The organism is Kitasatospora sp. NPDC092286 (genome assembly GCF_044755565.1).
In the GTDB taxonomy this organism is placed as follows: Bacteria; Actinomycetota; Actinomycetes; order Streptomycetales; family Streptomycetaceae; genus Kitasatospora.
On record NZ_JBIVRD010000039.1, the window covers coordinates 1 to 57,671 of the forward strand.

Sequence of the window (57,671 nt, forward strand, 5' to 3'; positions counted from 1 at the left end):
TCCACGACGGCATGACGGCCCTGAGCACTCGTGGAGTGACCCGCTTCATCGAGCTCGGCCCCGCCGGAGTCCTCACCGCCATGGGCCAGTCCTGCGTCCAGGACGGACAGTTCGTCCCCGTCCTGCGCAAGGACCGCCCCGAAGAGGAAACCGCCGTCACCGCCCTGGCCCGCATGCACACCCTCGGCCTGAGCGTCGACTGGAACGCCTACTTCACCGGCCACAACCCCCACCAGGTCGACCTGCCCACCTACGCCTTCCAACGCGACCGCTACTGGCTCGACGCACCGACCGCCACCGGCGACCTGACCTCGGCGGGCCTGGGAACCGTCGGACACCCACTGCTCGGCGCCGCCCTCCCCCTCGCGGACAGCGACCGACTCGTCCTGACCGGCCGACTGTCCGTCCAGTCACAGCCATGGCTCGCGGACCACGCCGTCTCCGGAGCGATCCTCTTCCCCGGCACCGCGTTCCTGGAACTCGCCGTCCAGGCCGCCGACCGCGTGGGCTGCGACCGAGTGGAAGAACTCACCCTGGAAGCACCCCTGGTACTCCCCGACCACGGCGGCATCGTCCTCCAGATCACCGCGGAAGCCCCCCAGAACAACGGCACCCGCCCGATCACCATCCACTCCCGACCCGAGAACACCGACCCCGACCAGCCCTGGACCCGCCACGCCAGCGGCGCCCTGGGCATCGATGACGGCACCGCACCCGCCATCGGCCCCGACCTGGGCGTGTGGCCCCCGGCGGGTGCGGAGCCCGTCGAGGTCGGCGATCTGTACGAGCGCTTCGCCGAGGCCGGCTTCGGCTACGGCCCCGCGTTCCAGGGGCTGCGGCACGTGTGGGTGGCCGACGACGCCGTGTACGCCGAGGTACGGCTCCCCGAGGAACAGCGGGCGCCCGCCAGTGCGTACGGACTGCACCCGGCCCTGCTCGACGCCGCGCTGCACGGCATCGCCCTCGGCTCGCTCATCGACAGCGGCGAGGGGGAGGGCCGGCTGCCGTTCTCCTGGACGGGCGTGTCCCTGCGGGCCTCCGGAACGACGGAACTGCGGGTGCGGATCGGCGTCGCGGGCACCGACGCGGTGTCCGTGGCGGTCGCGGACTCCTCCGGCAGCCCGGTCGCCGCCATCGACGCGCTGGTGCTGCGCAGGATGTCGGCCGCGCAGCTCGGGGCCGCCCGGCCGACCGGGCACGAGGCGCTGTTCCGGGTCGACTGGCCGTCCGTGCCGGCCCCGGCGCAGCTGCCGGGGCCCACCAGGCTGGCCCTGGTCGGACCGGACGACCTCAAGCACCTGGAGGTCCTGGAGGACCTCGGGTTCTTCCTGGAGTCCTACACGGACCTGGTCGCGCTCACCGGTGCCGTCGCCTCGGGCAGTTCGGCCCCCGCGATGGTGCTCGTCCCGTGCCCGTCCGCACCGGACGGCGCCGAGTCGGTACGGACCGCCACCCGCCGTGCTCTGTCCCTGGTGCAGTCCTGGCTCGCGGACGAGCGGTTCGCGTCGTCCCGAATGGTGTTCGTCACCCGGCGGGCAGTCGCCACCGCCCCCGGTGAGGGTGTGTCCGATCTGGCCAACGCCGCGGTCTGGGGCCTGGTCCGCGCGGCGCAGTCGGAGCATCCCGACCGCTTCGTCCTGGTCGACGTCGACGAGGACGAGGCGTCCGGCCGGGCCCTGGGCGCGGCGCTGCTGTCCGGCGAACCTCAGCTGGCGGTGCGCGGCGGCGAACTCACGGTGCCCAGGCTGGCCAGGGTGACGTCCGTTCCGCAGACCGGCGCGCCGGCCTGGAACGCCGACGGCACCGTTCTGATCACCGGTACGGGCCTTCTGGGCGGCCTGCTCGCCCGGCACCTCGTCCGGCAGCGGGGCGTCCGCCGGCTGGTGCTGACCAGTCGGCGCGGCCCGGCCGCCGAGGGTGCCGAGGCTCTGCGGGCCGAACTCACCGGGCTCGGCGCCCAGGTCACCGTCGCCGCCTGCGACGCCGCCGACCGCGAGGCGCTGGCCGCGGTGCTCGCCGCGATCCCCGCGGACCATCCGCTGACCGCCGTGGTGCACACGGCGGGCATCGTCGACGACAGTCTGGTCGACGGGCTCACGCCGGAGCGGCTGGACACGGTGCTGCGGCCGAAGGTGGACGCCGTGCTGAACCTGCACGAGCTGACGCGCGACCAGGACCTCGCCGCCTTCGTGGTGTACTCCTCGGCGGCCGGGGTGCTGGGCAGTGCGGGCCAGGCCAACTACGCGGCGGCGAACGCCTTCCTGGACGCGTTCGCGCACAGCCGGCGCGGCCAGGGGCTGCCCGCCACCTCGCTCGCCTGGGGGCCCTGGGACGAACTCAGCACCATGACCGCCACGCTCGACGCCGGCGACATCGCCCGTGCGGCTCGCGCCGGTGTGGGCGGGCTGTCGTCCGAGGAGGGCCTGCGGCTGTTCGAGACGGCGCTCGGCCTGGAGGACCCGCTGCTGGTGCCGATCCGGATCGACACCGGGGCGCTGCGGACCGGTACTTCGGGCGTCGCCCTTCCCGCCGTGCTCCGCGGCCTGGTGCGCACCCCGGGCCGCCGGACCGTGGCCACGGCCGTGTCCGGCGACGGCGGCGCGGGCGGACCGTCCCTGGCCGGGCGCCTGGCGGCGATGCCGGAGGCCGAACAGCTCGGCGTGCTGATCGACCTGGTGCGGGTCCAGGTGGCCGCCGTGCTGGGCCACTCGGGGCCGCAGTCGGTGCCCGAGGAGCACCAGTTCGTGGATTCCGGCTTCGACTCGCTCACCGCGGTCGAGCTGCGGAACCGCCTGAACGCCGCCACCGGGCTGCGGCTGCCCGCCACCCTGGCCTTCGACCACCGCACCCCGGCCGACCTGGCGGAGCGGCTGCGCCGCGAGCTGGCCGAGGCGCCGACCGCCACGGGCCGCGCACCGGAGTCGCCGGCAGCCGCCCAGGCCGCCGCCGAGGGCGGTTCGGCGACGCTGAGCTCGCTCTACATGGGGGCCTTTCAGCGTGGCAAGTGGGGAGAGGCGTTCGACCTGCTGCGGGCCGTCGCCGCGCTGCGGCCGCAGTTCAGCTCCTCCGCCGACCTCGACAAGCCGCCGACGCCGATCAGGCTCGGCCGGGGCGAGGCACCGACCCAGGTGTTCTGCCTCCCCTCGTGCCTCGCCCTGGCCGGACTGCACCAGTACGCGCGGTTCGCGTCGTCCTTCAGGGGACTGCGCGACGTGTCGGCGCTTCCGCTGCCCGGATTCGTCCGGGACGAGAGCCTCCCGGCGACCATGGACGCCGTCGTCCAGGCCCAGGCGGCGGCCATCGCCGAGGCCGCGGACGGTGCCCCGTTCGTCCTGCTCGGAACGTCGGCGGGCGGCTGGTTCGCCCAGGCCGCGGCAGGCCGGCTCGAAGACCTGGGCATCCGGCCGGCCGGTGTCGTCCTGGTGGACACGTACGTGCCCAAGAGCAACTTCGTCAACCAGTTCGGGCTGGCCCTGATGGACGGCATGACGGAACGCGAAGGCACCTTCGTCGCGATGGACGACGACCGGCTGACGGCGATGGGCTGGTACCTCGACATCTGCAAGGAGTGGGAGCCGCGGCCCGTCGACGCGCCCACCCTGCTCGTCCGGGCCGAGGAGCCGCTGGCCGGCGGCAACACCCAGGCCGCCCCCGAGAAGTGGCGCTCCTACTGGGACCTGCCCCATGACGTCGTCGACGTCCGGGGCAACCACTTCAGCGTGATGGAGGACCACGTCGCCTCCACCGCGGCCGCCGTCGAGGCCTGGATCTCTGCCCTGCCGCCGCAGGACGACGCCCGGTGAGCGCGCTCGCCGGCGCACCTCCGCGCGGGACGCGGTTCGCATTCGACCAGTACCGGCACGGCCGGTAGAGACCGAAAGGGACACCTACGACCATGGCACCGCCGAACAACGACGACAGCCTGTGGCTGCGCCGCTTCCACCCCCAGCCCGACGCCACGGTGCGGCTGATCTGCTTCCCGCACGCCGGAGGATCCGCGAGCTTCTTCTTCCCGATGTCGGAGGAGATGTCCTCGGGGATCGAGGTGATGGCCGTCCAGTACCCGGGACGGCAGGACCGACGCTCCGAGCAACCCGTCGAGAGCGTCCAGGGGCTGGCCCGGGAGATCTTCACCGTGCTCACCCGATGGACGGATCTGCCCATCGCGCTCTTCGGCCACAGCATGGGCGCCAGCGTGGCCTTCGAGGTGGCGCGGCTGCTGGAGCAGGAGTCCGGCATCGTGCCGGCCGCCCTGTTCGCCTCCGGCCGGAACGCGCCGTCCCAGCACCGCAGCCACGAGATCCACCTGCTCGACGACAACGGCATCGTGGCGGAGCTGCAGCGGCTCAGCGGCACCGACTCCCGCATCCTGGGCGACCTGGAGCTGCTGCGCTTCGCGCTGCCCGCGATCCGCAGCGACTACAAGGCCGCGGAGACCTACCGCTATGTGCCCGGCCCCCCGCTGCACTGTCCCATCGTGGGACTCGGCGGCGACGGCGACCTCCGCGTCGCCGTCGAGGAGGTGGCGGCCTGGGGCGACCACACCTCCGGGACTTTCGAGCTGCAGGTCTTCCCCGGGGGCCACTTCTACCTCAGCGACCAGAAGGCCGCTGTCGTCAACACGGTGTGGGATTTCCTCAGGGCCCGTAACACGATCACGGTGCTGCCTTCGCGAGTCGCCGGCGGATGAATGCGCAGGCGAGAGACACGACGGTCCGCTCCACGCCGTAGTGAAGCCCCCGTCAGTTGAATTCCGGCTGAACTCAACTCCCGTCGCGTAAGGGGTCGGTAGGGGTTGTCGCCAGTCTTCGACTCAGCTTTGCTGAACCCGCGTAACGGGACCCTAGGAAAGAAGAAACACTCATGCGCGTGCTATTCGCCACCGTCTCCGAGAAATCCCACCTGTACACCATGGTCCCGTTGGCGTGGGCGTGCGCCGCAGCCGGCCACGAGGTGAGGGTCGCCAGCAACCCCGCCCTCACCGAGGCCATCGCCCGCACCGGCCTCACCGCGGTGTCCGTCGGTACGGACCACAACCTGCACGAGATGTTCGCCATGCACCACGACCAGCTGGAGAACGAGATCTCCGACTGGTCGCAGCCGTACGCGGACCACCAGACCTGGGAGAAGGTACTCACCAAGTACCGGATGAGCGTTCAGTTCGCCTACCGGATCTACAACGACTGCATGGTCGACGACATGGTGGCGCTCGCCCGGGACTGGCAGCCGGACCTGGTCATCTGGGACCCGCTCACCTACGCGGCACCGGTGGCGGCCCGCGTGGTCGGCGCCGCCCACGCGCGCATGCTGTGGGCGGTCGACATCTACTCCAAGATGCGCTCGGTCTTCCTCGAACTGATGGAGCAGCAGCCGGCGGAGAAGCGCGAGGACCCCCTGGCCGCCTGGCTGACCGAACTGCTGGCCCGCTACGGCTGCGACTTCGCCGAAGAGGTCACCACCGGCCAGTGGACCATCGACCAGATCCCGGACAGCCTCCAGCTGCCGCTGGACGTGAAGCGCGTCCCGGTGCGCTGGGTGCCGTTCAACGGTCCTTCGGTGGAGCCCGCCTGGGTCCGCGAGAAGCCCCAGCGGCCCCGGGTCTGCCTGACCTCCGGCATCTCCTTCGGGGCGCTGGGCGGTTCCTTCGTGCCCATCCAGGAGATCCTGGACGCGGTCGCCGACCTCGACATCGAGCTCATCGCGGCGCTGCCCGCGGAGGTGTCCGCCGGGCTGGAGCGGGTGCCGGACAACGCCCGCCTGGTGGACTTCGTACCGCTGCACACGCTGCTCCCCAGCTGCTCCGTGATCCTCCACCACGGCGGCTTCGGCTCCTGGGCGACCGCACTCGTCAACGGCGTGCCGCAGTTCATGGCCCCGATCCGGTTCGCGGACTGGTGGTCGAAGGCGACCGCCCTGGAGGCCTCGGGCGCGGGCATCTACACGCACGCCGGCGAACTCACCGCCCAGGGCGTGCGCGAGGGGATCGAGCGGCTGCTCGGCGAGAAGTCCTTCCAGGAGTCCGCCGACCGGCTGCGGGCGGAGATCCTGGCGACGCCGAGCCCCGCCGAACTCGTGCCGGTACTCGAGAAGCTGACCGCCGAGCACCGCTCATGACCGTACGGAAGCTGGCCGTCGACGGAGCCTACGCGTTCACGCCGGCGGTCCACCCCGACGAGCGGGGGACGTTCTGCGCGAGCTACACCGAGTCCTCCTTCGTGGCGGCGGTCGGGCACCCGCTGCGGCTGGGGCAGTACCACAACAGCGTGTCCCGGCGCGGCACGGTCCGCGGGATCCACTTCGCCGATGTACCGCCCGGGCAGGGCAAGTTCGTCACCTGCACCCGCGGCTCGCTGCTCGACGTGGTGGTGGACATCCGGGTGGGCTCACCGACCTTCGGGCAGTGGGACTCCCTCGTGCTGGACTCCGGGAAGCGCGAAGGGGTCTACCTCGCCGAGGGGCTCGGGCACGCGTTCATGGCCCTTGAGGACGACACCGTGGCCGCGTACCTCTGCTCGACCGAGTACAACCCGGCCGCGGAGCACGAGATCGATCCCTTCGACCCCGCGCTCGGCCTCCCCTGGCCGGACGGCATCGCGCCCCTGGTGTCGGACCGGGACCGCGACGCGCCCACCCTGCGGGAGGCCCTGCAGGCCGGCGCACTGCCGGACTACGGCGTGTGTTCGGCGCGCTACGCTGAACTACGCCGCAACTGACACGGCGCCACCATGGCAGCTCCACCGGCCGGTTGATTTCCCGCAGCCGTCCGGTGGAGCGGCGCCGTTCACCGGACGGAAGGCCTCCGATGGTCGCATCGGGTGGTCGGGCACGGGTATGCCCGCCTCCGGCGGCACAGACGAAGGAATACCGGTGGAGAAAGAAAGAGCAGGCATGCCGGCGATCGAGGTCCAGAAACTCCGGAAAACCTACGGCGACCACGTCGCCGTGGACGACGTCTCATTCGTCGTCGAAGAGGGCGAGATATTCGGCATTCTCGGCCCCAACGGCGCGGGCAAGACGACGACCGTGGAATGCGTCGAGGGCCTGCGCAGGTACGACGGGGGCAAGGTCTCCGTCATGGGGCTCGACCCGCACCAGGACAAGGAGCAGCTGCGGCAGCACATCGGCATTCAGCTCCAGGAGAGCGAACTGCCGCCCCGGCTCAAGGTCTGGGAAGCGCTGCAGATGTACAGCACCTTCTACCGCGACCCGGCCGACTGGCGGAGTCTGATCACCGACTGGGGGCTGGAGCAGAAACGCGACAGCCGGTTCGGGCAGCTGTCCGGGGGCCAGAAGCAGCGGCTGTCCATCGCCCTCGCGCTGGTCGGCAACCCACGGATCGCGGTGTTCGACGAGCTGACGACCGCACTCGACCCCCGGGCCCGGCGGGACACCTGGGAGCTGATCGAGCGGGTCCGCGCCCAGGGCGTCACCGTCCTGCTGGTCACCCACTTCATGGAGGAGGCCGAGCGGCTCTGCGACCGCATCGCGGTCATCAGGGAAGGACGGCTGGTGGCCCTCGACACCCCGGCCGGCCTGATCTCCGCCGCCGACACCCAACAGCGCCTGCGCTTCACCCCCTCCGCCCCGCTGGACGACACCCTGCTGACCGCGCTGCCCGAGGTCACGTCGGTGACCCGGACCAACTCCCGGGTGACGGTGACCGGCACGGAGAACCTGGTGTACGCGGTGGTCTCGGCCCTCGCCCGGCACGGGATCGTCCCCGGCGAACTGCGTCTGGAACAACCGACGCTGGAGGACGCCTTCGTGAAGCTCACCGGTTCGGCGCCGGGCCACTGACGCCGTGCCACGACCGACCGACGCCGGGCCGCACCGGCCCCAAGACGACCTGCTGCCGGCCCCTGCGGCAGCCACCCCGACCGAAGGGCGGCCGCCGGCCGCCAGGAGGACACGCATGACCGGGCGCTCCCAGCTCACCCTCGTCGAGACGAAGCTCTTCCTCCGCGATCCGACCGCGGTGTTCTTCGTCATCGCACTGCCGCTCGTGCTGCTGCAGATCTTCCACATCATCACCGGCAACTCGGACGACACCCCTGCCAAGAAGGCGGCGATGGCGGCGTTCGTCCCGGCCATGGCGATCTCGATGTGCCTCACCATGCTGTCGCTGAACCTGCTGCCCACCACCCTGGCGACCTACCGGGAGAAGGGCATTCTGCGCCGGATGGCGGCCAGCCCCGTCCACCCCGTCAACCTGCTGCTCGCCCAGCTCGTCATCAACCTGGCGACCGCCGTCCTGGGGGCGTTGCTGGTCCTCGGTGTCGGACGGCTCGCGCTCGACACGGCGCTGCCGGAACAGGTGCCCGCCTTCCTGCTGACGTTCTTCCTCGGCGCCTGGGCACTGTTCTCGGTCGGCCTGGTCGTCGCCGCGGTGGCGCCGGGAAGCCGCGCGGCGACCTCGATCGGCCTGTCGTTGCTGTTCCCCAGCCTGTTCTTCGGAGGGGTGTTCCTCCCGAAGGAGCAACTGCCCGACACCGTCTCCACCATCGGGGACTACACCCCCCTCGGCGCCACCCTGCAAGCCCTGCGGGACTCCTGGGAAGGCCACTGGCCGCAGACCCTGCACCTGGTCGTCCTCGTGGTCGTCGGCACCCTGTGCAGCGTGCTGGCGGCCAGGCTGTTCCGCTGGCAGTGACCCGCCGGCAGTGAGATGGGACAGGACCCGGGCCGGCCTCCGCAGCGCACGCGAGGCGGAGGCCGGCCCGGGTCTCCCCCGCACGCACAGTCGATCGCTGATCAATGGACGGCCGCAGCCTCAGAGAACCAGTAACGGTAAAGGAATCACTGATGGAGTACACCTACCTCGGCCGCACGGCCCTCCAGGTGAGCCGGCTCTGCCTGGGCACGCTGAACCTGGGGGTCCGGGCGACCAGGGACGAGAGTTTCGAGATCATGGACCGCGGCCTGGCCCGCGGGATCAACTTCTTCGACACCGCCAACCAGTACGGCTGGCAGGTCCACAAGGGCTTCACGGAGGAACTGCTCGGCGAGTGGTTCGCCCAGGGCGGTGGCCGCCGCGACCAGGTCGTGCTCGGCACCAAGGTGTTCAACCCGATGAGCGACCGCCCCAACGACGGCGGCCTGTCCGCCCGCCACATCATCGCCTCCTGCGAAGCCTCGTTGCGCCGGCTGCGGACCGACTGGATCGACCTCTTCCAGATGCACCACATCGACCGCCACGCCCCCTGGGAGGAGGTCTGGCAGGCGATGGAGATGCTCACCCAGCAGGGCAAGGTCCGGTACGTGGGCTCGTCCAACTTCGCCGGCTGGCACATCGCCGAGGCGCAGGAGGCCGCGGCGCGCCGCAACTTCCTCGGCATCGTGTCCGAGCAGTCCGTCTACAACATGGTCACCCGCTACGTGGAGCTGGAACTCATCCCGGCCGCCCAGCGGTACGGGGTGGCCGTCCTCGCCTGGTCGCCCCTGCACGGGGGGCTGCTGAGCGGCGCGCTGCGCAAGCTGGAGGAGGGCACCGCCGTCAAGACCGCGCAGGGGCGGGCGATGGAGGCGCTGGAGAAGCACCGCGACGCCGTCGCCGCGTACGAGAAGCTGTGCGCCGGCATCGACGCCGACCCGGCCGAGGTGGGCCTGGCCTGGGTCATGTCCCGGCCCGGGATCACGGCCCCGGTCATCGGCCCGCGCAGCACCGGTCAGCTCGAGAGCGCCCTGAACGCCCTGGACCTGAAGCTGACGGACGAGCTGCTGGCCGAGATCGACACCCTGTTCCCGCCCGTCGGCAACGGCGGGCCCGGCCCCGAAGCGTGGGCGTGGTGAATGCCCTCGCGACCCGCGTCGCGCGCTCCGCGCACGCGGCCGACAGCTCCACGGTCACGCTGTCCGGCTTCCACGACTGGCTCGACGAGCGCCGCCGGGCCGATGCGTCGAGGATCGAGCGCATCCCGTTCGCGGCCATGCGCGGATGGGGCTTCGAGCCGGGTTCGGGCAACCTCGTCCACGACAGCGGTCGGTTCTTCAGCGTCGAAGGCCTGGACGTCAGCATGCCGGGCCGCGCGGTCGAGACGTGGACCCAGCCGATCCTCAACCAGCCGGAGATCGGCATCCTCGGCGTCATAGCCAAGGAGTTCGACGGTGTGCTGCACTTCCTCATGCAGGCCAAGATGGAGCCCGGCAACTGCAACGGGCTGCAGCTCTCGCCGACCGTGCAGGCCACCCGCAGCAACTACACCCGGATCCACCGGGGCGCGGCCGTCCCCTACGTCGAGTACTTCCAGCGGCCCGGGCGGTACCGGATCCTCGCCGACGTGCGCCAGTCCGAGCAGGGCTGCTGGTTCTACCGCAAGCGCAACCGCAACATCATCATCGAAGTGGACGAGGACATCGAGGTCCTGGACGGGTTCCACTGGCTGACCCTGAGCCAGCTGCATCAACTGCTCGTCGTCGAGGACCTGGTCAACATGGACTCGCGCAGTGTCCTCGCCTGTCTGCCCTTCCCGTTCCACGGATGCGGCGTGGGCGACGCCGGCCCGCACGCCGTACCCGTCGGCACCGACCTGCTCAGCTGGATCACCGAGGCCCGCACCCGGTACGACCCGTGCGCCGCGCGCATCCCGCTGAACAGGGTGCTCCACTGGCAGCGTTCGGCGGACCGCATCTCCCACGAGACCGGCGGATTCTTCAGCGTCATCGCGGTGGACGTCCAGGCCGGCGGCCGCGAGGTCCGCAGCTGGTCCCAGCCCATGATCGAGCCGCACGGCACCGGCCTGTCGGCCTTCCTGACCCGACGCGTCGACGGCACCCTGCAGGCGCTCGTGCACGCACGCGTGGAACCGGGATACACCGACGTCCTGGAGCTCGCCCCCACCGTGCAGTGCACGCCCGAGAACTACACCCATCTGCCGGCCGCCGCCCGGCCGCCGCTCCTCGACCAGGTGGCCGGGGCACCGCCCGAGCGGGTGCTCTTCGACTCGGTCCTCTCGGAGGAGGGCGGGCGTTTCTACCACGCCCGCAACCGCTATCTCGTCGTCGACGCCGACCCCGGCCTCCGCGACGCCGATCCCGGCCCCGACTACCGCTGGATCCCGGTCCCGGAACTCGTCGGGCTGATCCGGCACAGCCACTACCTCAACATCGAGGCCCGTACGCTGATCGCCTGCCTGCAGAGCGTGGACGCTCCGACGGCGCTGCGGTAGCGGGCGGACCGCTCCCGCTGCCGCCCGCCGCCCCACCCGGGCCTTCTCCGGTGCTGTGCCGAGGGCTCGCGGGACGCGAGCCCGTGCATGGGTGGGGTGGCGGGCCGCGGCGCGGTGTCAGTCGGTGCCGAACAGGGTGCGGGCGAAGTACTGGGTGTCGAAGAACTCGCGCATGACGGTGATCCGCCCGTCCGCCACCGTGAAGAGCGCGCTGATGTGGATGAGGTACGGTGCCCCGGTCCTGGTCGTCGAGTGCGAGACGCACTCGACCGCGACCTGGTCCCCCTCCGCGATCACGTGTTTGACGTCGACCGAGTAGTCGGCGTCGGGAGCGAAGCGCTCGCCCATGGGCACCATGAACCTCTCGATGACTTCGGCCGGACCGTGCCAGGCCCCCGCCACCGGGTGGGTGCCGGGGATGTGGAAGACCGTCTCCGGGGAGAGCGTCTCCAGCAGCACGGTCAGGTCCTTCTCGCGCAGTGCCTGGAGGTACCGCAGGACCACGCTCTTCGCGTCGGGGGCGGCCGGCCGGCTCGTCACTGTGTTCCGATCGTGAACAGCTTCGGGGTGAGGGCGCGCTCGAAGGGGGCCATGAGGACCGACACGGGGGCGAAGCGGAGGTAGGCGTCGCGCAGCGCCCGCTGCACGGGCTTGTCCAGTTGCTCCACCGCGCCGAGCCGGCGGGAGACCTCGACCATTTCCCGGGTCCGCTCCCGCCGCAGATCCTCGTAGGCGCGCAGCGCGGCCACCGGGTCGGAGAGCGCGCTCAGGCACTGGGCCAGCACCACGGCGTCCTCCATCGCACTGCTGCCGCCCTGGCCGAGGCTGGTCAGCATCGGGTGCGCCGCGTCCCCCAGCAGGGTCACCGGTCCCTCGCCCCACTGCTCGAGGAACGGACGGTCCTGGGCCGGTACGCCGACGATGGTCTCGGCGGGGGTGACCCGGATCGCCTCGCGCACCTCGTCGGCCCAGCCGGCGAAGGCCCGGACGATCTGTTCCTTGTCCCCGTTCCAGCTGCGGGCGGATTCCGCGGACATGTTGGCCGTTCCCCACCAGTAGACCCGGCCGTGGCCCACGTCGTGGAGGCCGAAGCGGCGGCCGAGACCCCAGTAGTGGGCGTTGAGACCCTGGGTGAACTTCGGGTGCTCGAACGGGGTCACCGCCAGCCAGCAGATGAAGCCGCCGTCGGTGGGCGCTCCGGCACCCGTGCGCTGGCGGCGGATCGCCGAGTTGATGCCGTCGGCCCCGATGAGGATGTCCCCGGTGTCCTCCCGCCCGTCCTCGAAGCGGACCCGGACGCCGTCCTCGGTCACCTCGTACTCCGTGGCGGTCGCGCCCACCTCGATCGGGCAGTCGCCGAGCGCGTCGAGCAGCGCCGCCTGCAGGTCGCCCCGGTACATGGCGACGCTCGGTGCGCCGATCCGGTCGCAGGCGTCCTTGAACGGCAGGGACCGCAGCAGCCGGCCCCGGCTGTCCAGGAGATCGCTGCGCAGCAGGATCCCGCCTCGTTTCTCCAGGCCGAGGTCGATGTCCAGGGCACGCAGCGCGGCCAGCGCGTTGGTCATCACGGAGATGCCGAACCCGGCCGGTCGTATCTCGTGTGCGCGTTCGTACACCACGGCCTCGACGCCGACGCGGCGCAGGGTGACGGCGGCCGTGAGGCCACCGATCCCCGCCCCGATGACAAGAGCCTTGCGGCGTCTCGTGTGCTGTGTCATGTCACTCTCCTTCGGATACGGAAGGGCTTGGCGGAACGGGGCTCGACGGAGCAGAGCCCGGCGGAGCAGAGGTCGGCGGAACGGGGTCGGAGGTGCCCGCCCGGGCCAGCGCGGCCACGATCCCGGCCACCTCGCGCACATGCGGCTCCTCCATCAGCGTGAGGTGGTCGCCGGGCACCGCGACGACCTCCACCACCCCGCCGGTCATGGAGTGCCAGCCGTTGGCCGGGTCCTCGTACCGGGTGCCCGCCGTGCTGTGCATCGGCAGGAGCACCTGCGGCAGCGGCTCGGTCGCCCGGAGCACGGTGATGTCGACGGACGCGGCATCGGGCTGGTACGTGAGCGTGGACCGCCAGTGCGCCGCGTACATCTCGAACAGCCGGCGCACCAGCGCCCCGTTGCTGTCCGCGGGCAGCACCCCCAGGTCGGCGGCGAATCCGGCGATGAACGTGAACTTCTCTTCGAGAGTGGTGAGTTCTTCGGGGACGTCCACCTTCGGGGCGTCGCCGCCGCGCCCCAGCAGCAGCAGTTCCCAGAAGAACCACCCGAGGAGCGCGTCGTCGGAGTACGCCACGCGCCGGGATTCCGGGCCGAGCGCGACGGTGTCCAGCAGGATGACCTTGCCGACCTCCTCCCCCGCCGCCCGCAGCTGGCGGGCCATCTCGAAGGCGACGAAGCCGCCGAAGGACCAGCCGCCGAGGGTGTACGGGCCTTCCGGCTGGACCCGCCGCATGGCGGCGATGTAGCCCGCGGCGATGCCGGGTATCGAGTTCAGCGGTGTGGTGCCCACATCGCCGCCGGCGGCCTGGAACGCGTACAGCGGCTGGTCCTCGGGCAGGTGCCGGGCGAAGGGGATGTAACACAGCACGTTGCCGCCCATCGGGTGGACGAGGAACAGCGGCCGTCTGGTACCGGCCGGGCGGATCGGTACGAGCGGATCGAAGCGCGGTGCGGTGGCACCGGACCGCAGCAGCTCCGCCAGGGCGGCCACGGTGGGTGCGGCGACGAACGCGGAGATGGGGACGGTGACCCCGTACCGCTGCTCGATCAGGACGACGAGCCGCATCGTGGTGATGGAGGTGGCGCCCAGCTCGAAGATGGAATCGTCGACCCCGATCCCCCCGACGCCGAGCAGTTCGCCGATCACGGCCGCGAGGGCGCGTTCCAGCGCGTCGCGGGGTGGCGTCGTGTCCCGCGGTACGGGCCGGGTGAGGGGCAGGGTGCGCAGCGCCTGGTCGTCGCGTTTGCCGCTCGGGGTCAGCGGCATGCGGGGCAGCCACTCGAAGTGCGTCGGGACCATGTACGGCGGCAGCGTCGTGTGCAGTTCCTCCCGCAGCCCGCGCAGGTCGGTCCGGTCGGCGGAGCCGACCAGGAAGGCGACGAGCGACATCTCCCCGGCCGCCTGCTCCCTGGCCACCACCGCGGCCTCCTGGACGCTGACGGCCGGGTGCCGGGCCGCGACGCGGCCGATGGCCAGTTCGGTCTCGGCGGGTTCGACGCGGTAGCCGCGCACCTTGACCTGGGCGTCGGAACGCCCCGCGCAGACGATGGCCCCACCGGGGAGGACGAAGCCCAGGTCACCGGTGCGGTACGCGATCCGGTGCGTGGTGCCGGTGCCGGTGTCGGTGTCGGTGTCCGGGGGGAGGGCGGCGAAGCGTTCGGCGGTCAGCTCCGGGTCGCCGAGGTAGCCGTCCGCGAGACAGACGCCGGAGATGTGGATTTCGCCCTGCACGCCGACCGGCACGGGGCGCCCCCGCCCGTCCAGTACCCGGACCTCGGCGCCGTCGATGGGGCTGCCGATCGGAGCGAGCGCGGGGAACCCGGCCGGATCGCCCGTCATGGTGTGGCTGGTCACCACGTGCGACTCGGTCGGACCGTACTGGTTCTCCAGGAGCGCTCCGGGCAGGGTGCCGAGGAACCGGCGGATCGCGTCGGTCACCCTCAGCTGCTCGCCGGAGGAGATCACCACGCGGAGCCGGCGCGGGGCGAGCCCGTGGGCGACCGATGCCTCGGCGAGTTGCTGGAGGGCGACGTACGGCAGGAAGATCCGTTCCACCCCGTCCGCGTCGAGCAGCCGCGACAGGGCGGCCATGTCCCGGCGCTCGGACTCGGAGACCACCCGCAGGGTGCCGCCGGAACAGAGGGTGGAGTAGATCTCCTGGAAGGAGACGTCGAAGCTGAGCGGCGCGTACTGCGCCGTGACGCCGCCGACGGCACCGCCGGCCTGCCGGGTCTGCCAGTCGATCAGGTTCGCCAGGGAGCGGTGCGGCATGGCGACGCCCTTGGGCCGGCCCGTGGAGCCGGAGGTGAACAGGATGTACGCGAGGCTGTCGGGATCGAGGGGGCCCGGCGGCAGAACGGCGGGCACGGGCTGGTCGGGCGCTTCCTGCTCGGGCGCGGGCCGGTCGGAGAAGAGCGACTCCGCCGGGAGGACCAGGCCGGGGTCGGCGACGAGGTGGGCACGGGAGTGCTCCGCGATCACCCGGAAGGGCCGGGCCCGCTCCAGCATGGTGGCGAGCCGGGCCCGCGGATAGCTCGTGTCCAGCGGGACGCTCGCGGCACCGGCCCTGGCGACACCGAGGATCACGGCGATCGCCTCCGGTGACCGGTCCATGGCGATCCCGATCCGGGCACCGGGCCGGACGCCGGTCGCGAGCAGCCGCCCGGCCACCCGCTCCGCGGCCCCGTCCAGCTCCCGGTAGGTCCACTGCCGGCGCTCCCCGCCGCTGCCGGCCATGACGGCGACGGCGTCCGGGGTCTCGGCGGCCTTCCGGCCGAAGAGCCCCACCACGTCGGCCGGCGCGGCGGTGCCGTGGCCCGCCCGGGAGGGCGCGGCGGGCAGGAAGTCGTGCCCGGGGGCCTCGTCCGGATGCGTGACGATGCGGTGGAGCACGTCCGCGTACGTGTCGGCGAAGAGCTCCGCCTGCGCCGGGGTGAACGTGCGGCCGTCGCCGTCGACCCGCAGCCCGAGGCGGCCGTCGACCGGGTCCGTGAAGGCGTTGACCAGCAGCTGGAAGTTGGTCTCCTCCCAGGCCAGGAAGGACTCCAGCCGGACCTCGGGCAGCCGCAGCACGTCGGAGAGCACGTGGAAGTGGACGTAGTTGAAGGCGGTGTGGAGCACGGTGGCGCCGCCGAGGTCCTCCTGCATCGCGCTCAGCGGATAGTGCTGATGGGCGTGGCCGGAGCGTTCCTGGTGGAACAGTGCCCGCACGGCTTCGAGCCGGCTGCCCGGGGCGGGACGGTCACGGCCCTCCAGCCGTACGGGGACGGTGTTCAGGAAGAGCCCGCTCATGCGGTCCGCGCCGTCCCGCTCCGGCCGGCCGTGGGTGATCAGCCCGACGGCGAGGTCCCCGTCGCGTGGGGAGAACACCTGCAGCGACTGGCAGTACGCGGCGAAGAGGACCGACTTCACGGGTACCGCGTGCCGGCGGGAGAACGCGCGTACCCGCTCGGCCAGTTCGGCCGGGAGCACGGCGTGGTGCACGACCGCCCGGCCACCGCGGGGCGGCTCGGCCGGGGCGAAGCCGTCGAGCCGCAGGGCCTTGGTGCCGGCGAGCACGCCCGCCCAGTGGTCCCGCGCGTCCCGGTCCGCGAGCGCCGCGCGCTCGGCCCGTACGTGGTGGGCCGGGCTCGGGTGCGGACCGGGCGGGACGGGGCCGATGTCCGCCCCGGCGGAGTGCAGGTAGTCCCGCAGGAGCTCGCTCAGGAGGCCCGCGACACTGCCGCCGTCCAGCAGGGCGTGGTGGAAGCTGAGGACCAGGTCGACGCCGCTCTCGCGGACGTGGGCCCGGAAGAGGTACAGCGGTGCCTTCTCGAACCGGTACCGGTGGAAGCGGCGTTGCTCGACATGCTCCCGGACGGCCGCGTCGGCCTCGTCGGGCCGGAGCCCCCGCAGGTCGACGGTCTCCAGGCCACCGGTGATGCCCGGGTGCACGACCTGCATCGGTTCCGCGCAGCCGCCGAGGTCGAAGGAGGAGCGGAGCGCGGGGTGCCGTGCGACCAGACGGTCGAAGGCCTGCCGGAAGCGGTCCTCGTCCCACGCCATCGCCAGGCGGTACTGGAACACGTCGTGGTAGACGGCGGAGTCCTCGTACTGGCGGCTGTGGTAGACGAGGCCGAGTTGCAGCCGGGTGAGCGGGAAGGCGTCGACGGCGCCCTCCAGCCGCGCCCGGTCCACCCGCGACACGAGTTCGAACGGAGCCGGTTCGGTGTCGGCCCCGGTGTCGGCGACCGTGGTGGCGCGGGCGGCGAGTGCCGCCACCGTCGGATGCCAGACGAGGTCGTTGAGCGCGAAGTGGATGCCGCGCCGCTCGGCCAGCGCCCGGATGCGGATCATCAGGATCGAGTCGCCGCCGAGGGCGTAGTAGTCGTCGTGGACGGAGATGGGCCCCGTGCCGAGCACCTCGGCCCAGATCCCGGCGAGGACGGCCTCGGCCTCGGTACGGCGGGAGGGGTCGTCCTCCCGCCGGTCGGAGCCCGGCTCCGGGTCGGGGAGCCGGTTCCGGTCGGCCTTGCCGTTCGGGGTCAGCGGAATCCGGTCGAGCGGGACGAGCCGGGCCGGGAGCATGAACTGCGGTAGGATCCCGGCCAGTTGCTCACGGAGTCCCGCCGGGTCGGGGGCGGGATCGCCGGCGACGTAGTACCCGGCCAGGAAGGCCCCCCCGTCCGGGCGGGTGCGGTGCACGACGACGGCGTCACGCACGCCCGGAAGCCGCGAGAGGGCGTCCTGGACCTCGCCGAGTTCGACCCGGTTGCCACGGATCTTGACCTGGTCGTCCACGCGGCCGAGATATTCGAGGTTGCCGTCGGCGAGCCGACGGGCGAGATCGCCCGTACGGTACAGCCGGCCGCCGGGCACGAGCGGCTCGGTGCGGAACTTCTCCCGGGTCAGTTCCGGGCGGCCGAGGTAGCCGCGGGCGAGCCCGACACCGCCGATCCACAGTTCGCCCGGGACACCGACCGGTTGCGGCGTCCCGTTGGGAGCCATGACATACAGGTCGGTGTTGTCGATGGGGCGCCCGATCGGGACCCTGGCGACGGGCCCGGCCGCTCCTCCGGGGCACTCGTACACCGAGACGTCGACGGTGGCCTCCGTCGGGCCGTACAGGTTGACGAGTACGGGCGGTTCGCCCGTCTCCCCGCCGGCGCCGAAGACCCGGTGGAACTGCTCGACCCGCGCCGGAGGCAGCGCCTCGCCGCTGCAGAAGACCCGGCGCAGCGTCCGGGCGCCGCCGCGGAGGCCGGGGTTCTCCTCCAGCAGGTCGAGGAAGGGGCCCAGCATGGACGGCACGAAGTGCAGCACGCTGACGTTGCGGTCCGCGACGCTCCGCAGGATCTGCCGGGGGTCCTTCTCGTCGCCCGGCGGCAGGAGGGCGACCCCCGCGCCCTCGATGCCCCACCAGAAGAGTTCCCACACCGATACGTCGAAGGAGGCGGGTGTCTTCTGCAGCAGAACGTCGTCGGTCCCGATCGGGTAGGCCCGCTGCATCCAGGCGAGCCGGTTCACCACGGAGTGGTGTTCGACCATCACGCCCTTCGGCTGCCCGGTCGAGCCGGAGGTGTAGATGACGTACGCGAGAGCGCGGCCGTCGCCGACCGGCTCCAGGGGGCCCTCCGGACCGTGCAGAAGGTCGTCGGTCCGGAGCACGGGGGCGTCCGTCGCCGGGAGGTCCGCGTCCGCGTCGACCAGCACGACCTTCGCCCCGCTGTCCGCCAGCACGAAGGCGACCCGCTGGGCGGGGTATCCGGGGTCGACGGGAACATAGGCGCCACCGGACTTGAGCACGCCCAGCACGGCGGCCAGTTGACGGGGGCTCCGCTCCATGAGGACGGCCACCCGGTCGTCCGGGCCGACACCGCGGGCTCTCAGCGCGCGGGCGACCTGGTTGGCGCGGGCATCGAGCCCGGCGTAGGTGAGCACGCCGCCGTCCGCCGCGAACACCGCGGGCTGGTCGGGCACCCGCGCGGCCCGCTCCTCGAACAGGCCGTGCAGGGTCTTCCCGGCGGCGTACGGCACCCGCGGACCACGGGCGAGGCGCAGCATCGTCTCCTGCTCGGAGTCGGTGAGCACCCCCAGTTCCCGGGCGGGGCGTTCCGGCTTTTCGAGCCCCTGGGTGAGGAGTTCGGTGAGATGCCCGGCCACCGAGGCGATGGGGAGGTCCGCGTCGAACACGTCCAGGGCATGGTTCAGGTCGATGGTCAGATCCGTCGTACCGGGGAAGACCGTGACGTTGACGGAGAGCGCCTCCCGGTCGTGCGGCGGCGCGAAGTGCCGGGCCGGCGCGATGTCGACGCCGTCCAGCCGGGTCAGCTGCTTCAGCGGCAGGTACGAGAACGTGACGTCGAAGAGCCTGCGCTCACGGGTCCCGGTGGCGGCGGTGAGCCCCCGTAGGGCCTCACCGGCCGGCAGCCGCTGGTGCTCCTGCAGCGCCGCGATCGATTCCTGCACGTCGGCGACGATGTCGGCGAGTGCCTTGTCTTCCGGTACGTCGATCCGCAGCGCGTGCGTGGTGGCGTACAGCGTGACCACCGCCAGTTCGTCCCTGGTCCGGCGGTTCAGCAGCGGCACCCCGACCACCGCGTGATCGGTCCGGTGGACCCGGGCCAGGTAGACGCCGAGTGCGGCCAGCAGCCAGGTGAAAGGCGAGCCGCCCTGCTTCTTCATGCGCTCGACGAGGTGGGCCTCGACGGTGAACGAGTGCTGGCCGAAGCCGGGACGGACCGGCGTTCCGGGCCCACCGCGCGCCGGAGCCGGGGCCTGGGTGGTCGCATCCGGTCGGCGGGGGAAGAAGGCCGGCTCCATGCCGGAGAGTGCGGCGAGGTGGAAGGAGTGGTCCTTCTCGTGGTCCGGGGAGGAGAAGTACGCGGCGCGTTCCCGGGCCACGGCCAGGACGGACGGTGCCGGTCCGGGGGTCGGGGGCCGCTCTCCCCTGCCGCGCCGGGCGTAGTCCTTCAGGATCTCGTTGCGGAGACGGTCGGCGGCCCAGCCGTCGACGAGGAGATGGTGGAACGTGATGTGGAGGTACTGGACGCTGTCGCTCTCGCGGAGCACCGCCGCTTCGAAGAGCGGGCGGTCGAACAACGGGAACGGAGTGGCTCTCGCGGTCTCGCGCCAGGCGCGGCACGCCGCGGCCGGATCGGGTTCCCGGGCGAAGTCGATCAATCGGACGACGGATTCCCCGGGCTCCGTGCCGGGGTGATCGGCCAGCCACTGTAAGGGGACGCCCTCGCGTTCGTCGAAACGCAGCCGGAAGGTGTCGTGGCGCTCCAGCGCGCGAACCATGCACAGCCGGAGAAGTTCGAGGTCCATGCGGCCGGTGAACCTCTGGTACATGGCCGTGACGAATTGCGGGCTGCCCGGCGACTGGGCCTCGGCGGCCCAGATGTCCAGTTGATAGGGCGTCAGTGGGCGGGGTTCGGTGGGCGCGTCGTTTTCCGGCGGTGGCACGGTCGATTCGGGCGGACTCTGCGAACTCATTACTGCATCCCCCTGCCTGTTGGTCAACGTCTTCACGGTCCGTTACACAGGTGAGCAAAGGTTTGTCGCGAGGCGGTCGACGATCCGGCGGCCGGACAAGGAAAAGCCGCCTGCGGCGAGCACCGGCGACGGTCGGCACGCTCGGCACGGGTGGAACACCGCACGGCGGCCGCAAAGGAGCGAATTCATCGCCGAAACAGCCGGTGTGACCCGGGATCGATTTTCGGGCGCTTTACCGCTGCCCGACCGCCTCGTGCGCCGGGCGGGAAACACCATTCATGATCCCGCGTGAAACCAGGGTCAGAACAGACGAATGCTTTCAAACAGCGTGATCACACGCCTCCCCGCCCCCTGGGTCTTGGCGATTTGGCGCAGCCAGGCGCCCCTCCCCGTCTGATGCAATCATCGCCGCCCCTAGGGATGATATGGAGATTTTCTAAATGCCGTCAAGAGAAAAATGGGGCGCGAGGGACGTGGACGAAGGTCTGCGCCGGTCGGGTCAGGGCCCGGCCGGCCGCCCGGTTCCCGCCCCGGGCGGGCGGCCCCTCCCGGTGATCACCGCTCGACGGGCGCCCCTGGTCCAGGGGGGCCGGCCGGTGCTCCGTGGGAGGCGAGGAGGTGTGCGACCGGATCGGCGCTGCCCGACGTGCTCAGTTCCTGCACCAGCTCGCAGTTCCTGGCGATCCGGTCGGCGACCCACGCGCGCAGCCACTCGGACAGCTGCGGAAGCGGCAGGTCGGACGGGGCCAGTCCGGCGAGCACACAGCCGGTTGCCGCCGCACCGCCGACGTTGACGACCACGTCCGGCAGTACGGTGTGACCGGACTCGCGCAGCAGCCGGCGGGCCGGTGCGGTGCAGCTCATGTTTCCGCCCTCGACCACCATCCGGGCCCGGACCGCGGGCACCGCGTCCTCGTCGACCGCGAAGGCGGATGCCGCCAGTACCAGCACGTCGGCGTCGACGTGCAGCCACGCCTGCCCGGGCCCGTGGACCCTGACCTCCGCGGGCAGCCGCGTCCGGTCGATCGTGCCGTCGCCGCTGGTGAGCGCGGTGAGTTCGGCGACGGGCAGTCCGCGCTGATCCTCGACGGTGCCCCGTACGTCGGCCACCGCCACCACCCGGTGGCCATGGGCGGCCAGGTGGCCGGCCACCGCGCGCCCGACGGTGCCGAAACCCTGGATCGCGATGCGCTGCGGGGTTCGCGCACCGGAGGCACGCAGCGCGCCGAGCACCGCGACGGCCACCCCGAACCCGGTGATGTCGGCCATGTGGTCCCACAGTTCGGCCCAGCCGACGGTGAGGCGGGTGGTGCCGGCCCGGCGGGCGACGTCGTATCCGGCGGCTTCGAAGGCCAGTTGCCGGTCGGCGTAGGTGGTGCCCTGGTCACAGCCCAGGTACACCCCGCCGTGCAGGAGCGGGGCGGCGGCGCGGCCGAACCCCCGCATCACCGTACGCCGCTCGACGGCGGCCCCCGGGACGGGCGCGATGCCGGCCTTGGCGCCACCGATGGGGAGGCCGACCAGCGCCAGCTTCTGGGTCATCGCCCTGGCGAGGTGGGCGAGTTCCCGCTCGGTCACCGTCGGGGTCATCCTGGTGCCTCCCAGGGCCAGCCCGTCGACCATGGAGTCGACGACGACCCATCCTCGCGCTTCGCACCCCGGCATGTTCAACGTGGTGGAGAGCATGGGCCCGGTCACCCGGCGCGCACCGGGCCGGGGCAGTGCCTGGTTCACCGCGCACCGGTTTCCGGAGCGGTCCGCAGGCTCCGGGGGCGCATGTCGGTCCAGACGCGTTCGATGTGCGCGAGGCAGTCGTCCTTCGCGCCGCGCACACCGACCTCGCGCCAGCCCGCCGGCGGCTCGCGGTCGGCGGACCAGATCGAGTACTGCTCCTCGTCGTTGACGACGACCTTCCACTGCTCGGGTGCTTCGCCGGTCATGCCGTTACCTCCAGGTGTCGGTGGTTGCACGGTCCGCCGGGCGGCGGGCCGGTGGGGCCGGTGGGGCCGGTTCGCGGCCGGCGCCGCGGCGGGCGTCGAAGTCGTCCAGCCAGCCCGGCAGGCTGGCGGCGCGCAGGAGGCCCGTCCCGATGAGCACACCGGCGAAGCCCTCCCGGAGCAGCCGGGCGGCGTCGTCCGGGCGCTGGATGGCACCGGCGCTCACCGCGCACCGGGTACCGCTGCTCAGCACCGCGGGCAGCAGCGACGTACTGCGCCCGAGGTCGCCCGCGCCGCGTTCGCGGGTGGCGATGTCCTTGTTGTTCACCGCGACCACGCACTCCTCGGCGCGTGGCAGGCGGCGGATCTCCTCCTCGGTGGTCACCTCGACGAACGGCGTCAGGCAAAGCCGCAGGCTGACGTCGATCAGGTGGCCCAGGGTGGACCGCGGCAGCAGCCCGGCGGTGAGCAGGACGGCGGACGCGCCGCTCTCGCGGGCCTGGACCAGCTGGCTCCGGCGGGTCAGGAAGTCCTTCTGCAGCACGGGGAGATCCGTCGCTTCCACGACCTCGCGCAGCAGGTCCCGGGTGCCGCCGAACCATCGCCCGGTCACGACGGAGAGGCACGGCGCGCCGGTGTCCTGGTAGTCGGCGACCAGGCGGGCGACCGATCTGCCGCCGAACAGATCGCGGCCATCGGCGTCCTGCCGCTTGAGTTCCATGATCACCGGTCGGCGGGCGTCCAGCAGCGCTTCGGCGAACCCGGCCGTCATGGGGCCGCCCCGGTGTCGTCCGGCGCCCGCCAGCCCCGCCGCACCGCCGTGACCCGGTCGGCCCGCAGCCGTCCGGCGGGGTCTCTGGCCGCGGTGTCCACGTCGATCCCCAGGAACAGGGGGTGTTCCACCACGGCCCGGTAGCCCTCCCGGTTGCCGGCCGAGATGCCGCCGGCGAGCAGGAACGGTCGCGAGATGCGGTCCGCGATCTCAAGGACGGCCCCGCGGTCCACCTGCCGCCCGGTACTGCCGATCCGGCCGTCCTCGGCGACCGCGTCCAGCAGGAAGAGGTCCGTTCCGGCCCGCTCGTACGCCGCGATCAGGGACCGCTCCGCGCGGGTGTCCGCGCCTACGTGCAATACCTTGATCACGTCGAGATCCGCGGCGCTCTTCAGCGCGCGGACCATGCCCGGCGACTGGTAGCCGTGCAGTTGGACGCACCGCACCCGTGCACCGGCCGCCGCCTCGCGCAGTGCCCCGGCGTCGTTGAGGAAGGTGACGAGTACCGGCCGCAGCCGGGCCGTGCGGTGCGCGGCCGCGGCCAGTACCGACAGCTCAGCGGCCGACAGCTCCGCCCGGCCCCCGGGGATGCCGTGCCACAGGCCGACGAGATCGGCTCCGGCGGTGTCGAGCACCTCCACGTCCCGCGCCGAGGTGGCTCCGCATATCTTGACCAGCATCAGGCGTCACAGCCCCATCATCGCCGCGATGCGGTTGCGCTGGATCTCCGAAGTACCCGAGTAGATCGGGCCGGCCACCGCGTCACGCACGTCCTTCTCCAGGCCGTACTCGGTCAGGTACCCGCTGCCGCCGAAGATCTGCACGGCCGCCAGCGCGGAGGCGAGGTTGCTCTCACTGGCGAGCAGCTTGCTGACGGCGATGTCCGTCGTGACGTTCTCGCCGTCCGTCAGCCGGACCGCCGTGTCGTAGAGCCATTTCCGCGCGGTGTCCAAGCCGATCCTCATGTCCACGATCTTGTTGGAGATCGACTGGTACGAGCCGATCGGCCGGCCGAACTGGACTCGTTCCTTGGCGTATTCGACGCAGCGGTCGAGCCGGTACCGCATCTGTCCGGTGGTGATGACGAAGGAGCAGAGGATCTCCCACTTCATCACGTGGTCCAGGATCAGGAACCCGGAGCCGACGCGGCCGATCACGGCGGACGCGGGGATTCTGCAGTCGTCGAAGTGCAGCTCGCCCAGCGGCGAGGTTCGCAGCCCCATCTTGCCGACGGGTCTCCCGACGAGCAGCCCAGGGGTGTCCCGCTCCACGAGGAAGGAGGTGATGCCGAGTGGCCCGCCGTCCGGGTGGGTGCGGGCGTAGACCACGAACACGTCGGCCACCGGGCCGTTGCTGACGAAGGACTTGCCGCCCCGCAGCACGAAGCCGTCGTTCTCGCGGGTCGCCGTGGTCCTCATGGCCAGCGCGTCGGAGCCGCTCTCGGTCTCGCTGATCGCGTGTGCCCCGATCGTTTCCCCCGAACAGATCCCGGGCAGGTAGCGCTCCTTGAGCTCCCGCGACCCGAACCGTTGCAGTGGAACGCCCGTACTGACCATGTGGGTGGCGACCGAGAAATTCAGTCCGCCGTCACGGCACTTCGCGCCGAGCTCTTCGAGCACGTACATGGTGGTGAGCAGATCCTGGCCGAGCCCGCCCCACTGCTCGTCGAACGGCAGACCCAGGATTCCGGACCCCTGGACCAGCTTCCACTCGTCCCGCGGAAACACGCCTTCCGCGTCCCGTTCGAGGTGGCCCGCGCTGAGCTCTTCGCACCAGCGGCCGAGCCCCTGGCGCAGGGCGGTCTGGTCGGCGTTCCATCCGATCACGTGTCAGCCCTGTCAGTACTGGGAGAAATCGGCCGAGTCCAGGCTGTGCCGTTCGCCTCCGCGCAGCGCGGGCGAGAACACGCACACCAGGCGGAGGTCCTCCTCCTGGCCGGCGATCAGGAAGTGGGCGTCATGCTGGTCGAGCGCGTAGAACGTGCCCGGTTCGATCGGGTGGGAGGTGCCGGCGGAATCCACCACCTCTCCCGTTCCCTTGATGCAGTAGCAGGCTTCCAGGTGACGCCGGTACTCCAGCCTCGACTTGGTCCCGGCGCGCACGGTGGTGTCCGTCATCGAGTAGCCCATGCCGTCGGATTCGAGAAGGAACCTGCGGCTGAGCCCATTGCCCCAGTCCACGGTCGTCACCTCGTCAAGGCGTCGGACAATCATCGGGTGTACCTCCTACCAGCTTGCTGAACAGGGTGAAAGGGTGTGCAGAAAGGCCTGGAACTCCTCGACCACGTCGGCCCGTTCGGCGAGGGCGTGCTCGATGCGGGCGACCCCGGCGCTGCCCACGACCGCGGCGTCGGCACCGAGGCCGTGCAGCACGGCGATGTCGGCCCCTGAGCGGACCCCGAATCCGACGGCGATCGGCACGGTGGCCGCTTGGCGCAACACCGCCAGTGCGGTGGCCAGTTCCTGGTGGCCGGTGGTGAGTGTGCCGCCGCTGCGGCCGTAGTGGGCCACCAGATACAGATACGCGGAGGCGCATTCGGCGGCCTCGGCCTTCACCTCGGCCGCCGACGTGGCGTAGCAGGTGGCGACCAGGGGCAGCCCGGCCTCCCGCACCGCTTCGAGACAGCTCGCCCGTAGCCGCGGCGGCAGGCCATGGACCAGCAGCCCGTCGGCACCCGAGTCGGCGACCCGGCGGACGAAGCCGGGCATGGACAGGGGTCTGACCGTGTGGCTCCAGTCGGCCAGCAGTGCCACCCGCAGGTGGCGCAGCCGGGGCAGGATCCCGCCGAGGAAGTCGAGCACCTCGTCGAGTCCGGCACCGCCTGCCAGTGCCCGTCGCGCCGACCGGCGGATGACCGCTCCGTCGGTGACGGAGTCGGGAAAGGGCACCGCCAGTTCCAGGCAGTCCACCCGGCGGTCGTCGAGCATCCGCATGAGGTCGGCCAGTACGGGCAGTGGCGGGTCTCCGGCGTTGAGGAACACCGCCAGGCCGGGCCGGTCCGGCGGTCGGCGCGCGAAGAACCCGCTCACCGCGCACCTCCCCCGTCCGCCGCCCTGCGCACCGGCCGCGCGCGCAGGCGATGGACGAGGTCGCGTGCGGCGCCGCCGCGCAGTACGTCTTCGGCCGCCTTGACCGCCTCCGTCCACTCGCCGATCAGCCCGCTCGCGACGGCCAGTGCGGCGGCGTTCAGCGCGACGGTCCGCGTCGCGAGCCCCGGACCGCTTCCGGACAGCACGCCGAGGAAGTGGTCAACCACCTCTGTCCTGCCACTGGCCGGCCGCAGTTCGGCGATCCCGCCGGAGGCCGGACCGGGAGCGTCGGCTCGCAGACGGATCTCGCCGGTGCCGTCATTGGTGTGGATGACGTTGTCGACGGAGCTGACCAGCTCGTCGATTCCCAGCCCGTTCGAGCACAGCCAGATCCTCCGGTCGGCAACGGTCGCGGCGACCTGCCGCAGAGCCGGCAGCAGCGAATGGTCCGAGACGCCCACGAGCTGGGAGGAGACCGGCATCGCGGCCAGGAAGGGGCCGACCGCGTTGATGAAGCCGCCGATCATCCGCAGATCCATCGGCACGATGCTCCTGGCCAGCGCCGCCACCTCGCGCGGGTACACGAAGTGCCCCGGGAAGGCGATGCCGAAGCGCTCCAGCATGGCATCGGTCTGCTCGTACGAGGTGGTCAGCCCGATGCCGAGACGGTCGAGCAGATCGAAGGAGCCGCAGGTGCTCGCATGGGCGCGGGATCCGGTCTTGACGATGCGGACACCCAGGACGGCGGCGACGAACGCCGCCGCCGTGGAGATGTTGAACGTGGCCGGCCCGCCTCCGGTGCCGACGATGTTGGCCGTGTTGTCCAGCCGGGCGGCGACCGCCGGCCGGCGCTCGTCGAGCGAGCGGAGCATCCCGATCAGCGTGTCCTGATCAGGCATCCGGGTGGACAGCGAGGTCAGCAGGGCCACCGTCTCGCCGGGCCGGAGAGCGCCGTCCCGCAACTGGTCCCAGAAGGACCGCCACATCTCCTGATCGACGGGGCGGTCGCGGCCGATCAGCGCACGCAGCACCTCGTGCACGGCTAGCGGGAGTCCGGCCGGCACAGCTGGGCGTGCTCGATGAACCTGCTGATCGAGCCGACGGAGCGGAAGCTGTCCGGGTCGAGGTCGAGGTCCTCGACGCACAGGTCGAACCGGTCCTCCAGCCAGGCCATCGTCTTGAGCAGACCGAGGCTGTCGATGACCCCGCCGTCCACGAGATCGTAGTCCGGGTCCAGCTCGCTCGCGCCGACGTCCGGCAGGAACTCCTCGATGATGAACTGCTTGACAACCGCGGCGTGTTTCACGTGGGCGTTCCTTCGTTTGGCTGTGCCGAGGAGCAGGCGCGCTCGACGAGCGTGTGGTCGATCTTTCCGGTGGACGTCCTGGGCAGCGGGTCGTCCACGATCCGCAGGGCCGAGGGGACGGCGGTGAGCGGAAGCCGCCGGGCACAGTGCTGACGTAGCGTCAGAGTGTTCAGCGTGCTGGCCGGGGCGCGTCGGACCACGCTTCGCAGCAGGCGGCCGGCCACCGGATCGGGCACCGCCACCACGGCCGCCTCGACGACGTCGGGATGGTCGAGCAGCACCTGCTCGACCTCATGGGTGTTGACCCGTACGCCGCGGACCTTGACCTGGTGGTCGTTTCGGCCTTCCAGGGTGATGCGGCCGTCCCGGTCGCGCCGCACGAGGTCGCCACTGCGGAAGTAGCGCAGTGTCTCCGGCCCATGGGGGTGGGTCGCGAACCTGTCCGTGTCCTGTTCCCGGCCGAGGTAACCGTCGGTCTGAAAAGGCGTCGCGACATGGAGCTCGCCGGTTCCCGGCCCGGTCAGGATCGTGCCGTCGGCGCCGACGATCACCGCGTGGACCCCGGGCAGCGGGCGGCCGATCGGGACGGGGGCGCCCGTCGGCTCGGTGCCGTCGACCTCGTACATGAAGCTGTCGTTGGTCTCGGTGCAGCCGTAGACGTTGTAGAGCCGCGCGTTGGCGAACAACCGTGGCAGTTCGGCGAGGCAGCGGGCGGGCAGGCTGTCACCGGTGAAGATGACGTGCTCGACCGTGTCGAGTGACCGGTCGCGTTCCGCGGCCGGGTCGATCAGCAGCCGGAAGAACATCGGCACCGCCTGGACGAGCTGGACCTCATGGCGGGAGACGAGATCGAGCAGGTGGCCCGCCTGGAGGGCCTGCGCCGGGTCGACCAGGACGACGCGGCCGCCGTGCCTGAGCGTGGTCCAGATGTCCAGCAGGCACAGGTCGAAGTTGAGCGGGGCGTAGTTGAGCACCGTCGTTCCCCGACGGATACCGAACTGCTCGCCGGCCCAGGTGGTGAAGCGGTCCACCGCCCCCGTGCTCAGTGGCACGATCTTCGGCTGTCCGGTGGAGCCGGAGGTGGTGAACATGAAGGACACGTCGGCCGGCTCCGTGCGGCGTGGCGCCACCAGACCCGTCGGCCCCGTCGGCCCCGTCGGCGGATCCGACGGAACCGGCCCGGGCCCGGAGGCCGGGGGGCTCTCCGGCGACAGCACGTGCCGGATGCCGGCCTGCTCGAACAACCCGTGCGGCGATCGCGGCGCCGGTGCCGGCAGCAGCAGGAAACGCCGCCCTTCCATCAGGCAGGCGAGCACCAGGGCGATCGCCGCGGGCGACTTGGCGGCCAGGATGCCGATCGGCTCGTCCGCCTCCGGGGCGAGCCGGGTGATCCGGACGCGCTCCCGGTCCGCCAGCTCATGGAGTTCACGGTAGGTCGTCTCTTCTCCGTGCCACACCAGCGCCGGATCATCAGGGTGACCGGCGGCGTGCGAGACAAATGAACTCACCAGATTCTGCTGCGGCATCATGACTTCTCCGAGTCCAGGCAACGGGTTCACTCAAATAATTCGGACCCAATGACGACCCGGTACGAAAGGGCCCTGCCCGACCGGCCCCCGGCGGCAAAAGAACTATCACATGGCACCTGCCCCGCAGAAGTGGGTTCACAGAAGCCGTCGATGACTGCACGTCAGGGCAGACTGCGCTGCCCGTCAGGGCGATGCTATCCGTCGAGCGTGTTCGATCAACATAAGTTCCCTGGTTGATCGGCGTAAAGATCCCTTGACGCCCCCTTTCCCCCCTCTTGATCTTGCGGAGCGGGACGAGCGTCACCTAGCATCCGCCGTACTGTTCGCAAAGTGGCGAATCAGCGAGGGGATTTCCATGTCGTCGAAAGTTCCCCGATCGCCGTGAAAGGTGGACCCGTCATGCCTGGCCCCGATCGGCACGTGAACGCTCCGGCAGTACTGTCGTTCGCGCAGCAACGACTGTGGTTCCTCGACCAGTTGCGGCCGGGCCGGCCGGACCACAACGTCCCGACCGCGGTTCGCCTGCGGGGCCGGCTGGAACAAGCGGCGCTCGTGCGGGCGCTGACCGAAGTCGTGCGACGCCACGAGGTGTTGCGCAGCAGACTCGTCGTCGTACACGACAGCCCGTACCAAGTCACGGAGCCGGACGAGACGTTCGTGCCGACGATCACCGATCTGACGCACTTACCGGCGGCGCGGGCGCGGGAACGGGCCCACGAGCTGGTGGCCGCCGACGCGGCGGTCCCGTTCGACCTCGGAGCCGCGCCGATGCTGCGGGCCCGGCTGATCCGAACCGCCCAGGACGACCACCTGTTGCTGCTGGTGATCCATCACATCGCCTGTGACGGCTGGTCGCTGTCGGTGCTGTGGCAGGAGTTCTCCGCCGCGTACCGGGCCGCCCTCGACGACCGGCCGGCCGCCTTGCCGGAACTGCCCGTCCAGTACGCGGACTTCGCCGACTGGCAACGGAGCCACCAGGCCGGCGCGGCACTGAACGACCAACTCGCCTACTGGCGTGAGCGGCTGGCCGACCGGAGCCCTGTGGCGTTCCCGACGGACCGGCCCCGCCCCGCGCTCTGGTCGGGCCGGGGCGACCAGGTCGGGATCGAGATCCCCGCAGAGCTCACGGACCGGATCCGGGCGCTGGGGCGCACCCACGAGGTGACGCCGTTCATGACGCTGCTGGCCGCCTTCCAGGTCCTGCTCGCGCGCTGCACGGGACAGCCCGACGTGCCGGTGGGGACACCGATCTCCGGGCGGACCCGGATCGAGGTGGAGCCACTGATCGGCTTCTTCGTCAACACGCTCGTCCTGCGTACCGACCTGTCGGACGACCCCGGCTTCACCGACGTGCTCGCCCGCGTACGGCGACACGCGGTGGAGGCCTACGCCCATCAGGACGTTCCCTTCGAGCGGCTGGTGGAGGAGCTACGGCCCGAACGCGACCTCGGCCAGCACCCGTTGTTCACGGTCATGTTCCAGCTGGACGAGCCGTCCGCGCTCCCGGCCGGCCTTCCGGGGCTTGAGGTGAGTGCCCATCAGGTCCCCAACACCGTAGTGAAGTTCGATGTCGAGGTCGCCATGACGGACTGCGGTGATCACTTCACCGGCGTGGTCCGCTATGCCGCCGATCTGTTCGCTCCCGAGACGATGCGGCAGCTCGCCCAGGACTTCCGTTCGCTGCTCGACCACCTCGTCGACAGCCCCGAGCGGCCGATTTCGGCGTGGCAGCCCCCGCTCGGCGTCCGCGTGAGCCGGTTCGGTCCCGCGGCACGGCCCGACGCCCCGGAGCCCGATGCCGGGCAGGCCGGGCAGACCGGTGCTCCCTCCACCGAGACCGAGCTTCTGGTGCTGGAGACCTGGGCCGAGGTGCTCGGTGTCACCCCGGAGGGCGTGCACAGCGACTTCTTCGAGCTGGGCGGGCATTCGCTGCTCGCGTCGAAGATCATGTCCCGCCTCGGCCGGGCGCTCGACCTCGAACTGCCGGTCGCCCTGCTCTTCTACCACCCGACCGTCGCCGAACTGGCCGACGGCATCGACGCGGCGCTGCTGGCGGACCTCGGCGCCGCCGCCGAAGCGGCACCGCTTCCCGCCGGAAAGGTCCAGCAGCCGTGAAGGCGCAGCACAGTCGACCCGGGCCGGACGAGCCGGCCGGCTCCGCGCCGGCCACCGCACGGGCGCTGCTCGACCAGCGCGTACGCGCGGCCCGGAGAAGGGCCGCCGAGGGCCGCACGGGAGCCACGGGAGTAGCGGGAGATGCGGGAGACGCCGTCCCGCCCCGCCCCGAGGGCGCCCAGGTGGCGTCGTTCACCCAGGAACGCATGTGGCTGGTCGAGCGGCTGTCCGACGGCCCCGCGCTGTACAACGTCCACGAGGTCTTCCGGCTGCGCGGCCCGCTGGACGTGGCCGCCCTCGGCCACGGCCTCACCGATCTGGTGCGGCGGCACGAAGTCCTGCGCACCGTCTTTCCCGAGCAGGACGGGCGCCCCCGGCCCTCGGTCTCGCCGGTCCGGCCGATCGAACTGCCCGTCACGGACCTGCGGTCCGAGCCCGCGGAACTCCGGACGCGGCGGGCCCTCGATCTCGTTCACACCGAGATCCTGCGCCCGTTCGACCTGACCGCCGCCCCGCTGCTGCGCGCCTCGCTGCTGCGGATGGACGAGAACGACCACGTCCTGGTGGTGGTGGTCCACCACATCGCGGTCGACGGCTGGTCGATGCCGCTGCTGTGGGACGACCTGTCCACGATGTACCGGAGCCGGCTGGAAGGCCGGGAGCACGAGCTGCCGCCCCTGCCGATCCAGTACGCGGATTTCGCCCACTGGCAGCGGAACCGGCTCTCCGGTGACCGCCTGCGAAGCCAACTGGACTACTGGAAAACACAGTTGACCGGCCTTTCGCCGCTGGACCTGCCCACCGACCGGCCCCGCGGGCCGGTCCGCTCGGGCCGGGGCGAGCGGATCACCTTCACGGTGCCCGAAGAGCTGGCCGAGCGGTTGCGACGGGTGGGCCGGCGGCACGGCGCGACGATGTTCATGACGCTCCTCGCCGCGTTCCAGGCCCTGCTCGCCCGCTGCAGCGGACAGTCCGACGTGGCGGTCGGCACACCGGTCGCGGGCCGGACCAGGCCTGAACTCGATCCGCTGGTGGGCTCGTTCATCAACACCCTGGTCATCCGCACCGACCTCGCGGACGACCCCGGCTTCTCCGATCTGCTCGACCGGGTCCGCCGGACCGCCGTGGACGCCTACGCGCACCAGGACGTGCCGTTCGAACGGCTGGTGCAGGAGCTGCGGCCGGAGCGCGGCCTTGACCGCAATCCGCTGTTCCAGGTGATGTTCGCGGGCCTGTCCGACCCGGCCGCCGCCCTGCGGCTGGCGGGGGCGGAGGCCGAACAGATCGACGTCGACAACGGCACGGCCAAGGTCGATCTCAGCCTGGTGGTGGCCGACCGGCCGACCGGGACGACCGGCACCGTGGCCTTCGACACCGATCTCTTCGACCGCACGACCGTGGAGCGTCTGGTCGGCCACTACCTGCGGCTGCTGGACAGCGCGTCGAGCGATCCCGGCCGTCCCGTCTCGCGCCTGGACCTGCTCACCGATGCCGAGCGCGAGGGGCTGCTGGTGGCGGCCAACGCCACCGACGAGCCCTTCCCCTCGGATCTCTGTGTGCACGAGCTGGTCGAGGAGCGGGCCCGGCTGACCCCCGACGCGGTGGCGGTCCGCTGTGGCACCCACCGCCTGACCTACCGGGAACTCGACCGGCGGGCCAACCAGTTGGCCCGCCATCTACGGGCCAGGGGCGCGGGCCCGGAACGCCTGGTCGGCGTCTGCCTGCCGCGCTCGGCGGACCTGGTCGTGGCCCTGCTGGCGGTCCTCAAGTCCGGCGCCGCCTACCTGCCGCTGGACCCGGATCTCCCGGCCCGGCGCATGTCGTTCATGCTCGCCGACGCCGAGGTGCCGCTGCTGCTCACCCAGCGGTCCCTGAGCGACCGGCTCCCGCGGAACAGCGCCGCGACCGTCTGGATGGACGCCGAGGCACGGCTCATCGCGGCCCTGCCCGAGGACCGGCTGCCGGCACTGGCGACGCCGGCCGGCCTCGCGTACTCGATCTACACCTCCGGTTCGACCGGCCGCCCCAAGGCCGTGCTGGTCCCGCACGAGGGCGTGGTCAACTACCTGGTGGTCCGCGGCCGGCAACTGGACCTCAGCGGGGCCGATGTCGTCGCCTCGGTGGCCTCGATCTCCTTCGACGTCATCGTTCCCCAAGTGCTCATGCCCCTGGCCTGGGGCGCGAGCGTGGTGATCGCCCCGTCGGAGGTCGCGGTCGACGGGCCGCGCCTCACGGAGATGATGCGCGAGTTCGGCGTCACCACGCTCATGGCCACACCGGCCACCTGGCTGCTGCTGCTGGACAGCGGCTGGAAGGGCGGCAGCCGGTTCCAGGCGATCTGTGTGGGTGAGCCGCTCCAGCCACGGCTCGCCCGGCGGCTGCTCGACGTGGTTCCCACGCTGTGGAACGGCTACGGCCCCACCGAGGCGTCCGTCGGCTGTGTCACCCGGCGGGTGGACGCCGAACGGGATCTGGGCCGGCCGGGCGGGTCGGTGCCCATCGGCCGCCCGCTCGGCAACCTCCGGATCTACCTGCTGGACCGGGCCGGGGCCCCGGTGCCCGTCGGCGTGCCGGGTGAGATCCACATCGGCGGGGTCGGCGTCACCCGGGGGTACGCCAACCGGCCGGGACTGACCGCCGAGCGGTTCGTCCCCGATCCGTTCGGCGGCGGCGGCGGACGGCTGTACCGGACCGGTGACCTGGCCCGGTATCTGCCGGACGGCAACCTCGTCTTCCTCGGCCGGACCGACGAACAGGTGAAGATCCGGGGATACCGCATCGAGCTGGGCGAGATCGAGGCCGCGTTGTGCGCGCGGCCCGGTGTCGCCAGGGCGGCGGTGACGGTACGGGGCAGCGGGACCGACGCCGAACTGGCCGGCTACGTGGTGTGGCAGGACCGGCCCGGCGACCCGGCGGCCCTGCGGCGCTCGCTGCGCGAGACCCTGCCGGAGTTCATGGTGCCCGCGACGCTGACCGTCCTCGACCGGATCCCGTTGACCACCAACGGAAAGGTGGATCGCGCGGCCCTGCCCGCGCCCGCCCGCCGCGGTCCCGAGGAGGGCGTGCTGCCGCCGCGGGACCGGCTGGAACTGCTGATGACCAGGATCTGGGGGCGGGTGCTGAGCACCCCGCGGGTCGGCGTGCGGGACAACTTCTTCGAGCTGGGCGGACATTCGCTCAGGGCGGTCGAGCTCGTCGAGGCGATCCGGCGGGAGTGGGGCGTCACCGTGCCGCTGAACACGGTGTTCCGTCATCCCACCGTCGAGGGCCTGTGCGCGGAACTGCCCACCGCGTCGGCGGCGCTGCGGCGGCTCGTGGTTCCGCTGGTCGAAGGAGACCGACGCGGGGCGCCGCTGATCCTGGTGCATCCGCAGAGCGGTGACGTGTGCTCCTTCCTGCACCTGGCCGAACACCTCACGGCCGGACACCTCACGGCCGGGCGGCCCGTCTACGGCCTGGAGGCCGTCGGCTACAACACCGACGAACAGCCGCCGGCCACCGTCGAGGAGCAGGCCGAGCGCTACCTGCGGGAGCTGCGGGCCGTGCTGCCCGACGGCCCGTACCTGTTGGCCGGCTGGTCCTTCGGCGGGCTGGTCGCCTTCGAGATGGCCCGTCTGCTGGAGGAGCAGGGGCACCCACCGGGGTTCCTCGGGATCATCGACGTCGGAGCGCCCGGCTCCATGGGCCCGTCCGGCGACCGTGACACGAGCGAGGCCACCCGGTTCACGATCGCCGCCGGGCCGCCGGCCCACGCCGTCGACGAACGGGACGACCTCGACGAGCGGGACGCCATCGCGCTGCTGCTCCACGACGCACACGTCCGCGAGCTGCTTCCCGCGCGGGTGCGGACCGAGCAACTGCGACGCATGGCGCGGGTCTTCACCGCCAACGGCGAAGCCGCCGGCCGCTACCGCTCAACGGCGCGGCTGCGTACGGCGATCCACCTGTTCACGAGCGCCGAGACCCACCCCACGCTCGGCAGCCCGGTGGTGGTTCCCGCGCTCTGGCAGGAACACACCCAGGGGGCGCTGAGCGTGGTCGAGGTGCCCGGCAACCACCACGACATGCTGTCGCCACCGCACGTCGCGTCCTTCGCCGGCGCGCTCTCGGCGATCCTGGAGGAACTCGGATGAGCCACGGACACGAGCTGCCGTTGTCGTCGGCGCAGTCCGGCATCTGGTACGCCCACCATCTGCGCCCCGGCAGCCCCGCCTACAACACCGGCGAGTACCTGGACATCCCCGGGCCGGTCGACGCGGAGCTGTTCGAGGCGGCGCTGCGGCGCGTGGTGGACGAGACCGAGTCGCTGCGCGTCCGCTTCACCGACGGCGCCCAGGGCCCCCGGCAGGTCGTCACCCCGTCGCCCGACTGGTCGCTGCACCGGGCCGACCTCACCTCGGCGCCCGATCCGCTGCGGGCGGCCGAGCGGTGGATGCGCACCGACCTGGCCACCCCGGTCGGGCTCACCCGCGACCCGCTGTTCCGCCAGGCCCTGTTCAGGATCGCGCCGGACCGCTTCCTCTGGTACCAGCGCGTCCACCACATCGTGGTCGACGGCTTCAGCATGTCGCTCATCGCGCGCCGCGTCGCCAGGACCTACACCAGGCTGGTCGAGGGCAGGGCCGGCGCAGGACCGGCCTTCGGACCGCTGAGCCTGCTGCTGGCGCACGACGCGGCCTACCACGCGTCGGAACAGCCCCGACTGGACCGGGAGTTCTGGGCGGCCCGGCTGGCCGGCCGACCGGACCCGGTCAGCCTCGCCAGCCGGTCGGCGCCGGTCTCGGACGGCTTCCTGCGTCGTACCGGCAGCCTCTCCGCGCCCACCGTGGCCGCGTTGCGGCGGGCCGCACGACCCGCCGGAGCGAGCTGGCCCACCGCCTTCATCGCGACGGTCGCCGCGTACCTCCACCGCCTCAGCGGCGAACGGGACGTCGTGCTCAGCATGCCGGTGACCGGGCGTACGGGATCCTCCGCGCCGGCCGTCCCCGGCATGGTGGCGAACGTGGTACCGCTGCGGCTGCGCGTGCGCCCGGACCAGGGCCTGTCCGCGCTCGTCCGGCAGGCGACCGAGGAGATCGGCGCCCTGCGCCCGCACCAGCGCCACCGCAGCGAGGACCTGCGCAGGGAGCTGGACCCGGCGCGGTCGGAGCGGGTCCTGTTCGGCCCCGTCGCCAACATCATGTCCTTCTACTACCACCTGGACTTCGCGGGCGTACGGGCCACCGCGCACAACCTGTCCAACGGGCCGGTCGAGGATCTTTCGTTCTCCGTCTACGACCGGTCCGACGGCACCGAGCCCCGGTTCGACCTCGACGCGAACCCCGCGCTCTACTCCGAGGCCGAACTCACCGCCCACCAGCGGCGGTTCCTGCGTTTCCTGGACTCGGTCACCGCCGATCCGGACCAGCCGGTCGGCCGGCCGGACATCCTCACCGCCGAGGAACGGCACCGGACGGTCGTGGCGGGCAACCGCACCACGCGTCCGCTGCCGCACCCGACGGTGCCGCTGGCCTTCGCCGCCGAGGTCGCGCGCACCCCCGGTGCGCCCGCCGTGGTGTCCGGGGAAACCACCCTGACCTACGCCGAGTTGAACGCCCGGGCCAACCGACTGGCCCACCGGCTGGTCTCGATGGGGGTCCGCTGCGACAGCACGGTGGCCGTGCTCATGGAACGCTCCGCCGACGTGGTGGTGGCGGTCCTGGCGATCAGCAAGGCCGGCGGCGCCTACGTACCGCTGGACGCCCGGTCCCCGGTGGCCCGCCTGCGGCACGTCATGGCCGGGACCGGGGCGGCGGTGCTGCTCACCCATCGAGCCACCCAGGACCACGAGCTGACCCGCGGCACACCGGGTGTCGTCGTCGACGCCGACCCCGGCCTCGCCGGAGAGCCGGCCACCGACCCCGTCGTACCGCTGCGCCCGGACCACCTGGTGTGCGTCCTGTACACCTCGGGGTCCACGGGCACACCGAAGGGCGTGGCCCTGAGCCACCGCAATGTCGTCAGCCTGACCTCGCAGCGTTCCTGGCGGGGCGGGAGCGGCCCCCGGGTGCTCGCGCATTCCCCGCACGCCTTCGACGCCTCGACCTTCGAGTGGTGGGTGCCGCTGCTCAACGGGGGCCAGGTGGTCGTGGCCCCGCCCGGCGAACTGGCGCTCTCGGCCCTCCACCGGCTCATCGCCGATCACCGGGTCAGCGCGCTGTGGCTGACGGCCGGGCTGTTCCGGGTGTTCGCCGAGGAGTCCCCCGGCGCCCTGGCCCGGGTCGGCCAGGTGTGGACCGGCGGTGACATCGTGCCGGCCGACGCGGTTCGGCGGGTGCTGGAGCACTGTCCGGACTCCGTGGTGGTCGCCGGATACGGCCCGACCGAGGCCACCACGTTCACCACCCGCAGGGTGCTCCGCCCCGGTCGGGCCGTGCCCGACGTCGTGCCCATCGGCCGGCCGGTGGACAACAGGCGTGTGTACGTCCTGGACGAGGCGCTGTCGCCGGTGCCACCGGGGGTGGCCGGTGTGCTGTACGTCGCCGGTGCCGGTGTGGCGCGCGGGTACCTGAACAACCCCCGCCTGACGGCCGGCCAGTTCGTGCCGTGCCCGTTCGGCGAACCGGGCGGGCGGATGTACCGCACGGGCGACGTGGTCCGCTGGAACCCCGATGGCGAACTGGAGTTCCTCGGCCGGGCGGACGAGCAGGTCAAACTCCATGGTTTCCGCATCGAGCCGGGCGAGATCGAGGCCGTGCTCGCCGGGCATCCCGGGGTCGCCCAGGCGACCGTGGTCACCGGCACCAGTGGTTCGGACGACAAGCGCCTGATCGGCTACGTCGTCCCGGCCGGGGGCTCGGGGCTGGACCCGGCCTCGTTGCGGGAGCACGCCGCCGCGCTCCTGCCCGACTACATGGTGCCCTCGGTGATCGTCACGCTCGACGCCCTCCCCCTGACCCCCAGGGGGAAGATCGACCGGGCCGCGCTGCCCGCCGTGGACCTCGCACCGGCACCGTCCGGGCGAGGGCCGGGAAACCCGGCGGAGCAGGCGATGTGCGCGCTCTTCGCCGAGGTGCTCGGTCTCTCCCCGGTGGGCGTCGACGACGGTTTCTTCACGCTGGGCGGCAATTCCCTGCTCGCCACCCGGCTGATCAACCGGGTGCGGGTGCGGTTCGGCCGTGAACTCACCCTGGGCGCCCTGTTCCAGGCACCCACGCCGGCCCGGCTGGTCGAAGCGCTCGACGGCGCCCCGGACGCCGCGGCGGTACCGGATCTCGCCCCGCGAACCACCGCTCCGACAGCGATCACAGGAAGCACCTCGTAATGGTCCACACCCTCCCCCACCCCGACGGAACCCCGGCGGCCCAGGCGACACCGGCGCCCCAGGCGCTGGGGGTGTCCCAGATCCGCCGCTACTACCAGCTCGTCGACGCCGGAGACGTGCCCGCGCTGGTCGCCCTGTTCACCCCGGACGCGCGCTACCACCGGCCCGGGTACCGGCCCATGGTCGGGCATGCCGAACTGGAGCGCTTCTACCTCGACCAGCGGGTGATCCGTACCGGCGCGCACACCCTGGCCACCGTGGTCGCGACCGATGACGAGATAGCGGTGCACGGCCTGTTCCGCGGCGTACTGCACGACGGCGGCGAGGTCGAGCTGCGGTTCGCGGACTTCTTCCGGATGACGCCGCAGGGCCGCATCGCGGCGCGGGACACCTTCTTCCACGTCCCGGCGGTCTGAGCCGGTGGACGCCCCCGGTGGCACCGCGAACCAGGTGATCCGTATCGACCGCCGCTACAACGGCCCACCCGACAGTGCCCACGGCGGCTACGCGTGCGGTCTCGTCGCGGCGCGGGCCCGCCGGATGCTGGCGACCGGCGGCGATCTCGTCGTCCAGCTGCACGCCCCGCCACCGCTGGACACCGGCCTCCGGACGGCCCGGAGCGGCAAGCGGGTCCATGTCTGGCACGGCGAGGAGCTCATCGCGACCGCGTCACCCCGGGCAGCCGTCGCGGGCCCGGTGGATTTCGTCCCGCCGGCCGTCGCGGAGCACGCCATGCGCCGCTACGAGGGGCACCGTTCCCACCCCTTCCCCACCTGCTTCGTCTGCGGTCCCGACCACCGGGACGGTCCGCGGCTGGCACCGGGCCCGGTGCCCGGCCCGGGGAACCGGGTCGCGTGCGTCTGGGCACCGGACGCCGCCGACGGGGACGGGACCGGCGCCGTCACCGAGGAATCGGTGTGGGCCGTGCTGGACTGCCCGGGAGGCTGGACGCTCGACCCGCTCCGCGGCCCGCTGGTACTCGGCCGGATGACGGCCCGCGTCTCGGCCCTTCCCCGTGTCGGCGAGGCCGTCGTCGTGGTCGGCCGCGGCGTACCCGGCGACGGCAGGGTCCTCACCTGCACCACCGCACTCTTCCGTCGCGACGGGACGGAGCTCGGCCGCGCCGTCGCGACCTGGGTGCGTTCGGCCCCGACGGGGACACCTCAGGACAGGAAAGTGGGAAGCAGTTGACCAGGACGGTCTTCACCTCCGGCACTCCCGGGTTCATCGGCAGCGGACGGCCGCCGTTCGACGCCCGGACCATTCATGAGCTGGTCGCCGAGCAGGCGGAGCGGGCTCCGCACGCGCCCGCGGTCACCTGCGACGGACAGACCCTGACCTATCGGCAGCTCAACGACCGTGCCAACCGGCTCGCCGGGCGGCTGCGAGCGGCCGGCCTGGCGCCGGAGGACGTCGTCGGCGTGCTGGTGCGACGGTCACCGGAGCTGATCGTGGCCCTGCTCGCCGTCCTCATCGCGGGCGGGGCGTACCTCGGACTCGAACCGGACGACCCGCCCGGCCGCCACGAGCTGCTGCTCAAGGACGCCGACGCGGGCCTGGTGATCGCCGAAGAGGCGCTGCGGGACCGGATACCCGCCGGGGTCGTCGCGGTGGTGGAAGGCCCCGCGCCGGAACGGCCGGCCGCCGAGCCGACGGCCCCGGCCCCGGCCCTCCCGGAAAGCCCGGACGGCCCGGACAGCCCGGACCGGCTCGCCTACCTCAGCTACACCTCGGGCTCCACCGGCGAGCCCAAGGGCGTCGGCGTGCCCCATCGGGCGATCGACCGGCTCGTCCGGGGCGCGGACTGGATGGAGATCCGTTCCGGCGACGTCTTCTTCCACATCGCGCCGGTCGCGTTCGACGCGTCCACGCTGGAGATCTGGGCTCCCCTGGTCAACGGCTGCCGGCTGGTCCTCTTCCCCCCGGTCGCGATCACGCTGGAGCACGTGGCGCGCGTCGTCCGCGCCGAGCGCGTGACGGTGCTTCTGCTGACCACCGGCTTCTTCCACCAGATGGTGAGCTCCCACCCGGAGGCGTTCGCCGGTGTGCGTCACGTCCTCACCGGGGGTGACGTGGCCTCGCCGAGCCATGTCCAGCGGTTGCTGGCCAGGTACCCGGACCTGCTCTTCACCAACGGCTACGGACCGACCGAGAACACCACGTACACGACCTGCTGGACCAGCAGTACCCTCGCGGCGCTGCGGAGCGTGCCGATCGGCCGCCCGGTCAGCGGCACCAGGGTCGCCGTGCTCGACGGCGACCTCGAACCCGTGCCCGCCGGCGAGTGCGGCGAGCTGTACGCGGCCGGGGCGGGCCTGGCCCGCGGCTACCTGGGCCGCCCGGCCGCGACGGCCGAACGGTTCCTGCCCGATCCGTTCGGAACGGAGCCGGGGGCCAGGATGTACCGGACCGGCGACCTTGTGCGCTGGCTGCCGGACGGCACGCTGGAGTTCGTCGGACGCGCGGACGACCAGGTCAAGGTCCAGGGCTACCGCGCCGAACCGCGCACCGTCGAGGTCGAGCTGGAGCGGCTCGCCCAGGTGCGGCACGCGGTCGTGCTGCCGCAGGCCGACCCGGCGGGTGGCACCAGGCTGCTGGGGTACGTCGTGCCCACCGATCCGCAGCTGCCGGGTTCGGCCGACCTCGGCCGGCGGCTCCGCCACGAACTGCGGGGCAGACTGCCGGGATACCTGATTCCCTGGGCCATCCTGGTCCGTCCCGAGCTGCCGGTGAACCGCAACGGCAAGATCGACCGCCAGGCCCTGCCCACCGCCACCCGGGTGCCGCGCAACGTGGCCAACGAGTTCGTCGCACCCCTCACCCCGGTGCAGCTGCGGCTGGTCGAGCTGTGGGGCGACCTCCTCGGCGTCGAGCCGGTCGGGGTCGACGACGACTTCTTCGACCTCGGCGGGCACTCGCTGCTGGCCACCGACCTCCTGGTCGCCGTCCAGCGCGAGTTCGGCGTGGACATCCCCGCGCAGACCCTGTACCTGTCGCCGACCGTCGCGGAGCTGGCGACGGCCCTCGTCGCCCGGATGGAGACGCCGGGTACGACGCCGGGTACGGCGACGCGGGAGGAGCGGTCCCGATGACGGCGGTTCCCCCGACCACGCGATGCCCGGTCTCCGCACCACAGCAGGTCGATCTGATCGACCCCGGCCTCTACCACAGGGGCGGGGCCCACGAGTTGTGGCGACGGCTGCGCCGCGACGCTCCGGTGAGCCGGCAGGCGGCCGGCGACCTCGGCTACTGGTCGGTCGTCGGATACGCCGAGGCCAACCGGGTACTCCGCGACCACGAGGCGTTCACCTCCGAACAGGGCACCCTGCTCAACCTCCTCGGCAAGGGTGACCCCGCCGGCGGCAGGCAGATGGCGGTGACCGACCCGCCGCAGCACTCGCGTCTGCGCGGCCCGCTGCAACAGGCGCTGTCGATCAGGACGGTGGAGAACGACCGGGAGGCCGTCCGCGCCGTCGTCGTCGAGCTGCTCCGGCCGTTGGCCGACGGCGGGCCGTTCGACTTCGCCGCCGCGATGGCCGCCATGCCGATGGCGGTGATCGGCACGATGATGGCGCTGCCGGAGCAGGACTGGCCGCGCCTGGTCCGGCTCACCCACGCGTGCATCGCCGCGGACGACCCCGAGTTCCAGCTCGCCGCCGGACCACAGGCCACCCTTGTGACCGCCCACCGTGAGCTGTTCGCCTACTTCCAGGACGTCGTCACCCGGCGCCGGCGCTCGCCGGGTGACGATCTGATCAGCGTGCTGCTGACCATGGAGCTGGACGGACGGCGGCTGTCGCCGGGCGAGATCGTGTCCAACTGCTACAGCCTGCTGCTCGGCGCGGCCGTCACCACGGCCCAGCCACCGAACGCGGCGATGGCGGAGCTGGCCGGGACGGCGGTCCTCGACGACTGGGCGGCCCACCCGGAGCTGCTCAACGGCGGCGTGGAGGAAGCACTGCGATGGGCCTCGCCCACCCAGCACTTCATGCGCCACACCACCCGCGACGTCGAGGTCCGGGGGGTGCCGATCCCGGCGGGGGACGCGGTCGTCGTGTGGCTGGCGTCGGCCAACCGCGACGAGACCGTGTTCGCCGACCCGGACACCTTCGACATCCGGCGCCGGCCCAACAAGCACATCGCGTTCGGTGTGGGCTCGCACTACTGCATCGGCCACACCGTGGCACGGGTGACCTTGCGGATCCTGTTCACCGAACTGCTCGGCCGGTTCACCGGTTTCGAACTCGCCGGGACGCCCCGGCGCATGCGGTCGAACATCATCGCCGGCTTCACCCACCTGCCGATCACCGCGCGAGCCCGGTAGGCGCCGCCGCCCCAACCCCGGCCGCCCCAACCCCGGCCGGCTCCACCGCTGCCGGCTCACCTCTGTCGGCACCGGCACAGCGAGCACCGGGAAGAAGCCCCCCCTCACGGAAGGTCATCAGTGGACGCCCCAACGGCCCGTACCCGCAACAAGTGGTTCCTGCGCGAGCCCTCACCGGTGGCACCGGCGAGACTGTTCTGCCTGCCCTACTCCGGGTGCGGAGCGAGCATGTACCGCCACTGGCCGTCGACGGTCGACGGCGTCGAGATCTGCCCCGTGCAACTGCCCGGCCGGGAGAACCGGATGCGCGAGCCCGCCTACTCCACCTACGAGGCGATGGCCGACGACCTCGGCGAAGCGCTGCGGCCCTACCTGGACCGCCCCTACGCGCTGTTCGGGCACTGCGGCTCCGCGCTGGCCGCGTACGAGACGGCCGTACGGCTTGTCCAGCGGGGCTGCCCCGCCCCGGCCCGGGTGTTCGTCTCCGCCGAGGTGGCGCCGCAGGACGGCCCCTACGGCCGCTTCCTCGACCTGACCGACGACGAGCTGGCCGCCGAACTGCGCCAGCTCGTCGCGGAGTTGGGCGGCACCCTGGAGCCGAGCCTGCTGGAGCTCTACCTCGGCGTGCTGCGCAACGACGTCGACATGAACAAGCGGTATCACGTGGCCGAGCCGGTTCGGCTGCCGTGCCCCGTCACCGCCATCGGGTGGACCGGGGACACGGGCATTCCCCCGTCGCTCATGGCCGGCTGGTCGGCCTGCGGCCAAACGGCCTTCGAGCTCCTGGACGGAGGCCACTACCGCTTCATCGAGGCGCCGGGGGAACTGCTGGCCCTCCTGGTCGCGGATCTGGCGTCCGCCGGCTCCCGCACCACCGACTCCGCACAGCCCGGCTGAGCACGACCTCGGTCCGGTCGGCGGCGGACCTTCCGGCGCACCTCCTCGCCGGAAGGTCCGCCGGTCTTCGCCAGGCCCGGATATCTGACGGCTACACCTTTCCCTCCGTCGAAGAGGTGCTCGAAGCGCGGCAGCCCATGAAGCGGCGGGCCGGGCCTCGGGTGCCGCGGGGCCGCTACGCCGGTCCGGCCCCGGGGTGCTCGAACGGCGAGGGGGCGGGGAAGTACGCCCGGAGGAAGGCGGTGACGGCCCGGTCCTGCTCGTCGGCGGGCACGTTGTCGCGCACGCCGTCGGCCAGGCACAGCACATCGGCCCACCGGTGGCCGTGCAGCTCGGGCAGGCGGGCGAGGTCCTCGGTGCTGTCGGTGACGAAGTAGCCGTCGACCAGCTCCCCCTCCACCGCGCGGCCGGTGGCGTGGGCGTAGTAGGTGCCCAGGGTGACCGGCGCGAGGTCGGCGGCCGAGCGGAAGGGCGAGGTGACGGTCGCCGCGAGCTCGGCGGCGAAGCGTTCGCCGGCCTCCGCCAGGACGCTGCGCCGCAGCGGGTACGGGACGTGCTTGAGCGTGCGGGGGTAGGTGCGGCCGGTGGCCTCGGTCAGCACGGCACGGGTGTTGTACTGCGCGCTGGCGTAGACGGTGTCGCTGAGATCGCCGCCGTCGGGCAGACTCCGGCCGGGCGGTATCACCCGGCTGTCGGGGAAGCAGAGCGGCAGGCCGTTGCCGAGGAAGAACTGCTGCGGGGCGAGCGGGCGGGCGAGGAACATGTCGTCGTTGAGGTAGAGGAAGTGCTCGGCGAGGCCGGGGACGAGGTGCAGGCGGCTCTCGATGGCGCGGGAGTTGAACACCGGCCCGGCGCCCGTTCCGGCGAACAGCTCACGGTGCGAGACGACGGTCAGGCCCGGCCCGGTGGCGTCCAGCCAGGCGGGGACCTGGTCGTCGGTGACGAGGAAGACCTGGCGGATCCACGGGGCGTACGCCGCTATCGAGCGCAGGCAGTAGCGCAGTTCGTCGCGGCTCCGGTAGCGCTGCTCGGTGTCGTCGGCCAGGCCCCGCGACCGGCCGGGGTGGTCCCCGCGGGTCGCGTCCCGGCGCCGGCGCCAGTCCGGGTCGTCGCCGTCGACCCAGGTGATGACGGCGTCGACGGGAAAGTCGACATCGTCGGGGAACACGGTGGCGAACGCGTCGACCAGCGGGTAGTCGCGGCCGGAGACGCTGGTGGTGGCGGTGGCGGCCAGCGACGGCAGCCACCATCCGAAGGAGGTCTGGTCGATCGAGGCGATCGCACCCGGGGACGGCGCGGCCGAGTCCCAGAACTCGACGTCGCAGCCCTCCTGCGCCCCGTACAGGAGGTCGCCGACCACGGCGGGCCGGTAGACGCGGATGCCCTTGACCCGGTCCGGCGGCGGGCCGGCCGGGTCCGGCTCGGCCGGGAGCTCGGACCCGGGGGCCTCGACGGCCTCGCCGGCTTCAGCGACCTCAACGGCTTCGGGGCCTTCGACGGCCGCGACCGTCTCGACGAGCTGCTCGGCCAGGGCGGTGGCGAGGGTCCGGCCGTGTTCGAGGAGATCGGCATAGACGGCCTGTCCGCCGAAGGCGGCGGACACCGCCTCCAGCACGGCCGCCCGGTCGCCGGGGGCGATCGCCAGGCGGTGGCGCGGCAGCGGGTCGGGCACCACCCCGTAGGCGATGCCCGCCGCCTCCAGCACATCGGCGACGTCGGCGAGGTTCCCGTCCCGGCACGCGGCCGGCATGAGCCCCTCCCGCACCACCGCCAGGTGGTCGCCGTGCCGAACCGTCCCGGGAAGACCGGCGAGCAGCTCGTCCTCCCGTATCCGCCGTCCGTCCACCGCCGGTTCCTCCGGACCGGTCCCCGGATCGGGCTGCTCGGGCTGCTCGGGCTCGGCCGCGGTGCCCGTCTCGGGACGCGCTACAGCCCATCGGCGGGCCAGCGCGGCGAGCGGGCGTCGCACGGAATGGGGAACGGCGTGACGAATGGACACGGAACGAAGACTCCCGGGGGGGCAAACCACCGCAACGGCCCGGGCACGGGTAAAAGAAATCGGACCGTAAGAGCGCGAACCGTAAGAGCGTGCCACACCCCGCTGGGTGAACCCTGGGAGAATTCCCGGCACCGGCTGAGCGCGACGGCGCCCCCTCCGTCTCCTACCGGTGCGCCGCCGCCAGGCGCGAGCGGGCGCGGTCACCGAAGGACGACCGCGCCCGCCCCGCCCGGGACCAGGCAAGCCGCTTTTCTCAACCGCGAAGCAGGACGAGCTCGTTGTCCCGGCGCGCCGGGTCCGCGGCGGCGGGCACCGAGAAGCCCGTGCGCCGGAAACCGACCTTGGCGTACAGCGCCTCCGCGCGGGGGTTGTCCTCGTGCACGAAGAGCCGGACGCGTTCGATCCGTGGCTCGGGGAGTGACCACGACCACGCGAGCGCGGCCCGGAAAAGCTCCTCCGCGAGGCCGGTACCGCGCGCCTCCGGCTGGACGAACACCCCCACGAAGTGGGTCTGCGCCTGCTCCGGGACATCGTCGAAGAACGTCTCGACGCCCGCCCGCTCGACGAGCACCGAAACCGTGCCGAGCCAGCGCCCGTCCGCCGACTCGGCGACGAACTGCCGGGCCGTCCTCCCCTCGGCGGCTCCGGCGGCGCGCTCCTGCCAGAAGGCGTCGGGCTTCGCCGCGGCCTGCTCGTGGGTTTCGAGGAAGGCGAGATGCGCGAGCGGGTCCCGCAGTGCTTCCAGCCTGATCGCCTTGACCCTGCTCCAGTCCTCGTGCCGCACGGCCCTGATGATGTGGTTCATCCCCCGATCCTCACATCCGGCCCCGGCCCGGCCCCGACCGGACCGTCCGCCGCCGCGCGGGCCGCCCTGCGCCGGGAGCGGTAGGACCGGGGCGTGGTGCCCGTCAGCCGGGAGAAGTGCTGCCGCAGGCTCGCCGGGGACGTGAACCCGGCGAGGGCCGCCACCCGCTCCACCGGTTCGTCGGTGCCCTCCAGCAGCTCACACGCCCGCTCCAGCCGCCGTCGCAGCAGGTACTGCGGCGGGCTGACGCCGGCGTGCGCGCGGAAGCGGCGGACGAGGCTGCTGACGCTGATCCCGGCGTGCGCGGCGATGTCCGCGGGGGTCAGCGGGAGGTGCAGACGGGTCTCCAGCCACCGCAGGGTCGGCTCGATGCCGACGCTGTCCGCGATCTCCCGGTCGATGTCCTCCTGGACACGGTCCGCGTACGACAGCAGTGGGGTGAGGAGTTCCCGGGACGTCTCACCGGCGGTCCGCTCCCCGTGGTCCTGGGCCAGCAGGCGCAGGCAGACGTCCATGCCGCCGAAGATCCCGGCCGAGGTCAGGAAGGGGCCGTCGGCCACGGCCGAACCGACCGGGTCGACCTCGATCCGGGGGTGGCGCCGGGCCAGTTCCCCGGTGTGGCGCCAGCCGGTGGTGGCACGCCGGGCGTCGAGCAGGCCGGTGGCCGCCAGGGTGAACACACCCGTCCCCACCGCCCCGATCCGGCTCCCCCGCGCGGCGGCGGCCCGCAGTGCGGTGAGCACCGCCGCCGCGGGCTCGCCGTGGTAGCCGTCGTGACCGGGCACCAGCACGATGTCCGCGTCGGCGAGACCCTCCAGCCCCCAGGGAACGGTGATCCGCAGCGGGGCCGGCAGCCCCACCCCGGTGAACCCGGGACCGGCGCAGAGCCGCACCTCGTAGGCGACGCCCGGGCGGTCGCGGGCCGCCGCGCCGAACACCAGCCCCGGGGTGGTGAGGTGGTGTCCGGGCACCCCGTCGAGTACGAGAACGGCGATCACCGACATGCCTGGAACCTAACCGAGAGCCGGGCCCGGACCACATTCCGGCCCGCGTCAGCCGTGCTGGTGGACCGTCTTCCAGATCCAGCTCGCATAGGCGGGAACGTTGGTGTAGAGGCCGGGGCCGGTGGAGCAGGCCGGGTCGGTGTCCCCGTCACCCGAGGTGGTCCCGATCAGCTCCCAGCGGCCGCCCCTGCCCTGCTGGATCTGCGGGCCGCCGGAGTCCCCGAAGCAGGCCATGCTGCCCGGCGTCCGGCTGACCGTGCAGAGCCTGGTCGCTCCCGCACGCCCGGGAGAGCACTCGTCGTCGGCTCCCCTGCGGGTGTCCAGCTCCTGGAGCCGGTCCGGGAACTCCGCCTTCGTGAGATCGGTCGTGTCGAGGACGGTGCCGAACCCGAGCAGCCGGGTAGGGGTGCCGGGCCGCCCCGGCTCCCCGGCGATCCTGATCGGCTTCTCCGCGACCGGGCGGGCCAGCCGGACGAGCGCGAGGTCGTTCTGGTTGGGGCTGCCCAGCCGGTAGCCGGGGTGGATCACCGTCCGGTCGATGGCGCGGACGGTGCCCCCGGACTTGCGCTGCGCGGAGCCGACGCGGACGGTCCCGTCCAGCTTCACCAGATCGGGGTCGACGCAGTGGGCCGCCGTCAGCACCCACTGCGGGTCGATCAGCGTTCCGCCGCACGGGGCGTCGTACACGTGGATGTCCGGGGCGCTCAGCGGGATCGACACCATGAACGGGTAACGCTCGGTGGAGTCCTGACCCTTGACGATGGCTCCGGCGCTGCCGGTCATGGCGGTGGCGCACACCGTCCCGGCGGCCAGGGCGACGGCGACGACGCGCGCGGCACGGCGCGGCAGAGAGCTGGGCTTGAACACGGAAAACCCTTCGTTCGGATGAAACGGAAATACCTGAAACGGAAAGGACGAAGCCGGCTGCCGGGCGTCCCCTCGCTCCGGATCCGCGTACGACCCATCCTCCGCAGCCGGCCCGGCCGGAAAAAGCGGTCCCGATGTCACCCTCGGCTAAATTCTGGACATGTCAGTGATCGCTGTCCTCGCGCTCGACGGCGTGCCGGGCCATCAGCTCACCGGTCCGGGGCTCTCCTTCGGCACCGCCGTGCGCCACCACCCCCACGTCGCCTACGAGCTGCGGTACTGCACCGCCCCCGGCCTTCGGGCGACCGGCTCCCCGGCCCCGTTCCGGATCGACACACCCTGGGGCCTGGAGGGGCTGGAGGGCGCCGACACCGTCCTGCTGCCCGGGCACGACGGGTTCCGCGACGAACCGCCCGCCGAGGTCGTCGACGCGCTGCGGGCCGCCGCGGACCGGGGCAGCCGGATCGGCGCGATCGGCACCGGGACGTTCACCCTCGCCGCCACCGGTCTCCTGGACGGCCGACGGGCCACCACCAGCCGCCGGCACGCCGCCGAGCTGGCGCGGCGCCACCCCCTGGTCGAGGTCGACCCGGAGGGTTCGGTCGTGGACGCGGATCCGTACTACAGCGCGGCGGGGGTGCTCGGCGGTCTCGATCTCTGCCTGCGGCTGATCACCCTGGATCACGGCAACCCGGTCGCCGTCGAGACCGAGCGGCAGATCTTCCTGCAGCTCCACCTGCCCGCCGGCCCCGCCGACGCCGGGGAAGCCGCGGTCCCTGCCGCCCGGGCGGACGCGGCGTACCACGCGGTCACCCGGCCCGGAAGCGGCCTCGGGCCCACCACCCGGTGGATGGAGGCCCACCTCGACCGCCCGCTGACCCTGAACGACATCGCCGACCACGCGGGACTCACCGTCCGCGGCCTGACCCGGCGGTTCCGGGCCGAGACCGGGCTCACCCCGCTCCAGTACCTCCTGCGCGCCCGCATCCAGCTGGCGCAGCGTCTGCTGGAACGCGGAGACGAGCCGGTGGAGCGCATCGCCGCCCGCACCGGGCTGGGCACCCCCGCCAACCTTCGCCACCACTTCCAGCACCACACGGGCACCAGCCCCCGCACCTACCGCACCGCGTTCCGGTCCCTGGTCTCCACTCTGACCTGGGCGGACGGCCGGCAACCGGTCCAGGACACCCCGACGGCCCCGACGGCGACGTCACGGTCCGTCCGTGACTCCATCGCCGACGGGGCCCGGTAGCAGGGCCGCTACTTGGAGGAGACGAGGTGCGCGAAGGCGACCACGTTGTCCGTGTAGTCGTTGCGGGCCTTGTCGTAGGTCCCCCCGCAGGTGATCAGCCGCAGCTGGGCGTCAGGGCTGTCCCCGTACACGTCCTGGTCGGGAAACTGGTCCTTGGAGTAGCGACGGACGGCGTCGACGGAGAACGTCGCGACCACGCCGTCCGCGCGGGTGACGTCGACGGTGCTTCCCGGTGCGAGCTTGCGGAGCAGCAGGAACACCGCCGGTCCGGTCGTGGTGTCGACGTGGCCGACGACCACGGCGGTGCCGTTCTCGCCCGGCGCGGCACCGTCGCGGTACCAGCCGACAAGGTTCTCCTCCTCCGGCGGCGGGGCGGTGAGCGCACCCGAGGCGTCCAGGGTGAGTTCACCGAACGGTGCGTCCACGCCGATGGCGGGGATGCTGAGGCGGGTCGGCGGCGAGTACGGCAGCGCCGTCACGGTCTCCCCAGGAGAGACCTCCGGGGAAGAGACCACCGGGGAAGAGACCGGAGAAGAGGCCGCCGGGGGGCTGGGTTCCGGTGCCGGAGCGGTGGTGACCGCCAGCGACGAGACGACGGCCGGGGCCGGGGCCGGTGGTAGGGACGCGGCGCGGGGGGAGATGTCGTTGGCCCCATAGATCATGGAGAGGCCGAGAGCGAACATTCCGATGCCAGGACCGAGGAGCCAGCGTCTGCCGAAGCTCCGGGGTGCCCGCCGGCAGGGGTTGGCGTCCGGTGGTGCGGAACGGGACCTCATGGGGTGTATGCCCTTCCATGGAAGCCGGTCATCGTACGGAGGCCCGGCGCCTGCCGGTGCGGTCGCCGCTGCGGACGGTGACCGCACCGGCAGCGCCGAGCGGGGTCAGGTCAGATCGCGCTGCGGTTCGCCGCGCGACGACGCAGGGCGAACGCGCTGAAGCCGGCTCCGCCCAGCAGCAGGGCGGTGCCGCCCAGCAGGTCGGAACCGGGCGAGGCGAGGAAGCCGCCACCCGCGTGGACACCGCCGTGCGGACGCTCACCGCGCTCGCCGCCCCGGCCCTCCTCGCCGCGGCCGCCCTCACCACGGCCACTCTCACCGCGGCCGCCCTCGCCACGGCCACCCTCGCCGCGACCTTCCTCGCCCCGGCCCTTCTCGTCACCACGGCCCTCCTCCCGGCCCTGGTCCGCGGTCACGAAGGAAGCCATGAACCCGCCACCCGCGTGAACCCCGCCACGGGGACGCTCACCGCGCTCGCCCCCACGGCCACCCTCGTGACGGCCACCCTCGTGACGACCGCCCTCGCCCCGGCCCTCGTGACGGCCACCCTCACCACGGCCCTCACCGCCCCGACCGCCCTCGTGACGACCGCCCTCGCCACGGCCCTCACCGCCGCGACCCTCGTCACCACGGCCCTCACCGCCGCGACCCTCGTCACCACGGCCCTCACCGCCACGGCCCTCGTCACCACGGCCCTCACCGCCACGGCCCTCGTCACCACGGCCCTCGCCGCGGCCCTCGTCACCACGGCCCTCACCGCCGCGACCTTCGTCACCACGGCCCTCACCGCCACGGCCCTCGTCACCACGGCCCTCGCCGCGGCCCTCCTCGCCACGGCCGCCGCCCTTCTCGGAGGAAAAATTGCCCCTGCCGTCGGACCGGTGGCCGTCATCGGCGAACGCGGCGCCGGGCGCGGCCAGGATGAAGGACGCGGCGAGCGCCGCGCCGATAACAACGGTGCGTACAGAACGCATGAGCGTGTGTTCCTTTCAGTGCCACCGCGCGGAACCGACCGGGCGCCAGTTCGCTAGCTCGCAGTGAATGCTTATTCACCGTCAGTCGATAACGCGGTGACCGCCACTGGGGTGCACCCGGTAGGACCGCGGGGATCTGCCGTCCAGGTGACAGATCCCGCGTGCCGCGCCCGGCTCGCGGGCCCGGACGTGGTAAAGCGCGGGGCCGGGAGGGGGGCATTCGGGTGGCGGCGGCCCGGTGCGGACGCGTTCTCGGCCCCCGCATCGGTGCTCTTCCGCTGCTGGCCCGCGCCGTCCTGGGCATGCATGGTGTCGGCGGCATCACCACCGGCGCCGTCGAAGCCGGCATCACCTCACCTCTTCAGGTGACCGAGCCCACCGAGGAGCACCCGACCGTGACCGACACCGCACCCCGGGCCGTCCTCGCCGCCGCCTCCCCCGGCCACCCCGCTGCCGCGTTCCCCCGGGGTTTCCGCTGGGGCGCCGCCACCGCCGCCTACCAGATCGAGGGCGCGGTCGCCGAGGCCGGCCGTACCCCTCCATCTGGGACGCCTTCAGCCCCCCCCCGGACGGACCGCGAACGGCGACACCGCCGTCGACCACTTCCACCGCTTCCGCGAGGACGTCCGGCTGATGGCCCGCCTCGGCCTCACCTCCTACCGGTTCTCCCTCTCCTGGCCCCGTGTCCAGCCCACCGGCCGCGGCCCGGCGAACCCCCGGGGCCTCGACTCCTACCGGGCGCTGACCGACGAGCTCCTGGAGCACGGCATCACTCCGGCCGCCACGCTGTACCACTGGGACCTCCCCCAGGAGCTGGAGGACGCCGGCGGCTGGCCCGACCGGGACACGGCGAACCACTTCGCCGACTACGCCGCCCTGGCCGCCGGGGCGCTCGGCGACCGGGTCCCCACCTGGATCACCCTCAACGAACCCTGGTGCAGCGCCTTCCTCGGCTACGGATCGGGGGCCCACGCCCCCGGACGCACCGACGCCCTCCGCGCCGCGCCGCGCCGCGCCGCGCACCACCTCAACCTGGGCCACGGCCGGGCGGTGCGGGCCCTGCGCGCGGCGCTGCCGGCCACCGCGGAGGTCGCCGTCTCGCTCAACCTGCACGCCGTCCGCCCGCTCACCGCCGGCTCCGACGACACGGAGGCGGCCCGCCGGGTCGACGCCGTCGGCAACCGGGTCTTCACCGGGCCGATGCTCGACGGCGGGTACCCCGACGACCTGCTGGCCGACACCGGCCACCTGGTCGACTGGGCCGCCCTCGTCCGCGCCGGGGACCTCGCCGACATCGCCCAGCCGGTCGACCTGCTCGGCCTCAACTACTACACGCCGACGGTGGTGTCCGCCGCCGTCCCGGGCGTGCGGCGCCCCCGCGGGGACGGCCACGGCGACGGCCCGCACAGCCCCTGGCCCGGCTGCGAGGGCGTCGGCTTCCACCGCGCCAACGACGACGTCACCGCGATGGGCTGGCCCATCGACGCCACCGGACTGTCCGACTCGCCGGTCTCCCTGCACCGACGCCACGGCCTGCCCCTGCTGGTCACCGAGAACGGGGCGGCCTTCGAGGACACCGTCGCCCCCGACGGCTCGGTCGACGACCCCCGGCGCATCCGCTACCTCGACCCAGCACCTGGGCGCGGTCTCCCGGGCCCTCGCCGCGGGCGCCGATGTCCGCGGCTACTACCTGTGGTCCCTGCTGGACAACTTCGAGTGGGCCCAGGCCCGTCGAACAGGCTGTCATCATAGCGAGGCCTTAACCCTGAGTTACCGCCCGCCCATGGAGCGTATTTGGTCGCGATCAAGGGGTGATCCTGTTGAGGTCTTTGGATCCAGATCATCGCGCCGCGAAGGTGGAGGCCGGCGAGGTAGCCGGCGGACGTCCTGTCGTAGCGGGTGGCGATGCCCCGCCAGGCCTTCAACTTGTTGATCAGGCGCTCGCCCCGCCTCGGCCTCCGCGATCGCGCCCTCCAGCAGGGCTTCGAAGACGCCCGCGTCACGCCATTGCCGGAAGCGATCGGAGACGGTTGACCACGCGCCGAACTCCGCCGGCATCTCCCGCCACTGCCCTCCGGTCCTGAACCGCCAGATCACGCCCCCGAACTGCTGCCGCAGTCGCTCCGGGTACGGGCCGTACTCGCCGATCGGCAGGTACGGCTCGATGAACTCCCATTCCTCATCCGTCAGTTGCACTCGCGTCACGCGACATGATCTACCTGATCAGGCGCAGCCCGCGGGTTCCGTGTTCCCGGGCGATGTCGACGACGGAGCCGAGCGGCTCGCGCAGGTGGACGGCGCCCTGGTGGTCCTGGTCGAGGAGCCAGGCGATGGCTGCGGACTTGACGTAGAGGTGGTCGGCGCTGGCCACGTCCCGGGCACGGCGCTCGCACACGTGCTGGCCGGTCGGGTCGGGGAAGTGCGCGAAGTGGCAGACCCGGTCGGTGTAGAGCTTCGTCGTCAGCTGGTCGCCGCGGCCGCCGAGCAGCGACCCGCACCAGAAGGTGTCCTCGCTGTGCTCCTGGCGGAAGGCATCCAGCTCGATCGCCTCCAACGGCAGGATCAGCGGCACCTCCGATGCCGCGCTGCCCAACACCGCCGTCTGAATCCGCCGCTTGTCACCCGGAAACGACAACCCCCAAACTCGGGCCTGACCATGGCTGTTTCATCGTGCCACCACGCCGTGCCGGGCACCGGGGAAACGGCGCAAGTCCCACCAAAGCACTGGTGAAGCCGACGGAACAGAGTGCCGGCGGGGGCGTGGACCGGCAGACGAACGCTCGGGTTGATCTCCAGCAAGCCGGTGGCCGGCCTCCGTACCAATCGCGAACCGCCTGCTATACGGCGGTATACGGGTTGACGATGGTGTGGTGCCGTTGCGCGGTTTCCAGGACCTTCCGCGGAAAGCGGGGCCCGGCAACGTAGTGACGGCCCTTCGTCTGCCCGACCGCTGTCAGAAGTTCCGCCTTGGTCAGGGCCTGCAGGTCCCTCGTCGCCTGTTGGGTGTTGATCGCTTCGGCTTTCTCGTAGCGCGAGCGGCGCACCCGCCCCACCATCGCCACTTCGTGCAGAGCGGTCGTCTGGCGCTCGGTGATCCCGTAGCTGCCGGCTACCTCGATGAGCTGTGTCCAGCAGTCATTGGACCGGTCGACGCGGCGCTGGACCCGCTGCGTCTGCTGGTGGTAGGCGAGGAGATTGAACTTGATCCACGGCAGTGCGTCCCGCTGGGGTGACCAGACCGGACCGCCGACCTCGCGCAGCACCTTGTAGTAGTCCCAGGTGTTGCCGGGCATCCCCAGCCACTCCTCGATCGAGGAGAACTCGGCGGCGAGGACTCCACCCCGGGCGATCAGGAGGGTTTGCAGAGAGCGGGACATCCGGCCGTTGCCGTCCGACCAGGGGTGGATCTTCACCAGGTTGAGGTGCGCCATCGCGGCCCGCACGAGGACGTGGCTTTCGAGGTCGTCATCGTTGAGCCAGTCGACAAGCTCACTCATCAGACCGGGCAGCAGCTCGTGGTCCGGTCCCTCGTAGTCCGTGGCCAGGTCGTCGCCGGGGGCCGTGATCCGAATGGCCGTCCTGCGCCACTGCCCGGCGGTCTTGAGCGGGTGGTGGTGGCCCTGGAGCATCCAGTGCAGGGCGTTGAGCAGTTCCTTGCTGTAGCGGAAGTCAGCAGCATCGTTGAGGGACTGGATGTAGGTCATGGCCTGCTGGTAGGCCAGGGTCTCCGTCTTGTTCTCGTCGCTGGCCTCGACCTCGCGCTCGCCATCCATCAGGTCGGCGACATCCCTCGCGTCGACCTGATAGCCCTCGATGGTGTTCGAGGCCGCGATGGCACTGGCCGTGAGGGCCTTGCGCAGGTCGAGGGTCCATTTCATGGGGGCCTGCTGAACCGCGTACCGCAGCTGGTCGCGCATGGAGTTGATCTGCTCCAGGACCTGATGGTCGACGGACTCGAGGCGGGGCGTCTGATACAGCATGAATCAATGATACCCAGCTCCTATCATTCAATCATTCCAGGCTGCCGAGCCGCGGTCCTGGTCACGCGGCACCGCGGGTGAGGGCCGGCTGCGACTGGCGGGCGGTGCGCAGCGGGACAGTGTGGCCGCGGACGACGGCGACGGCGGCGTGGTGGCGGGCGAGGAGCTCGCGGGCGCGGACGGTGTCGGGCCGCGCCGCGTTGAGCTTGGTCAGGAGCTGGCGCTGTTCCAGGCGGAGCTTGGTGGCCCAGGCCGGGGAGTCGCAGGTGATGCGCAGGGTGCGGGTGTCGGCGTTGAACCCGGCCGGGAACCAGTGCAGGGCGGCGTCGGCGCCCGTGGAGGTCGCCTCCGCCTGGGGCGGGCCCGCCGTCCGCACAGGGCCAGGGATGGCCTTCACCGGGTGCGGGGCACCCAGGACCCGCGCTCCACCGCACCGTGCGCGCCGGTCGGGAGTAGACGCTACGCGGCGGTGGACAGCCCGGCCCGGGTGGACAAGGGGGTCCAGCGGCTCCAGCGGGCGTTCGAGGAGACGGCCCGCTGAGCACCGTCCGGCCCGCCGCGCGACCTGCGCCGGCCCCCGCCGGACCGTGACTCCGGCCCCGGCCGGTCCGCTCCGCCGCCCGAACCTCCCCGCGCGGCGGCGCCGTCGCCTACAGTGAGAGCTTCTTGCGGACGGGACCGGGTGACGGCACGGGCGGGGAGGGGGCCGGAGTGGAGCGACGCGTACGTCGGACCGCGGCGGCCGCGCTGTCCTGCGCGTTCCTCGCGGCCTGGGCCGTCTGCCAGGTCCTCCTCGGCACGGCGACGGGCGCGGCGCAGCCGGCCCCCGACGCGCCGCCCGCCGTCGCCGCCCCGGCCGCCCCCGCCGCCGTACGGCTCGGCCCGGCGGGCGCGGAGGTCCGGCGCACCGCGGACCGCCCCGACTCCGACGTCGCCCAGCGGCGGACGGCCGCCGCCGAGCCCGGCGTCCGGCTGCCCGCGCTCCCGCCGGCCGCGCTCCCGGCCGCCCGGGCAGACGCCCCCCGGCCCCGGGCCTGGATGTACGCCCCGGGGCCGCGCCAGGAGCGGGCGCCGCCGTCCGACCACTACGACCCCCGCCACACCCGCGGTCCCCCCTCCACCCGGTCCAGCTGACGTCCCACCGCGCCCGCCGACCCGGGTGCCGCGGCCTGCCCGCGGCCCGGACGGGAGGGCTCCGGCCACCGTGCCCGGAGCGTTCCCGGCGACGCGCCATCCCCTCGCGTCCGCCCGTCCCGGGTGCGGCGTCCCCCGCGGACGCCCGGCTCCCGCGGACCGCCCGTGGAGTACCCATGCCTACTCGCCGTGCCACGTTCTGGCGCGCGCTCGTCGCGCTCGCCGTCGTCGGTGTTTCGCTCTACGTCGCCCTGACCACCCCGCCCCGCCTCGGCCTCGACCTGCGCGGCGGCACCCGGATCGTCCTGGAGACCCAGAACTCGCCCACCGTCCGCGCCGACGCGGACGCCACCGACCGGGCGCTGGAGGTGCTGCGCCGCCGGGTCGACGGCCTCGGCGTCGCCGAACCCTCGCTCGTCCGCGCCGGGGAGCGGCGCATCGTCGTCGAACTCCCCGGCGTCCAGGACCCCCGCGAGGCCGCCGGGGTCATCGGCCGCACCGCCCAGCTCACCTTCCATCCCGTCACCGCGACCGCCGACGGCCCGGCCGGGCCCCCCGCGGCGGACGGCTCCCGGGTCCTCGCCGACCCCGGCCTCCCCGGCGGCCACCTGCGACTGGGCCCGCCGGTGCTGACCGGCGACGGCGTCAAGGACGCCTCGGCCGTCCTCGACACCCGGACGGGCCTCGGCTGGAGCATCGACCTCTCCTTCCGCGGCTCGGCCGGCGACGCCTGGGCCCGGCTCACCGGGGAGGCGGCGTGCGCCGCGCCGGCCGACCCCGCCCGCCGGGTCGCCATCGTGCTCGACGACCGCGTCCTGTCCGCCCCCGGCGTCCAGGAGAGCGTGCCCTGCGGGCAGGGGATCACCGGCGGTTCGACGCAGATCACCGGCGGCTTCTCGGCCGACGAGGCCCGCGACCTCGCGGCCCTGGTGAAGGGCGGCGCGCTGCCCGTCCCGGTGACGGTGATCGAGCAGAGCACCGTCGGCCCCACCCTCGGCGCCGAGGCGATCCGGGCCAGCGCCCTGGCCGCGGTCATCGGCCTGCTCTGCACCGGGGCTTTCATCATCGCGGTGTACCGCCTGCTCGGGGTACTGGCCACCGTCGCGCTGGCCCTCTACGGACTGATCTCGTACGCCGCCGTGGTCGCGCTCGGCACGACGCTCACCCTGCCCGGGCTGGCCGGCTTCGTGCTCGCCATCGGCATGGCGGTGGACGCCAACGTGCTGGTCTTCGAACGGGCCAGGGAGGAGTACACCGCGCCCCGGGCGGCCGGCCCCGGCAAGGAGCGCGACCTGCGGCGCCCGCTCC

General features: G+C 72.4%; 42 protein-coding genes and 2 pseudogenes (1 of these 44 running past the window's edge). 22 read left to right on the forward strand and 22 right to left on the reverse strand.

Going from position 1 to position 57,671, the window contains the following annotated elements; all coding sequences use genetic code 11:
* The first annotated feature begins 35 nt into the window (after positions 1–35).
* The 8 genes from ACIQIB_RS30865 (at position 36) to ACIQIB_RS30900 (ending at position 11,165) form a co-directional block, all read left to right on the forward strand.
* On the forward strand, positions 36–3,803 hold the full coding sequence (locus tag ACIQIB_RS30865; RefSeq protein WP_400762051.1) for a type I polyketide synthase: 3,768 nt from the start codon (positions 36–38) through the stop codon (positions 3,801–3,803).
* Positions 3,804–3,895: 92 nt separating this feature from the next.
* On the forward strand, positions 3,896–4,690 hold the full coding sequence (locus ACIQIB_RS30870) for an alpha/beta fold hydrolase (RefSeq protein WP_363609496.1): 795 nt from the start codon (positions 3,896–3,898) through the stop codon (positions 4,688–4,690).
* Positions 4,691–4,863: 173 nt separating this feature from the next.
* Positions 4,864–6,114, forward strand: a complete 1,251-nt coding sequence (locus tag ACIQIB_RS30875; RefSeq protein ID WP_400762053.1) for an activator-dependent family glycosyltransferase — start codon at positions 4,864–4,866, stop codon at positions 6,112–6,114.
* Positions 6,111–6,713 carry a dTDP-4-dehydrorhamnose 3,5-epimerase family protein gene (locus ACIQIB_RS30880; protein WP_400762055.1) on the forward strand — a complete coding sequence of 201 codons (603 nt, stop codon included), beginning with the start codon at positions 6,111–6,113 and terminating at the stop codon, positions 6,711–6,713. Before ACIQIB_RS30875 ends, ACIQIB_RS30880 begins: the two co-directional genes overlap by 4 nt.
* Positions 6,714–6,888: 175 nt before the next feature.
* Positions 6,889–7,797 carry an ABC transporter ATP-binding protein gene (locus ACIQIB_RS30885; RefSeq protein WP_363609489.1) on the forward strand — a complete coding sequence of 303 codons (909 nt, stop codon included), beginning with the start codon at positions 6,889–6,891 and terminating at the stop codon, positions 7,795–7,797.
* Between the two features lie 115 nt (positions 7,798–7,912).
* The gene (locus ACIQIB_RS30890; protein ID WP_363609487.1) at positions 7,913–8,650 is read left to right on the forward strand and encodes an ABC transporter permease; all 738 of its coding nucleotides are present in this window, start codon (positions 7,913–7,915) and stop codon (positions 8,648–8,650) included.
* A 152-nt stretch (positions 8,651–8,802) separates the two neighbouring features.
* Positions 8,803–9,789 carry an aldo/keto reductase gene (locus ACIQIB_RS30895; protein ID WP_363609485.1) on the forward strand — a complete coding sequence of 329 codons (987 nt, stop codon included), beginning with the start codon at positions 8,803–8,805 and terminating at the stop codon, positions 9,787–9,789.
* Positions 9,783–11,165 carry an NDP-hexose 2,3-dehydratase family protein gene (locus tag ACIQIB_RS30900; protein WP_400659255.1) on the forward strand — a complete coding sequence of 461 codons (1,383 nt, stop codon included), beginning with the start codon at positions 9,783–9,785 and terminating at the stop codon, positions 11,163–11,165. The genes ACIQIB_RS30895 and ACIQIB_RS30900 overlap by 7 nt, the downstream gene beginning before the upstream one ends.
* A gap of 117 nt (positions 11,166–11,282) precedes the next feature.
* Here the strand turns inward: ACIQIB_RS30900 and ACIQIB_RS30905 are convergent, their stop codons facing one another.
* The 13 genes from ACIQIB_RS30905 to ACIQIB_RS30965 all read right to left on the reverse strand — a co-directional run bounded on the left by ACIQIB_RS30905 (position 11,283) and on the right by ACIQIB_RS30965 (position 28,930).
* Positions 11,283–11,705: a nuclear transport factor 2 family protein gene (locus ACIQIB_RS30905; protein WP_363609481.1), complete on the reverse strand. Its 423-nt coding sequence runs from the start codon at positions 11,703–11,705 to the stop codon at positions 11,283–11,285.
* Positions 11,702–12,883: an FAD-dependent monooxygenase gene (locus ACIQIB_RS30910; protein ID WP_400762057.1), complete on the reverse strand. Its 1,182-nt coding sequence runs from the start codon at positions 12,881–12,883 to the stop codon at positions 11,702–11,704. The genes ACIQIB_RS30905 and ACIQIB_RS30910 overlap by 4 nt, the downstream gene beginning before the upstream one ends.
* Position 12,884: 1 nt before the next feature.
* Positions 12,885–20,360 carry an amino acid adenylation domain-containing protein gene (locus ACIQIB_RS30915; RefSeq protein ID WP_400762059.1) on the reverse strand — a complete coding sequence of 2,492 codons (7,476 nt, stop codon included), beginning with the start codon at positions 20,358–20,360 and terminating at the stop codon, positions 12,885–12,887.
* Between the two features lie 555 nt (positions 20,361–20,915).
* On the reverse strand, positions 20,916–22,046 hold the full coding sequence (locus tag ACIQIB_RS30920) for a Glu/Leu/Phe/Val dehydrogenase dimerization domain-containing protein (protein ID WP_363609475.1): 1,131 nt from the start codon (positions 22,044–22,046) through the stop codon (positions 20,916–20,918).
* Between the two features lie 44 nt (positions 22,047–22,090).
* Complete coding sequence (locus ACIQIB_RS30925; protein ID WP_400659250.1) at positions 22,091–22,300, reverse strand: MbtH family protein; 210 nt, start codon at positions 22,298–22,300, stop codon at positions 22,091–22,093.
* A 4-nt stretch (positions 22,301–22,304) separates the two neighbouring features.
* A complete protein-coding gene (locus tag ACIQIB_RS30930; protein ID WP_363609471.1) occupies positions 22,305–23,069 on the reverse strand; it encodes an indole-3-glycerol-phosphate synthase in 765 nt (254 codons plus the stop codon).
* Complete coding sequence (locus ACIQIB_RS30935; RefSeq protein ID WP_363609469.1) at positions 23,066–23,749, reverse strand: N-(5'-phosphoribosyl)anthranilate isomerase; 684 nt, start codon at positions 23,747–23,749, stop codon at positions 23,066–23,068. Before ACIQIB_RS30935 ends, ACIQIB_RS30930 begins: the two co-directional genes overlap by 4 nt.
* A gap of 6 nt (positions 23,750–23,755) precedes the next feature.
* The gene (locus tag ACIQIB_RS30940; protein ID WP_363609467.1) at positions 23,756–24,895 is read right to left on the reverse strand and encodes an acyl-CoA dehydrogenase family protein; all 1,140 of its coding nucleotides are present in this window, start codon (positions 24,893–24,895) and stop codon (positions 23,756–23,758) included.
* A 12-nt stretch (positions 24,896–24,907) separates the two neighbouring features.
* Positions 24,908–25,282 (reverse strand): ectoine synthase, encoded by a 375-nt coding sequence (locus tag ACIQIB_RS30945; protein WP_363609465.1) that lies wholly within the window; start codon positions 25,280–25,282, stop codon positions 24,908–24,910.
* Positions 25,283–25,294: 12 nt separating this feature from the next.
* On the reverse strand, positions 25,295–26,098 hold the full coding sequence (gene trpA, locus ACIQIB_RS30950; RefSeq protein WP_363609463.1) for a tryptophan synthase subunit alpha: 804 nt from the start codon (positions 26,096–26,098) through the stop codon (positions 25,295–25,297).
* Positions 26,095–27,138, reverse strand: a complete 1,044-nt coding sequence (locus tag ACIQIB_RS30955) for an anthranilate phosphoribosyltransferase (protein ID WP_400762061.1) — start codon at positions 27,136–27,138, stop codon at positions 26,095–26,097. The genes trpA and ACIQIB_RS30955 overlap by 4 nt, the downstream gene beginning before the upstream one ends.
* Before the next feature lie 2 nt (positions 27,139–27,140).
* Positions 27,141–27,404 (reverse strand): acyl carrier protein, encoded by a 264-nt coding sequence (locus tag ACIQIB_RS30960; protein ID WP_363609459.1) that lies wholly within the window; start codon positions 27,402–27,404, stop codon positions 27,141–27,143.
* Complete coding sequence (locus ACIQIB_RS30965) at positions 27,401–28,930, reverse strand: AMP-binding protein (RefSeq protein WP_400762063.1); 1,530 nt, start codon at positions 28,928–28,930, stop codon at positions 27,401–27,403. The genes ACIQIB_RS30960 and ACIQIB_RS30965 overlap by 4 nt, the downstream gene beginning before the upstream one ends.
* Positions 28,931–29,332: 402 nt before the next feature.
* Between ACIQIB_RS30965 and ACIQIB_RS30970 the strand changes: the two genes are divergently transcribed.
* The 8 genes from ACIQIB_RS30970 to ACIQIB_RS31005 all read left to right on the forward strand — a co-directional run bounded on the left by ACIQIB_RS30970 (position 29,333) and on the right by ACIQIB_RS31005 (position 43,572).
* On the forward strand, positions 29,333–31,048 hold the full coding sequence (locus ACIQIB_RS30970) for a condensation domain-containing protein (RefSeq protein ID WP_400762065.1): 1,716 nt from the start codon (positions 29,333–29,335) through the stop codon (positions 31,046–31,048).
* Complete coding sequence (locus tag ACIQIB_RS30975) at positions 31,045–35,181, forward strand: amino acid adenylation domain-containing protein (RefSeq protein WP_400762067.1); 4,137 nt, start codon at positions 31,045–31,047, stop codon at positions 35,179–35,181. The genes ACIQIB_RS30970 and ACIQIB_RS30975 overlap by 4 nt, the downstream gene beginning before the upstream one ends.
* The gene (locus ACIQIB_RS30980; protein ID WP_400762069.1) at positions 35,178–38,351 is read left to right on the forward strand and encodes an amino acid adenylation domain-containing protein; all 3,174 of its coding nucleotides are present in this window, start codon (positions 35,178–35,180) and stop codon (positions 38,349–38,351) included. Before ACIQIB_RS30975 ends, ACIQIB_RS30980 begins: the two co-directional genes overlap by 4 nt.
* Positions 38,351–38,767, forward strand: a complete 417-nt coding sequence (locus ACIQIB_RS30985) for a nuclear transport factor 2 family protein (protein ID WP_400659232.1) — start codon at positions 38,351–38,353, stop codon at positions 38,765–38,767. The genes ACIQIB_RS30980 and ACIQIB_RS30985 overlap by 1 nt, the downstream gene beginning before the upstream one ends.
* 34 nt (positions 38,768–38,801) lie before the next feature.
* Entirely contained in the window at positions 38,802–39,542 is a 741-nt protein-coding gene (locus ACIQIB_RS30990) for a hypothetical protein (RefSeq protein ID WP_400762070.1), read from the forward strand.
* On the forward strand, positions 39,539–41,443 hold the full coding sequence (locus ACIQIB_RS30995) for an amino acid adenylation domain-containing protein (protein WP_400762072.1): 1,905 nt from the start codon (positions 39,539–39,541) through the stop codon (positions 41,441–41,443). Before ACIQIB_RS30990 ends, ACIQIB_RS30995 begins: the two co-directional genes overlap by 4 nt.
* Entirely contained in the window at positions 41,440–42,675 is a 1,236-nt protein-coding gene (locus ACIQIB_RS31000; protein WP_400659228.1) for a cytochrome P450, read from the forward strand. The genes ACIQIB_RS30995 and ACIQIB_RS31000 overlap by 4 nt, the downstream gene beginning before the upstream one ends.
* 120 nt (positions 42,676–42,795) lie before the next feature.
* Positions 42,796–43,572, forward strand: a complete 777-nt coding sequence (locus tag ACIQIB_RS31005) for a thioesterase II family protein (protein WP_400762074.1) — start codon at positions 42,796–42,798, stop codon at positions 43,570–43,572.
* A 175-nt stretch (positions 43,573–43,747) separates the two neighbouring features.
* Here the strand turns inward: ACIQIB_RS31005 and ACIQIB_RS31010 are convergent, their stop codons facing one another.
* The 4 genes from ACIQIB_RS31010 to ACIQIB_RS31025 all read right to left on the reverse strand — a co-directional run bounded on the left by ACIQIB_RS31010 (position 43,748) and on the right by ACIQIB_RS31025 (position 48,247).
* Positions 43,748–45,571 (reverse strand): stealth conserved region 3 domain-containing protein, encoded by a 1,824-nt coding sequence (locus ACIQIB_RS31010; RefSeq protein ID WP_400762075.1) that lies wholly within the window; start codon positions 45,569–45,571, stop codon positions 43,748–43,750.
* A gap of 253 nt (positions 45,572–45,824) precedes the next feature.
* Positions 45,825–46,376, reverse strand: coding sequence for a GNAT family protein (locus ACIQIB_RS31015; protein ID WP_363609437.1), 552 nt, complete (start codon positions 46,374–46,376; stop codon positions 45,825–45,827).
* Positions 46,373–47,380 carry a GlxA family transcriptional regulator gene (locus ACIQIB_RS31020; RefSeq protein ID WP_400659223.1) on the reverse strand — a complete coding sequence of 336 codons (1,008 nt, stop codon included), beginning with the start codon at positions 47,378–47,380 and terminating at the stop codon, positions 46,373–46,375. Before ACIQIB_RS31020 ends, ACIQIB_RS31015 begins: the two co-directional genes overlap by 4 nt.
* 48 nt (positions 47,381–47,428) lie before the next feature.
* A complete protein-coding gene (locus tag ACIQIB_RS31025) occupies positions 47,429–48,247 on the reverse strand; it encodes a S1 family peptidase (protein WP_400762077.1) in 819 nt (272 codons plus the stop codon).
* A gap of 160 nt (positions 48,248–48,407) precedes the next feature.
* Between ACIQIB_RS31025 and ACIQIB_RS31030 the strand changes: the two genes are divergently transcribed.
* Positions 48,408–49,499: a GlxA family transcriptional regulator gene (locus ACIQIB_RS31030; RefSeq protein ID WP_400762079.1), complete on the forward strand. Its 1,092-nt coding sequence runs from the start codon at positions 48,408–48,410 to the stop codon at positions 49,497–49,499.
* 8 nt (positions 49,500–49,507) lie between these two features.
* Here ACIQIB_RS31030 and ACIQIB_RS31035 read toward each other — a convergent pair whose 3' ends face one another.
* Positions 49,508–49,978: a class F sortase gene (locus ACIQIB_RS31035; protein WP_400762081.1), complete on the reverse strand. Its 471-nt coding sequence runs from the start codon at positions 49,976–49,978 to the stop codon at positions 49,508–49,510.
* A gap of 533 nt (positions 49,979–50,511) precedes the next feature.
* Between ACIQIB_RS31035 and ACIQIB_RS31040 the strand changes: the two genes are divergently transcribed.
* Positions 50,512–51,306 carry a hypothetical protein gene (locus ACIQIB_RS31040; protein ID WP_400762083.1) on the forward strand — a complete coding sequence of 265 codons (795 nt, stop codon included), beginning with the start codon at positions 50,512–50,514 and terminating at the stop codon, positions 51,304–51,306.
* Positions 51,307–51,644: 338 nt separating this feature from the next.
* Positions 51,645–52,972 (forward strand): annotated as a pseudogene (locus ACIQIB_RS31045) (glycoside hydrolase family 1 protein); the annotation flags it as partial.
* A 218-nt stretch (positions 52,973–53,190) separates the two neighbouring features.
* Here the strand turns inward: ACIQIB_RS31045 and ACIQIB_RS31050 are convergent.
* The 4 genes and pseudogenes from ACIQIB_RS31050 to ACIQIB_RS31065 form a co-directional block, all read right to left on the reverse strand.
* Positions 53,191–53,454: pseudogene (locus ACIQIB_RS31050) on the reverse strand (transposase); the annotation flags it as partial.
* A gap of 10 nt (positions 53,455–53,464) precedes the next feature.
* On the reverse strand, positions 53,465–53,842 hold the full coding sequence (locus tag ACIQIB_RS31055; RefSeq protein WP_400762084.1) for a hypothetical protein: 378 nt from the start codon (positions 53,840–53,842) through the stop codon (positions 53,465–53,467).
* Positions 53,843–54,086: 244 nt separating this feature from the next.
* Entirely contained in the window at positions 54,087–55,229 is a 1,143-nt protein-coding gene (locus ACIQIB_RS31060; RefSeq protein ID WP_400762085.1) for a Fic family protein, read from the reverse strand.
* A 61-nt stretch (positions 55,230–55,290) separates the two neighbouring features.
* Positions 55,291–55,626 (reverse strand): DciA family protein, encoded by a 336-nt coding sequence (locus tag ACIQIB_RS31065; RefSeq protein WP_400762087.1) that lies wholly within the window; start codon positions 55,624–55,626, stop codon positions 55,291–55,293.
* Between the two features lie 3 nt (positions 55,627–55,629).
* Between ACIQIB_RS31065 and ACIQIB_RS31070 the strand changes: the two genes are divergently transcribed.
* The 3 genes from ACIQIB_RS31070 to secD form a co-directional block, all read left to right on the forward strand.
* The gene (locus tag ACIQIB_RS31070; RefSeq protein WP_400762088.1) at positions 55,630–55,770 is read left to right on the forward strand and encodes a hypothetical protein; all 141 of its coding nucleotides are present in this window, start codon (positions 55,630–55,632) and stop codon (positions 55,768–55,770) included.
* 170 nt (positions 55,771–55,940) lie between these two features.
* Positions 55,941–56,363: a hypothetical protein gene (locus ACIQIB_RS31075; RefSeq protein ID WP_400762089.1), complete on the forward strand. Its 423-nt coding sequence runs from the start codon at positions 55,941–55,943 to the stop codon at positions 56,361–56,363.
* Positions 56,364–56,539: 176 nt separating this feature from the next.
* Positions 56,540–57,671: the beginning of a protein translocase subunit SecD gene (gene secD, locus ACIQIB_RS31080; RefSeq protein ID WP_400762091.1), read on the forward strand. Its footprint extends 1,202 nt past the window's final position; the window shows 1,132 of its 2,334 coding nt (coding positions 1–1,132); it begins with the start codon at positions 56,540–56,542; its stop codon lies off the right edge, out of view.

Excerpts from the sequence above, each read along its gene's own strand:
- ACIQIB_RS30920 (WP_363609475.1), bottom strand. The coding sequence starts at position 22,046 with ATGCTCTCCACCACGTTGAACATGCCGGGGTGCGAAGCGCGAGGATGG.
- ACIQIB_RS31020 (WP_400659223.1), bottom strand. The coding sequence starts at position 47,380 with ATGTCGGTGATCGCCGTTCTCGTACTCGACGGGGTGCCCGGACACCAC.
- ACIQIB_RS30965 (WP_400762063.1), bottom strand. The coding sequence starts at position 28,930 with ATGCCGCAGCAGAATCTGGTGAGTTCATTTGTCTCGCACGCCGCCGGT.
- ACIQIB_RS30880 (WP_400762055.1), top strand. The coding sequence starts at position 6,111 with ATGACCGTACGGAAGCTGGCCGTCGACGGAGCCTACGCGTTCACGCCG.
- ACIQIB_RS30930 (WP_363609471.1), bottom strand. The coding sequence starts at position 23,069 with ATGACGGCCGGGTTCGCCGAAGCGCTGCTGGACGCCCGCCGACCGGTG.
- ACIQIB_RS31015 (WP_363609437.1), bottom strand. The coding sequence starts at position 46,376 with ATGAACCACATCATCAGGGCCGTGCGGCACGAGGACTGGAGCAGGGTC.
- ACIQIB_RS30895 (WP_363609485.1), top strand. The coding sequence starts at position 8,803 with ATGGAGTACACCTACCTCGGCCGCACGGCCCTCCAGGTGAGCCGGCTC.
- ACIQIB_RS30885 (WP_363609489.1), top strand. The coding sequence starts at position 6,889 with ATGCCGGCGATCGAGGTCCAGAAACTCCGGAAAACCTACGGCGACCAC.
- ACIQIB_RS30935 (WP_363609469.1), bottom strand. The coding sequence starts at position 23,749 with ATGCTGGTCAAGATATGCGGAGCCACCTCGGCGCGGGACGTGGAGGTG.
- ACIQIB_RS30945 (WP_363609465.1), bottom strand. The coding sequence starts at position 25,282 with ATGATTGTCCGACGCCTTGACGAGGTGACGACCGTGGACTGGGGCAAT.
- ACIQIB_RS30980 (WP_400762069.1), top strand. The coding sequence starts at position 35,178 with ATGAGCCACGGACACGAGCTGCCGTTGTCGTCGGCGCAGTCCGGCATC.
- ACIQIB_RS31000 (WP_400659228.1), top strand. The coding sequence starts at position 41,440 with ATGACGGCGGTTCCCCCGACCACGCGATGCCCGGTCTCCGCACCACAG.
- ACIQIB_RS30970 (WP_400762065.1), top strand. The coding sequence starts at position 29,333 with ATGCCTGGCCCCGATCGGCACGTGAACGCTCCGGCAGTACTGTCGTTC.
- ACIQIB_RS30910 (WP_400762057.1), bottom strand. The coding sequence starts at position 12,883 with ATGACACAGCACACGAGACGCCGCAAGGCTCTTGTCATCGGGGCGGGG.
- ACIQIB_RS30985 (WP_400659232.1), top strand. The coding sequence starts at position 38,351 with ATGGTCCACACCCTCCCCCACCCCGACGGAACCCCGGCGGCCCAGGCG.
- ACIQIB_RS30875 (WP_400762053.1), top strand. The coding sequence starts at position 4,864 with ATGCGCGTGCTATTCGCCACCGTCTCCGAGAAATCCCACCTGTACACC.
- ACIQIB_RS30890 (WP_363609487.1), top strand. The coding sequence starts at position 7,913 with ATGACCGGGCGCTCCCAGCTCACCCTCGTCGAGACGAAGCTCTTCCTC.
- ACIQIB_RS30870 (WP_363609496.1), top strand. The coding sequence starts at position 3,896 with ATGGCACCGCCGAACAACGACGACAGCCTGTGGCTGCGCCGCTTCCAC.
- ACIQIB_RS30915 (WP_400762059.1), bottom strand. The coding sequence starts at position 20,360 with ATGAGTTCGCAGAGTCCGCCCGAATCGACCGTGCCACCGCCGGAAAAC.
- ACIQIB_RS31030 (WP_400762079.1), top strand. The coding sequence starts at position 48,408 with ATGTCAGTGATCGCTGTCCTCGCGCTCGACGGCGTGCCGGGCCATCAG.
- ACIQIB_RS31060 (WP_400762085.1), bottom strand. The coding sequence starts at position 55,229 with ATGCTGTATCAGACGCCCCGCCTCGAGTCCGTCGACCATCAGGTCCTG.
- ACIQIB_RS30925 (WP_400659250.1), bottom strand. The coding sequence starts at position 22,300 with ATGACCGGCGAAGCACCCGAGCAGTGGAAGGTCGTCGTCAACGACGAG.